The following is a 57,671-nucleotide window of genomic DNA, read 5'->3' on the forward strand; positions in this document are numbered from 1 at the left end:
GTTGGCGGAGGCGAGAGCGGAGGCAGAAGCACAAGCGAAAGCGGACGCGGAGGCGTTGGCGGAGGCGAGAGCGGAGGCAGAAGCGCGAGCGAAAGCGGATGCGGAGGCGCTGGCGGAGGCGAGAGCGCAGGCCGAAGTGCAAGCAAAGGCTTACGCAGAGGCGTTGGCAGAGGCGAGAGCGCAGGCAGAAGCGCAAGCGCAAGCGGATGCGGAGGCGTTGGCAGAGGCGAGAGCGCAGGCCGAAGCGCAAGCGAAAGCAGACGCGGAGGTGCTGGCAGAGGCGCGAGCGGAGGCGGAAGCACAAGCGAAAGCGGACGCAGAGGCGTTGGCGGAGGCGAGAGCGGAGGCGGAAGCACAAGCGAAAGCGGACGCAGAGGCGCTGGCCGAGGCGAGAGCGCAGGCCGAAGCGCAAGCAAAAGCGGACGCGGAGGCGTTGGCAGAGGCGAGAGCGCAGGCAGAAGCGCAAGCGAAAGCAGACGCGGAGGCGTTGGCAGAGGCGAGAGCGCAGGCCGAAGCGCAAGCAAAGGCGTACGCAGAGGCGTTGGCAGAGGCGAGAGCGGAGGCCGAAGCGCAGGCGAAAGCGGATGCGGAGGCGCTGGCGGAGGCAAGAGCGGAGGCAGAAGCGCGAGCGAAAGCGGATGCGGAGGCGCTGGCGGAGGCAAGAGCGGAGGCAGAAGCGCGAGCGAAAGCGGATGCGGAGGCGTTGGCGGAGGCGAGAGCACAAGCAGAAGCTCAGTCTAAGGCCCACGAGGAGGCCCTTGCTCAAGTAGAAATACATAAAGCAGAAGCGAAGGCTCTGGCAGAAGCATTAGCACAAGCCGAAGAACAAGCGAAGGCAGATGAACAGGCCCTGGCAGAAGCGCTGGCACAAGCCGAAACACAATCAAAAGCTGATGCGGTGGCTATTGCTGATGCCCTTGCCCAAGTTGACACAAAGTTAGAGGCTCTAATTAAGATAGAACGCCATGAACAAGTTATGCCAAAGATTAGCACGAATGATTGTATAGAACACGCACCTAAAGTTCCAGCATTATTAACATCTATTAACTCCAAGATTTCTCAAGTATTCGATGCCTCTCTTGTTCCTCAAGAGGCAGATCTTCTTAAAAGGGTTCTAAACAATCTCTTTCCAAAGAGTGCTGTCTATTGGAACAAAAGCCTAATGGGGGAGAATTTTCTGGCGCAAGTGGAAGATGTTTTGATTTACATTCATGGTCCCGAGAAACCGTTTAATCAAAAAAAGTTTAATAAGGCTGGATGGAAGGTCTTGGTTTGCACTAATGAAGATTTGGCATATCCTCGCAGATTGGAAAGAGAAATACGACAGATTCTTCGTTCAGGAAAGATGTCTCAGTCTTCGTAAAGTAAAAAGCAATACCAATTATTCTATTAGTTCTGAGATGTTTCCATATAGCATAGGTATGGTATCAGTAAAATACGACAATGCAGATGGATAAACGGTTCTTGACTTAAGGAAGTGACGTGCATGCTGACACCCAGCTTAGAAGACTATTTAGAGGAGATATATAGGTTTTCCCTATCTCTTGATACAGTCCGGGTAACGGACATCAGTAAAAAACTTAAAGTCGCTTTGCCTTCAGTAACAAAAGCTCTATATAAACTTCGAGATGAGAGTTATATAAAGTACGAACGATACGGAGAGATTCAACTAACGGATAGAGGAAAGGAATTCGGGTACTACTTAGTAACAAGAAACCAATTACTGCAGGAGTTTCTATGTCTAATAGGCAGCAAATGTAGTTTTGCAGCTGAGGCCGAAGCTATGGAACATTACCTTTCTACTGCAACAATTGATGCTATCAAAACCCTAGTGGAATTTATGAGAAGCAACCCTTCTTGTCTAAATGCCTATAAAACTTTTATAAAAATAAATGAAATAGAATAAAACAAGATATACACAAAGTTAATCCCTTACCTAAATAAAAGGTTGGGATTAACTTTTTTCATACTACCAAATCTATTTACGCTAAGCCAAAGAAATACACTGTCTGGGCTACGATAAAACATACTGCGAAGGCGATCACTGTAGGAATTATAAATCCCACGAAGGTCCATTTTTTACTTCCTGTTTCTTTGTACATCGATAATAAGGTTGTTGCACATGGCCAGTGTAGTAGGGCAAAAAGCATAGTGTTAAAAGCTGTTAACCAGGTCCAGCCGTTTGCGATCAGGATTTCTTTCAATTCTAACAAGCTTCCAAACTCAGTTAATTGCCCTGTTGCAAGATAGCTCATTAGTAAGATCGGTACTACTATTTCATTAGCCGGTAGCCCCAGGATAAAGGCCATAAGGATAAAACCATCTAGCCCAATGGCTTTCGCTAGAGGATTAAGGGCCCCAGCGATATATGCAATGACGCTTAGGTCACCAATATAGACATTGGCCATAATCCAAGTAATTGCTCCAGCCGGGGCTGCTATGACAATTGCCCGGCGCAAGACGAAAAGCGTGCGGTCAATAATCGAGCGGTATAAAACAGCACCAAACTTTGGTTTGCGATAAGGCGGGAGCTCTAACACGAAAGATGAGGGCTCTCCCTTAAGAATGGTACTGGACAAAATCCAGGATACCACAAAAGTAACCGCTACCCCTAGCAGGACTATGAGGGTTATTATTCCTGCCGCTTGAAGTGATTGTGAGAAGACTAGTGAGCTTGCCATGAAAATCGAAGCTATAGCGATAAGAGTTGGAAACCGTCCATTGCAGGGAACAAAATTATTGGTAAGTATGGCGATCAATCGCTCTCTGGGAGAATCTATAATCCGTGTCGATACCACTCCCGCGGCATTACAACCGAAACCCATACACATTGTCAAGCATTGTTTTCCGCAAGCTTTCGCCTTTTTAAACATGTTGTCAAGGTTAAAAGCCACTCGTGGCAGATAACCTAGATCTTCAAGGATAGTAAACAAAGGGAAGAAGATGGCCATCGGTGGAAGCATTACAGCAATTACCCAAGCCAAGGTACGATACATTCCTAAGACCAACACGCCATGCAGCCAAGCAGGGGCCTGCACAACCTCAAACCAGTGGGTAAGAATATCTTGAAAGGCGAAGAGAACCGCAGCAATCATTTGTGAGGGTATGTTTGCTCCTGCGATGGTTATCCAGAACACCGCTCCTAACAAGAGCAACATCAGTGGATAGCCAAAAACACGGGAAATAACTATTTGATCAATCTTATCTTTCCAGCTCTTTTGTCCAGAGACTTCTCTTATCACAACTTTTTGAACAATTTTTTCAGTGTATGAAAATATATCAGAAACTACACGGTCAGCTATGGGAGTTCCTGAAGCTAAACGTATATGTTCTGTTTCAGAGTGAATCTTCATTAGCGGATCCATTTTATTGTTTAACGTTGTCATAGTGTGAATTCTCTCCCTTGCTCTTTATGTGCAACCATTTGCTGAGTTTGCGTGGTTGCATAACGACTAATGGTCTTAATAAACGAAACGTCGCTATCTAATAAACGAAGTGCTAACCATTTCGGATTTACTATTCGTGCTAGACCTAATGCTTCAACCTTCGGCATAAGTATCTTAATTGCTTTCTCAACTTCTTCGGAATAGACAACTTGTTTAGGGGAAGCATTTACCTTCTCTACAGCCATGGTGTAGACAGCCTTTTGAAGTTCTTTAAGCCCTTCTCCATTCCTTGCTGCCGTGGGAATAATAGGAACACCCAGCTCTTTTTCTAATTCTTTAAAATCAATTTTTAACTTTTTCTTCCTTGCTTCATCGATTAAATTTACACATATAATAACGTTTGATGTTATCTCCATCACTTGCATTGCTAAGTTAAGATTTCGTTCTAAAGACGTCGCATCGAGCACTACAATGGTCGCGTCAGGTTGACCAAAACAAATAAAATCTCTGGCAATCTCTTCTTCAACAGTATGAGCGAGCAAAGAATAAGTCCCTGGTAAATCGACTAATAGAAACGATTTATCTTTATATGAGTACTTCCCTTGTGCATTATCAACAGTTTTTCCTGGCCAGTTGCCCGTATGTTGATGTAAACCTGTAAGCGTATTGAACACGGTGCTTTTTCCGACATTTGGATTCCCAGCTAGTGCGATCACATACTGTTCACCGGATGTTTTGATCCCAAAATGTTCCCGCATAATGCGCCCAGGAGCTTGAAGCACCTTAGAAGAGTCCCTTGAGTCTCTTATTTCTATATTCATGTTTTTCACCCCAATATTTATTTGAACATCTAGATAGTATCAAGTTAAACCTGTTCAACGTTAATTAATCTAGCATCTTCACTCCGCAATGCAATTACGGTATCCCGAACTAAATACGCAATGGGATCTCCGGCTGGGGCTCTTCCTATGCAGGTAAGAATCGTCCCTGGAACAATACCCATGTCAAGGATTCGGCGGCGGAGCAACCCTTTTACTTCCAAGTGCACAACACTTGATGTCTGACCGAGTTTCAGTGTAGATAAGGGTATGGACAGTTTTCCCATCTTATGAAATCTCCTTTCAAGAACTGTTAGTCTAAGGCAACTTTTGAACTATCTAATATTAAGTCGTTTTAAGTAAAGGTTTTGAAATACTATATTTAAACGAGAATCAGAGTGTTACCTTAGTTTTGTGGTAATGTTTTCAACAAAAAAAGCAAGCTCATTAACTAAGCTTGCTTTTTTGACGGACGCGTAGAGTTTTACTTATTTCAATCCACATTTCAGTGTCATCCGTCAGACGAAAATAAGTGGCATCTTTTTTGAAGGTATTTAAACAACTTATGAAGAATGAGTGAGAAAATGATTTGTATGAAAACCCCAAATTGTATCAAAATGGAGGTTAGGGATATGAAATTAGCAGATAAAGTTGCTATGGTTACAGGTGGTGGAACGGGTATTGGAAAGAGTGTTGCTATAGCCCTAGCGTTAGAGGGGGCAAAGGTCATAGTTATAGGTCGTCGCTTGGCACCTCTGCAGGAAACTGTTGACGAAATCGTTAAAGCTGGCGGGGAAGCGTTAGCTGTCTCAACAGATATTACGAAAATAGATGAGATCAAGCAAGCCCTTCAGAAGGTCAAGGAACGCTGGGGTAGATTAGATGTTCTGGTAAACAATGCAGGATCTGGCTTGCGTAAGGCTTTCCTAGAGATTTCCTTAGAGGAACTCGATGATCTCTATAATGTCGATTTACGTGGAGTATTCGCTGTTACTCAGGTTATGGTTCCCTTACTAAAGGAAGCTGGTGGAGGAAGTATCATAAATATTGCCTCGATTTTAGGAGTCACGGGAAGTCCTAATTTTACCTCCTATTGTGCCATGAAAGGTGGGGTTGTCAATCTAAGCCGAGCCTTGGCTGCAGAACTCGGACCGGAAATTCGAGTGAATTGCTTATGCCCTGCCCATATCGTAACACCCATGACACAGAGTAAACATGATCGTTGGGTAGCAACCGGAAAAGCTGATGCCCTTATACGTCGCTTCCCTATGAAACGAATTGGCTCAGTTGAAGATATGAATGGCAGTGTGATCTTCTTTGCCTCGGATGATTCCCAGTGGATCACCGGTCAGATTTTAACCATAGATGGTGGTTTGGATTGTTACATCTAGCCCAACTAACGTATTTAATGAGTTTTTAATCTAGTTTTAATATAAAGTTCACGGATTGTTCACCAAATAGGAAAGATTTAGTAGTAAACTAAAGATATGGTTAAGCAATCTCAGTCGATGTTGATCAAAGAAAGGAGAGAAGTACAGCTAACAGTTGTACGATTAAGTGAGACATTTTAATTATCTAACTAAAGAGGGTATACAATCTACCTTCTTTAAAGCTCCGGAGTTTTTTGATAAAAAGACTCCCCGAGGGGTTCTTTCTCATGCACTTGGTGCGTCATTATATATGCCAGGGACTAGGGAAACCATAGCAGGGGATATCATCTCCCAAAAGAATCGGGGACTTGCCTCAACAGTGTTTTGTTTGGAAGATTCAATAGGGGATACTGAAGTTCCCTACGCAGAGGAGAATCTTACGAACCAAGTCAAAAAGATATATCAGGCCTTTAACAATGAAGAGATTGAGGATGCTAATCTACCTCTTATCTTCATTAGGGTTCGCAATCCGGAACAGATTTTAAGACTAACAGAGAAAATGGGTGATAGCGCAAAACTCATTACTGGTTTTATCTTTCCAAAATTCACCTCGGAAAGTAATGAGTACTTCGAAGCTATTAAGACTATTAATCATGAATCAACAGGGCCTTTTTATGGAATGCCGATCATAGAAAGCACTCAAGCTATTTATCGGGAATCACGGCTTCATGAATTAATGGAAACAAAGCGGCTCTTAGATTCCTATCATGATTTAGTCTTAAACGTTCGAATCGGAGCAACCGATTTTTCGGGTTATTATGGTATTCGTCGGGGACCTGATGTTACCATTTACGATATTACGGTGATACGTGACTGCATCGCAGATATTATTAATGTTTTTGGACGTGTTGAAAGCGATTATGTAGTTTCTGGACCTGTATGGGAGTACTTCTCAAATGGAGGGAGAGTGCTCAAACCCCAGCTTCGCAAGAGTCCCTTTGAGGAATTTCATGACATTCATGGGAATAATCGAACAAAGATTAGAAGCCAGCTTTTAAATAAATATGTTGACGGGTTAATTCGTGAAGTAATTTTGGACAAAGAAAATGGGATTATTGGAAAAACTATTATTCATCCCAGTCATATTATTCCGGTTCAATCCCTCTACATCGTTGGACATGAAGAATATTTAGATGCTTTAAGTATTCTTGAAAATAGTAATGGCTTGCAGGGCGTTATGAAAAGTCATTATACTAATAAGATGAATGAAATTAAACCACATTATAACTGGGCCCAAAAAATCTTGCTCAGAGCAAGGAATTATGGAGTGTTTCATGAACAACACAATTTCATCAGCCTCTTCACCGAGGATATTCACCTATGATCTAGAAGGGCAAAAGCTATCCGTTCTTCCGAAACGTAATCCCTTTGATCTAGAGCTTCAGGTACTGTTTTCTTTAGCGGCTAGAAAGAACAAGAAGCGAGGGTTTTTATTTGTAAGCAACGTTCTAGGCAAACATGTGCCTGTTAATCCTTTCCTACCTCTGCTTACAGGGGTTGCTCTTGCTGTTCAATTCATGAGTAGAATACATAACCTGAATCATGTCGACACCCAAGATATTGTAAAGGCTCTCAAGATGAAGGCGGATCCGAGAAAGGTTTATGAAGCGGTACTCACAAAACCGCGCTTCGTACTGCCTGAGGATACGTTATTTATAGGCTTTGCAGAAACAGCAACAGCCTTAGGACATGCCGTATTCAGTGTGTTTGACAATGCGCATTACCTTCATACAACTCGTGATCAGATCCCCTTTTTGCCCGCAGAACTTAATTTTAATGAAGATCATTCTCATGCGGTTAACCATCGGTGCTATCCTGAAGATCCAGAGTTTTTTAGAAATCCCAAAACTATTGTGCTGATTGACGATGAGATTACGACTGGAAACACAGCTTTAAATATTATTAGGGCAATCAATGTTAAATTTCCAAAAACCAATTATGTCGTTCTATCTCTTTTAGATTGGAGAACGGCAAAGGATCGGGCCAATTATAGAGAATTAGAGCAACAACTCGATCTTAGAATTGACACAATTTCGTTGTTAGAAGGGGAAATAGAGGTAAGCGGTGAACCCTTTTGTGAACAAATTGATCAATTGGACCTGGTTTCAGACTCCTATATCCCGGATGAGTTCAAGGTTACTGAAGACTATAAGTTTCTAAACCTACCAGATGTGATCTCGGTTTTTTCTGTTGATTCCACAGGATATCAAAGCCCTTCACCCTATTTAAAACTAACTGGGAGATTTGGCCTTTCGAGTAGGGAAAACCAGGAGCTTTTGACCTTAGCAAGGGACATCGGTAAAGCGCTTAAGGGTGACAGGGTAGGGAAAAAGACCCTTTGCCTAGGAACGGGTGAATTCATGTATTTTCCTATGCTCATATCGGCCTATATGGGGAAGGGCATATGTTATCATTCTACAACAAGGAGTCCTATCTATCCCTTTCCTAAACCGCAATACGGAATTCAAAATGGGTTTTCCTATCCGTGTCCTGACGATCCGGGGATTACTAATTTTGTGTATAATGTCCCCTTAATGCATTATGATGAGGCGTATTTGTTTCTTGAAAGGGAAGTTAGTCGCGAGCGATTAATGCCCATGCTAGAGGTCTTTCGTAAGTTAGGTATTCCTCGCTTAGTTTTAGTGATAGGAACTTCTATTAAGTCTTATTACACCTCAAGGGCAATGTCATCCTGAAGGAGGGACGAGATCCTTCGTTAGTTGACTCATGTGATTTAATATAAAGTCTCAAAAAGATATGGAAAAGAGGTGACCGTTTGATGAAAGATAATCTCTTCGCACATCCTATTCCTCACCCTGTACCAATGGGGTGCTACAGCCCTAAGGATGTGATTTTTTTACTCAAGAATCTCAATGGGTTATTGGCGGAGACAGATCTTAAGACTCGCGAGCGAATCATTCAGTCTGGCGGTCATTATTCAGAAATGCTGCCCATCGAATATGAACCAACCCAAGAATACCTAGATCTTTTTCACCAGACCCTCCGGGAAAGTGCTGGTAAAGTTGCTCAAGCAGTGGGGATTGTTTCAGAGCGAATTATAAAGAAGAACGGCTCAAAGATGGTGCTTGTTTCGCTCGCGCGGGCAGGTACCCCGATTGGAATTCTGGTTAAGCGTTATCTTTTAGAAATCAAGGGCTTAGACTTACCTCACTATAGTATTTCAATTATTCGGGGTAAAGGTATCGATGAAAACGCACTGATATATATCCTTCAGAATCACAGGGACGCAAAAATTCAGTTCATTGATGGCTGGACTGGCAAAGGTGCTATAACTGAGGTCTTGAGAAAGGCCTGTGCGGAGTTCAATATTAAGTACGAGGTTGAATTAGATGATGATTTAGCAGTCCTTGCAGATCCGGGTTACTGTGTTAAAACTTTTGGAACGAGAGAAGACTTCCTTATCCCCAGTGCGTGTTTGAATTCAACTGTTTCCGGGTTGGTAAGTCGAACCGTATGTCGCGGGGATCTCATTGGGGAAAGGGATTTTCACGGGGCTAGATTTTATGAAGAACTACGCAAGGTGGAAGTCTCTAATCATTTCGTGGATACTATTGCTAAGGAGTTTAAAATGCTGAAACTACCAACCTCTGCATATAAAAACGACTATGAGCAAGAAGAGGTTTCATGGCAAGGGCTGAAATCCTTAACCAATATCAAGGAAACTTATGGGATTAGAGATATTAACTTTATTAAACCTGGTATTGGTGAAACAACCAGAGTTCTTTTAAGACGCTTACCGGAAAGGGTGCTGGTGGATAGTATTAAGAACAAAAACCTAAAACATATTATGCTGTTGTGTGAGGATAAAGGGGTTCCGGTTGAGGAGTATCCTCATCTTACTTATTCCTGTTGCGGCATAGTGAAGCAGATATCATGACAATTAAGAAGATGTTTGCCAGCGATCTTGACCAAACGTTAATTTATTCCTACCGTTCATTTATCAATGAAACCATTGTAGAAGAAATCAAACCCGTTGAATGGTTTGAGGATCGCTATATCTCGTATATGACGGAAAGAACCCTAAGCAAATTACAGCAGCTTTCTCGGGAATTAGTTTTTGTGCCCGTAACAACTCGAACAAAACTTCAATACGAGCGGATTAATTTTTGTCAATATGATATCTCATATGAATACGCAGTGACGAGTAATGGTGGGAGAATATTCCATAGAGGGGTTGAAGATCCAGACTGGATGCGACGGGTCTCCGCTGGCAGAAAAGATTGTTTGGCCTTTGAGGATCTTTTCGCGAAGTTTAATGAAATCAGGCATTCTTCATGGGTTCACCAAGATTCCGGTAAACTAGCGGATGACTTATTCTTTTACTGTTTAATTGAACGTGAAATGATTCCGGCTGCAGAGTTAGCTGCATTTAAACTCTGGGCGGAGGATAACAACTGGGAGTTATCAGTTCAAGGCAGAAAACTATATTTAGTACCCTTCAATGTCAACAAGGCAGCGGCTATCCAGTATATCCGGGCAAAGGAAGGAATTGATCAGGTTGTAGCCGCCGGAGATTCATTATTGGATCTTGATATGCTTATAGCAGCGGATTTTGCTATAGCACCAGCTCATGGAGAACTTTATTCGCAATATTTACAGAAGATTTTAGGCCTGGAGAAGATTGGATTTACTAAGAAAAGTGGAATTAATGCTGGAGAAGAGATTCTTAACTATGTGGCTGAACCACTGTCCCAAGAGAGTGTGGTATAAAACTATTATTTATTGTACAATATATAATGGTAAACATTGGTTGGAGAGAAAAAAACAGGCCTTAGGGAAGGTGAATAATTGAACATCCACTGAGAGATGGGGGTGTCCTCGTAAAGTTAGTTCAGATTACTAGGTATTAAACTAAACGAATTAGCATTGATTAAATTTACTAAGATGTGAAAGTTATGTGAACATTACAATTTAAGTATTTCTCCAAAGGTTTCCTATGATAAAATACTAGTATTCCATTATTTTCACCAATTACCATGTGAAGATAAAGGAAAAAGTGAAGGTAGAGAAATTAGATGATATATTTCAGGTTCTGCCCTGAAAATAAGTTTAGGTTAATGTCATCCTTGAGCGATAGCGAAGAATCTAGGACTTAAGATTCTTCACTTCGTTCAGAATGCCAAAAGCGCACTGGATTTTTCATTCATCAGTGGTGCAGCGGCATGGGTGTCTGATAGTATAAAGAAAACCTGGCTTCGCCGAGCCTTAGCGAAAGCGAGCGGTTGGTTGCACTTATGCTAGATAAGTATTAAAAAGGAGGATATATAGTGGGAATTAATTTGCAAAAAGGGCAAAAAATTGACTTAACTAAGGGAAATCCCGGTTTATCTAAAATCATGGTTGGTTTAGGATGGGACGAAGTGTCCAAACCGAAATCAGGGGGGCTCCTTGGAGGACTTTTTGGTGGAGGTGGAGGGGGTGCTGCAATTGACTGTGATGCTTCTGCGCTCCTTCTCGACGCTCAAGATAAGCTTACTTCGAAAGATCGATTAGTCTACTTTGGCAATCTGCAAAGTGGCGACAAAAGCGTAAAACACAGTGGAGATAACCTTACCGGCGCAGGTGATGGCGACGATGAACAAATTCACGTGGACTTGAGCAGCGTTCCTAGCTCTGTACAGAAGATCGTCTTCGTCGTTAATATTTACGATAGTGTGAAGCGTAAACAAGACTTTGGTTTAATTGCCAATGCCTTTATCAGGGTAGTAAATCCAGTCAATGGGCAAGAATTTTGTCGATATAATTTAACCGACAACTACGCCGGTAAAACCAGCTTAGTGGTGGCAGAAGTCTATCGTCACAGTAATGAATGGAAATTCGCAGCGATTGGCCAAGGTACAAATGACGCATCCTTGAGTGAACTCATCCGTCGATATCAATAATTTTAAAGGGGGATATTACAATGGCAATTAGTTTGCAAAAAGGGCAAAAGGTAGATCTTACTAAATCAAATCCGGGTCTCACGCAGATTATTATTGGTCTGGGCTGGGACGTCAACAAGTATGATGGCGGCAAAGATTTTGACTTAGATTCCTCGGTATTCTTATTAAATGCTGATGGAAAAGTCACCAATGAAAAGAACTTCGTCTTTTTTAACAACCCACAGAGCCCTGACGGTTCAGTGAACCATACTGGCGACAACCGTTCTGGTGCTGGTGACGGGGATGATGAGCAAATCAAAGTTGACTTAGCAAAGGTCGCTGGTGATGTTTCTAAGGTTACTTTTACAATTACAATCCATGAAGCTCAAGAACGCAATCAAAATTTTGGACAAGTTTCCAACGCTTACGTACGTGTTCTGAATGAAGCATCAGGGGAAGAATTAATCCGGTATGACCTCGGTGAAGATTTCTCTGTTGAAACTGCAATCGTTGTCGGTGAGCTCTATCGCCACAATACAGAATGGAAGTTCAATGCAATCGGTAGTGGTTACCAAAACGGATTAGCTGGCTTGTGCAAAGATTTCGGCTTAGACGTATAATTCCAGAGGTCGGAAGTCGGATGCCAGATGCCAGAGGTCAGATAACACATGCCTGAGGTGAGAGGTAAGGTTATCTGAAAACTCGGACTGAAAACTGAGCCTATGAATTGATCCTATGACTATGTCTAAATGAAATTGAGGTGTTTTTATGGCAGTCATTAGTCTTCAAAAAGGACAAAAGATTGACTTAACTAAGGGAAACCCAGGTCTTACAAAAATCATCGTCGGATTAGGTTGGGATACCAATAAGTATTCTGGTGGATCTGATTTTGACCTTGATGCTTCGGTATTTCTGCTGGATAAAAATGGCCGAGCTGGAGGTCTGGAAGATTTCATCTATTATAATAATCTTGTTGGCGGTAATGGCTCAGTGACACATACTGGTGATAACCTCACTGGTGAAGGCGATGGAGATGACGAGCAAATTAAGGTTGATCTACCCGCAGTACCTGCTCATGTTGACAAAATTGCTTTCACGGTTACCATTCATGAAGCAGCTCAAAGATCACAAAACTTTGGTCAAGTATCCAATGCCTTTGTACGAGTTGTCAACGAGGCTAACGGACAGGAAGTCATGCGCTATGACCTAGGAGAAGACTTCTCGGTAGAAACAGCACTTGTCGTTTGCGAACTCTATCGTCACCAAGGGGAATGGAAGTTCAATGCTGTAGGCAGCGGTTTCTCAGGGGGACTAGCCGCCCTTTGCGGAAACTATGGTTTACAAGTAGGCTAAAAATTCAAGGCTGATAAAAAGAAGCGCTCATCGATTTGAGCGCTTCTTTTCTGTGACGTTTTCCATTTAAAAATCTATATCTAAGTCCTTTATCTTACGGTAGAGCGTATTTCGCCCAATCCCAAGCAGCTTAGCGGCTGGCGCGATTTTTCCTTTGGTTTGGTTGAGGGCGTAGATAATTGCCTGTTTAGTTTGTTGATTGAGTAAGGGTTCGCTTGAAGCTTCATTTTTCCTCATGCTTTGAATTATTTCATTCGGTAAATCGTCGATAGTTAGAATTGGTCCCTCGGCTAAAGCCACCATACTTTCAATACAGTTCTCCAATTCTCTAACATTACCCGGCCAGGAATGGGACAATAAATATGGATATACATCCTCATGAACACCTAGTGGAGGAAGTTCAAGGGATTTACATGTTTTATCAATAAAAAACGGTACTAAGTCCCGAATATCTTCAAGACGTTCACGGAGTGGAGGCAACTCTAAAGTGACGACTTTCAGACGATAGTATAAATCCAGACGGAATTTTTCTGCTAAGACTAAGGCGTTCAAATCTTTATGTGTGGCCGCTATGACTCGTACGTCAATTTTAACGGCTTTTGTATCTCCTATCCGAGAAACTTCCTTTTCTTGAAGTACCCGAAGGAGGGCAACTTGGACATTTAAGGGCATATCTCCAATTTCATCGAGGAAAATTGTTCCCTTATTAGCCTGTTCGAATTTACCGGGTTTTCCACCTCGGCGTGCTCCTGTAAAGGCACCTTCGACATATCCGAATAACTCACTCTCGATGAGGGAAGTAGGGAGTGAAGCGCAGTTCAAGGCGACAAATGGACCTTTGCTGCGCGAGCTCAGTTGATGAATCGTCTGAGAAATTATTTCCTTGCCGGTTCCGCTTTCGCCATGAATAAGCACGGAAGAATGGGTTGAGGCAATTTTAGAAGCTCGTGCCAGGGTTCGCTGTGAAAGCTGGCTGTTTCCAACCCATAAGGTATTAGTCAAGGAGGCTTCCTTTGAAATTTGTAAAGTTCCCACCGCACCAAGTGATTGCCCCGATTCGTTGACGACCTGACTTAAGTGAGAGGTGATCTCTTTCCCGGAGCGATCCTTGATATGGAGGTTCAAAGAATGTCCGTTTAACATCCATCCTTTTGGTGTACTAAAAACTTCTCCAGCGTGTTGCCCAATGACGTCTTCTTGTCTACGTCCTAGAAGTCCAGCACCGTATGCGTTGATGTTTGTAATGATGCCATTGTGATCAATGGTCAAAAATCCTTGTTGAAGGAGTGAGGAAGCTAACTTAGAACCTTCTTGGTAAAACTTGAGTTGATTTTCCAGCTCGAAAAGGCGTAGGTTTTTTTCGATCATACTTGCGCCCATCATGGCAATATTTAAAATTTTTTGGCGGTCTGGAATGGCTTCACCGCTGATATCTAGAACCCCGAGAGGGAAACCTTGGCTGTCTTGGATTGGGGCGGCCCAACAAGCTAAAAAGTGATTATCGTGGACAAAGTGTTCCCAACCAAAAACAGACGTGGGAGCATTATCACGGAGAGCAGTACCAATAGCGTTTGTGCCTCGAATTTCCTCACGCCAACTAGCACCGGGGCTTAAATTTACTTTTTGGGCTTTACTCATAAAAGGAGCATCTCCTACGGCCTCCATGATATAGCCTTCGTTATCCCCCAACAAAACAGTATAATTGGTATTTCCCAGCAAGCTGAAAATGTAAGGTAAAACAGGTTCGCTCGCTCGGATTAAGGATTCTTGAGAGTCTCGGCGCTCGTTGAGGCGTGCAGTTGTGAGAATGTCTTGGTTTGACACTAGCGTATGGTTTACCTGATATTTTAGACTTCTCTGCCAGGAACGATAGATGGAAGGGGTTACTTCTGATTCAACACTCTCTCCTTTTATAAAACGCTTCCACTGATTATCCATACGTCTCTTCTCATCTCCTTACTAAGCATTGTTTTCCTTACATTTGACAGAATAACATACCTGTTTTGATGAAACAACAAGCAGAGGGAAGTTAGGTTGGGGGAAAGTGTTCCGTTTTGGAACATAGTTAAGATTAAAGTTGATCAAATACGGAACAACTAATAAACTTTATAAACTTAAAGCAAACGTCTAACATTGCATATCTAATAATTAGAATGCGATTTAATTGGTTTTTATTTAGTTTAGTTAGTTTTAGTTTGTTACTAAGGGAATGCTGATTTAATTAATTTTAAATTTTAAATTTTTAACATATGGCATGTTAATTGCTATATAATTTAGATTAGGATCACTTTAGGGACGGGCAGTTTTGAATTATCCCTAAAAGAATATTGAAAAAAATGAAACGAGGAGGAAGATTCATGGGTGGATATACGGGAAAAGTATTGCGTGTCAATCTTACGGAAGGAAAAACAAGCACTGAACCTTTAAACATGGAACTTGCGAGGAAATATTTAAGCGGGCGCGGGCTAGCAGGGAAAATGTTTGCAGATGAGGTAGCCGCAGATGTTGATGCGCTTTCTCCTGAGAACAAATTGTTTATTGCTACTGGAGCACTCACAGGCACGAACGCTCCAACGTCTGGTCGTTATGTGGTGGTGACGAAGTCCCCTCTCAATGGCGTAATCGCTTCTTCCAACTCTGGAGGACAATGGGGAGCCCATCTTAAGTTTGCTGGATATGACATGGTGATCTTAGAAGGTAAAGCTGATCGTCCAGTTTATATAAGTATTCAGGATGATGTTGTGGAAATTAAGGATGCCGCGCATGTATGGGGCAAAGATGTTTATGCCACAACAGAAACCTTAAAGCAGGAATTTGGAGATGACAAAGCTAAGGTCTTATCCATCGGACCTGCAGGAGAGAACCTTTCTTTAATATCAGCAGTCATGAATGATCTATATAGAGCAGCAGGGCGTAGTGGAGTCGGTGCTGTCATGGGGTCGAAAAATGTTAAAGCAATTCTGGTCCGTGGAACTGGTAAGGTAGAAAATGCCAATGCTGATGTGATGAAAAATGTCTTGAGCTCAGCTTTAGGCAAACTTAGGGAAAATGGTGTAACTGGCCAAGGGCTTCCCACCTACGGAACGGCTGTCCTTGTCAATATTATTAATGAAACTGGTATTTACCCGGTTAATAACTTCCAAGAATCTTATGATTCCCAGGCAGACCTCATCAGCGGAGAAACTATGACCGCAAATCACTTAATCAAAAAAGATCCATGCTATCGCTGTCCTATTGCCTGTGGCCGTTATAGCAAATGGGAAGGCGGAGAAGGCGCTGGACCAGAGTATGAAACTGTATGGGTGTTTGGCTCAAACTCAGGTATTCACGATTTTGATGCGATTCATAAGGCCAACGACTGGTGTAATAGACTAGGGTTAGATACTATTTCTGTCGGTGCTACCATTGCAGCGGGTATGGAATTGGTACAGAGGGGCTATATTAAGCCTGAAGAGCTGGATGGTACACCACTTGAGTTTGGTAATGCAGCCGGAATGGTCGAGTGGGTGCGCAAAATTGGTTACGCTGAAGGTTTGGGTGCCAAAATGGCCTTGGGTTCTTATCGCTTAGCGGAAAGCTATGGCGCACCAGAGTTATCAATGACTGTGAAAAAATTAGAAATCCCAGCCTATGATCCACGTGGCGTACAAGGTCAAGGCCTCCAATTTGCTACGAGTAATCGTGGTGGATGTCACGTTCGTGGGTATATGATTTCTCCAGAAGTCTTAGGTTTACCTGAAAAACTTGATCGTAATTCCCTCGAGGGCAAAGCAACTTGGGTTAAGATATTCCAAGACCTAACAGCCGTTATTGACTCCCTTGGTCTATGTTTATTCTCTTCCTTCGCGCTAGGTCTTTCTGACTACGCAGCACTCGTTAATGCTGTGACTGGTGCAAATTATACAGACGAAGAGCTCCTCGCCTGCGGAGAGAGAATTTGGAACAACGAACGCTTACACAATTTACGTGTCGGATACTCTGCGGCGGAGGATACACTACCCAAACGTTTATTGAACGATCCTATCGTGGATGGCCCTTCGAAAGGACAAACACTCAAGCTAGCAGAGCTTCTGCCTCAGTATTATGCCGAACGTGGATGGGACGGAGCTGGCGTTCCGAAGCCAGAGCTTTTAACTAAGCTTGGAATGTAGAACTTAACGTGAGTTAGATGTTCAGGTGCAAACTTCGATTATAGGTTGAATTTGCGACTTCGTAGTGGTTAGTTTTGCAAAAATATTTGGGGGGGACTCTATTAAGGGTCCCCCCTTCGAAGTACCATGGTATAATAAGGTCAGAACACTGTAAACTAACAAGTATGAGCAAAATCCTGTGTTTCCGGGAAATGCAGAGAGGAGGTAGTGGCAGTGCGAGTTACGGTAAAACTATTCGCGACGTTTCGGGATGGCCGATTTAAGGTTGAAGAGAGGGAGCTTCCGGAAGGGAGCAAGGTTATGAGTGTTCTGGAACCGTTAAATATTAAACCGGAGGAAGTTGCTATTTGTCTTGTCAACGGGCAGAATGTCGACGAACAGCACGTTCTTAACGATGGAGATACAATCGCACTCTTTCCGCCAGTAGGAGGGGGTTAAATGCCGATTAATGGTCGTTATGATCGTAATAAGAAAACCTTGTCTGACGAGGACCAGTCCAGGCTTGCTACTTCATGTGTAGCAATCGTAGGGTGTGGAGGACTTGGAGGTTATATTGCTGAAGAACTTGCTCGGATTGGAATCGGGCGCTTAGTGTTAATTGATGGAGATCGCTTAGAGGCTAGTAATCTTAATCGGCAGATAATGGCCACTGAACTGAATATTGGGCAGTGGAAAGTGGAAGCTGCCCGTGATCGATTGAGAAGTGTGAATTCTGAGGTACAAGTTGATGTGATTAAAGAATGGTTTGACGAGGAGAAGGGGCCAAAACTTTTGCTGGAAGCTGATTTGGTTTTTGATGCTCTTGATTCATTATCCGCTCGTGTTATCTTGGAAAGGGTCTGCCACCAACTTCAGTTACCACTTGTATTTGCCAGTATTGCCGGCTGGTTTGGTCAAATAGGGGTAAGTTTGCCAGGGGACTTTAGCGTTTTGCGCTTATTTGGGCATGGGGAAAAGGGCGTAGAGAGTTCCTGGGGTAATCCAGCGTTTACGCCGGCGGTCTTAGCCAGTCTAAGTGTAGCAGAGGGTATAAAGATACTGATTGGACGGATGCCTGCTCTACGTCGTGCGTGGTTGCAGGTGGATTTACTAACAATGGAATTTGATCGATTTGAAATCGGTGATATATAAAATCTTTACTATACAATGCAAGCACAGTGTCATGCTATGAAAGCCATAAGCACTGTGTCATCCTGAAGGAGGGACGACTGAAGGATCCAGATCCTTCGCTACGCTCAGGATGACAGATAATTTATCGACGAAATTTCATGTGCTTCAAAACTTCCACTATAAGACAAAAATTAGATCATGAAAGGTGAATTTGAGCATGGGAAGCACTAGTGAGTTATTCAAAGTTCAGACATTAACTGAAGCGATAGAAGCCTTAAAGCCCTATGTTCTTTCATTCTATGAGCGTGTTGAAAAGATACCCTTAACGGAATCACTGGGACGTATTCTAACTCAAGATATTCCGGCAACCTGTTCAGTGCCGCATTTTCGAAAATCTACAATGGATGGAATGGCCGTTCGAGCTGCGGATACATTTGGAGCCAGTGAAAGTATGCCTGCATTAGTAGAGTGTTGTGGAGAAATACGGATGGGTGAAGCTCCTACCAACCCCTTGGAAAAAGGCAAGGGGATTCTAATACCTACAGGCGGAATGCTTCCAGAGGGTGCGGATGCTGTCGTAATGGTTGAACGACTTGAACACTTTGGTGGAACACTTTATGGAGTTACTAAGGCCGTTGCCCCAGGAGAAAACCTCATTGACATTGGGGAAGACTTGACAGTCGGGGAAGTTATTCTTTCGAAGTTCACACGAATCAGAGCCCAGGAAATGGGGCTTTTGGCGTCTCTTGGGCTAGCATATGTTCCCGTTTTACCCCGGTTTCACGTCGGAATTCTGTCGACTGGGGATGAAATTATTTCTCCAGAGCTAGAACCTCTTCCAGGCCAGTCAAGAGATATCAATGGCTATACACTACTTGGACAGGCCTTAGCTAGTGGTGCTGAAGCACGGCATTACGGTATCGTGAAAGATGATTTAGAAGAGCTTCGCGCAGTCCTCACCCAAATGTTAAAGGAAAATGATATTGTTTTACTTTCTGGCGGGAGTTCAGTAGGGTTGCGTGATCTGTCTGCCCAACTGATCAGCGAACTAGGAGAGCCAGGATTGCTTTTTCATGGCTTAGCCCTTAGGCCAGGTAAGCCAACGATTGGTGGAGTCGTAGAGGGTAAAATGATGATTGGACTTCCCGGACATCCGGCCTCGGCAATGATTGTTTTCGATGCCCTGGTTCGTCCGTGGTTAGATGGTTCCGTTATAAACCCGCAAGTTGCCCCCCTGCCAAAGGGGACGTTATCCCAAAACTTATATTCCGGAAGTGGGCGAGAGGAGTTTGTACGAGTACGTCTTATACCCGATGGAGAAGGCTGGCAGGTTGAGCCAGTTCGAGGAAAGTCTGGCTTAATTCGAACCATGGTACTCGCTGATGCCATCGTGCATATTGGCCTAGATACAGAGGGTATAGAAGCGGGGAAAGAGGTCTCTTTTCGTCTTTTGCGTTAAAGTGAGTGACAGAATGTTTTTAACGTTTACCTATGGGTGTCTTGAAACATTAGAAACTGCTAAAGTGGGAGGCAAAAACGTGGAACGCCAAATATATCTTAAAAATACGGCTTGGCAAGAAGGGCTAGAGTTAATGATGGATAGGCTTGCGGGGAGCTGTATTCCTAAAAATGAACGGGTAGATGTACGTTCAGCGCTGCATAGAATTACGGGGACAATCGTACGGGCCAAAAAAAGCTCGCCCCATTTTGCTGCTTCTGCCATGGATGGATATGCTATTAGAGCTAAGGACACTCATGGAATCTCAGAGCGGGAACCCCGTTGGTTAGAACTCGGAGTTCAAGCTATTCAAGTCGATACTGGGGATCCCCTTCCAGAAGGCATGGATGCAGTCGTCATGCTCGAAGATGTTTTAGAATTAGGGGAACGTGGAATTTTACTTCAATCCCCAATTGTGCCTTGGAATCATGTTCGTCCAGTAGGGGAGGACATTGTTGAGGGGGAAGTGCTGTTGCCCATTCACCATCGCATACGTCCTCAAGATCAAGGGGCCTTACTAGCTGCCGGGGTATTAGAGTTAGAGGTTAGGCGTAAGACAAGGGTAGGAATTTTGCCTACCGGAGATGAAATCCGTCCTGTAGAGGCCGATCTTCAAGTGGGAGATATCGTTGATAGTAATTCTACAGTATTGGCTTCTTTGGTACAGGAGTGGGGTGGAACAGCAACGATATGGCCAATTACACCTGATAAACCCGAGCAGCTGGAAGCGGCTATTTTGCAGATGGCAGCCTCTCAGGATATCTTAGTGATCATTGCAGGATCATCCCAGGGCCGGGATGACTATACCTCCCATCTGGTAGAAAAGCATGGGACCCTTTATCTTCATGGAGTAGCAATTAAACCCGGTAAACCCGTTGTCTTAGGAGAGGTTCAAGGTAAGCCAACCATTGGAATTCCTGGTTACCCTGTATCCGCTTATTTGACGGCCCATTTATTCCTAGAACCTTGGGTTAAGCATTATCAAGGTTTAGGTAAAGACTCTCAAGCTACGCTGGATGCTGTAATTAGCAAGAAAGTTTTCTCTTCCTTAGGTAGTGAAGAATTCGTGCGAGTTAAAGTGGGTAAAGTTGGAGAACGCTGGGTAGCGGCTCCTTTAAGTCGGGGTGCGGGTGTAACGATGAGCTTGGTGAGAGCGGATGGGATGTTGCGGGTTCCACGCTTACAGGAAGGGTTTCATGAGGGAGAAACAGTCCCCGTGGAGCTTTTACGCCCTGTTTCAGAGTTAGAGGAGACTCTTGTGTGTATTGGCTCCCATGACCTCACCTTGGATGTTTTAAGCAGCCATATGAAGGCTAGAGGGGGATATGGAGGGATTGCTTCAGCCCATGTGGGGAGTCTGGCTGGCATTTTATCCTTGCGCAAAGAGGAAGCTCACTTTGCGGGAATTCACTTACTTGATCCGGAGACAGGGGAGTACAATCACTCATATTTACAACGCTTCTTACCGGGAAAAGATGTTGCCTTGATGAACTTAGTCTATAGGACTCAAGTTCTTATTGTACCAAAAGGAAATCCGCTAAACATAAGGACCCTAGAAGACTTCACGAAGCCAGGCGTCCGATTTATTAACCGACAGGGTGGCTCAGGAACTCGAGTGCTTTTCGATTACTTGCTTCAAAAGCAAGGTCTACGTAAGGAACAAATTTTAGGATACGAGCGGGAGGAATTTACGCACCTAGCGGTCGCTATAGCGGTCGCTTCGGGAGCAGCTGATGTCGGGTTGGGTATTCAAAGCGCAGCTGAGGCATTAGGCTTAGATTTTGTTTTCATCGGGGAAGAGAGGTATGATCTAGCGATTCCGCGTGAATATCTCGGGGAACCCCGGATGAAGGCAATGATTTCGGTTATCCAAAGTAAAGCCTTCCAAGACGAAGTTATGGCTTTGGGTGGATATGATGTCCGAGATACCGGGGTTTTTTACTCCTAATAGGTTCTTGGAAAATTTAGTCGAAAGAAATAATGATGATGACGACAAATGCTCTACGCATTTGTCGTTTTTTTGAACGTATTAGAAAGTATAACTTTGGGGCCTCTTTCACTCATGTCATCCTGAGCGCAGCGAGGATCTAGATCCTTCAGTCGTTCCTCCTTCAGGATGACATAGCGCTTAAGTTGATTTTATAGCAAAGACATGTATGGTAAAAAGACGCGTAGCGTTTGTCTTAAATGCCAGACAACTTAGAAGTTTGCATATTTGGTGGCCAGGTCCCTTGAGTTAGCCAAGTATCATACTTGGTCTGACCTTTATACCCATCTGTTGCTTTATAAAACATCAGTCATAAAGTGTTCATAAATGGCACTTCAATGATGACAAGTGTGCCAGACTAGAGCACTTAAAATGTATTAATATATTACTAAAGTTCTAATTAATTAGAAAAATAACTCTACAATCCCTCGGGTAATAGGCATAGAAACAGACGAATCAAATTTTTCAGACTCTTGGCATGAGTCTTGCAATAGATATATTCAACCAGTTTAGGAAAGAATGACTATATCGCCAAGAAGACATTCAAAACTACAAAAAATTGGAGGAAACGAATATGTCAATAGTTCATCAAGTGTACGGGTACTACATGCCAACAGTGAATCTTATGGGTGCTGGAGCAGCACAAGAAACAGGTAAACAAGCAAAATTACTGGGTGGAAAAAAAGTTCTTCTCGTAACTGATGCCTTTCTTGAAAAAATTGGTATGGCTCAGGAAATTGCTGATATCATAGAAAAAGAAGGCGTTAGTGTTGTAATTTATAGTGGCGCTGAACCTAACCCTACAGATAAAAATGTACATGATGGATTTGACATTTATACCAAAGAAGGATGCGACTTAATCGTTTCAGTAGGCGGAGGGTCTTCCCATGACTGCGCCAAGGGAATTGGTCTTGTTGCAGGTAACGGCGGAAGAATTAATGACTACGAAGGCGTCGACAAATCCCCATTGCCAATGGCTCCAATGATTGCTATTAATACGACAGCTGGTACAGCCGCTGAAATGACCAGATTCTGTATTATTACCGACGCTGAGCGTCATATAAAAATGGCTATCGTTGATTGGCATGTTACCCCCAATGTCTCGATTAATGATCCCTTGCTAATGATGAAACAACCTCCTAGCTTAACCGCTGCTACAGGAATGGATGCTCTCACTCATGCTGTTGAAGCATATGTTTCCACAGCTGCCACACCGGTGACTGATTCGGCTGCCTTAATGGCTTTCAAATTAATTCCTAAATATCTACGCCGTGCAGTAGCTAATGGCGATGATTTTGAGGCCCGTGACAAAATGGCTTATGCACAATTGTTAGCTGGGATGGCCTTTAATAATGCCAGTTTAGGTTATGTCCATGCTATGGCTCACCAATTAGGTGGATTCTATAATTTACCTCATGGCGTATGTAACGCAATCCTTCTTCCCCACGTCTCACGCTTTAATATGATTGGTAACCTCGATCGTTTTGCTGAGATTGCTGAGGCTATGGGAGAAAATATTGATGGACTGTCAGTCAGAGATGCTGCAGAAAAATGTTTGACCGCAATCGCCACCTTGTCTGCTGATGTCGGAATTCCTTCAGGCTTAAAAGAATTGAACGTCAAAGAAGAAGACTTTGAACTGATGGCTGGTAATGCCAAGCTAGATGCTTGTCAATTTACCAATCCTCGCACCGCCACCTTAGAGCAAGTAATCCAAATCTACAAAAATGCAATGTAATATCTAGAGTGTCAAAGCGTGTCAAAGGGACGGTCCTTTTTGACACGCTTCTTTTAAGACCAAGAAGAGTCATAAAAAGGCCTAAGCCTAGACAAAAGACAGGGAACTTATAATAAAAAGTTCCCTGTCCTTTTGTCATGTTCATTTTAACATTTAAAGTGAGAGTAATCCCTTGATAAGTTCCGGTAAAAAACCTGAAGTCCTATTGTATTTCGTGAAGAGTAATCACTGTACTCGTGATTAAATTTAGGTTTACTAGTGTAGGATAAGCTTTTCGTCGCCCCTGACACAATTATTTGCCGAAGGAACAGTGGGGATAGGTGCAGACTGGGCATTCAAGGCATAGGCCGCCGCTTCCAAGTTTGACTATGTCATGGCGGGTCAGGCGTTCTCCCGTGAGTATGCGTGGAGCGACTAAATCGAAAGCAGTTGTCTTAGAATACATGACGCAGCCTGGTAATCCCATAATGGGGACATCTCCCATGTAGGCAAGTAAAAACATGGCACCAGGTAAAACCGGGGCACCGTAGGTGATAAGTTCCGCTCCCAGCTCTTTAATAGCCGTGGGAGTGACATCATCAGGATCGACGGACATACCACCACTAACTAAGATCATTTCTGCCCCTTGGGCTAGTTGGTTACGTATACTTTCTTGAATCAAAGCGACATTATCGCTGGCATAGGTTTGTGCTAAGACGGTGGAACCCCAATTTTCAACTTTAGAACGCAGTACTGGACCGAATTTATCTTGGATTCGTCCATGAAAAACTTCGCTTCCAGTTATTGTGATTCCTACTTTTAAAGATTTTAACGCCTTAACTTCTAAAATAGAGGTTGAAAAAGATTTGGCAATTTCCTCCGCTTCGAGAATGACTTTTTCATCAATCATAAGGGGAACAACACGAGTTCCGGCGACTTTATCTCCCTTTTTGACTGGGTAATAATTATGACGTGTGGAGAGAATAACCCCGTCTAAGGTATTTAATGCTAAAATACCGTCTTCTGAAGAATAGAGAAGCCCATCATGAGCAGCTGTTAGGGTGATTTTTCCTTCTTTGGGTTCGTCTAGGTTCAGACCTGAGCCGGTTACCGCTTGGGCAAGTCGCTCTGCTGCTTCATTCTCATGAATAAGACCAGGCTTTTGATCCCAGACGAAAATATGCTCTTTCCCCATACTTAAGAGAACCGGGATATCTTCTTCGCGGATTACATGCCCCTTACGAAAACGAGCCCCTTTAAGGACACCAGGGATTATTTGTGTCATATCATGAATGAGAATAGCACCAACAGAATCGCGCACTTTAATTTTTTCCATGGGGGTAGCCTCCAATACTCGTATGATCTATTGTTAATCATCTTTTAGCACGCTGAAAAGGATATGAAAAAGACAAATACTAACTATTGACTTGACTATTCCTATCTTGATCGTATCGCATTCTCAACAGGAGGTCAAGCTAGGAAATCGAATCCAATTTATGGAATATTTGACCAAATTGACGTTTGCGATTCGCAACAACTACTTATTACTGATATAATTTAATGGGTATATGATAGTAGTTTAAGATGCTTTCTGAAATGAAGGTATTCTAGGGGGAGCGCATCAAATGGATAAACAAGTGTATCTCGGACTAAAAAAAGTATTTGACCAGAAACTAGAAGCAGCTTTAGTTACAGTAACAAGTGTACTAGGATCAACACCTCGTAAACCTGGGGCGAAAATGTTAGTTTTCGCTGATGGGACGACGGTTGGTACCATTGGGGGCGGATGTGGTGAGGCTGAGGGGAGGCGGGAAGCCCTTAATGTATTAACGTCTCACGAGTCAAAAATATATCGCCTGAATATGACCGCAGATATAGCTCAAGAGGAAGGGATGGTCTGCGGCGGGATCATGGAATTATTCATTGAGTATATGGGTGCCTATAGCTCTGCAGAAGAGCTTGAGCTTAACCAAAACTATCTGTCAGCTCTAGAGAGTCCTACTAATCCAGTCCTTGTAACCATCCTTGTAACGCCGGAAAAATCTCGGCTCGGAAATAAACTAATCATCAAAAACGAGGAAATCTTAGGGGATCTTGGGGACATGAAACTTAATGAGGCCGCCTTTGAAAAAGTAAAAGCGGGCGGCAGGAAATGCCAACCCTTCTTAATATGTTTGGACATTGAGTACAATATATGTGAAAGCGCCTCTCCAAAAGCAGCTTACCGATTATTGGTTGAGCCTCCGACAACCGTTGTTAAATTGTTGATCTTAGGTGCTGGACATATCGCAGTCCCCCTTGCAGCCATGGCTAAAATGGTTGGATATGAAGTGACTGTCGTCGATGACCGTCCATCCTTTGCTAACACCCAGCGATTTAGCACGGCGGATAAGGTGATATGCGCCGACTTTAAACAAGCCTTAGAGACCTTAGATATAAATCCGCAAACCTTTGTTGTGATCATAACCAGGGGGCATCGGTATGACAAGGTCTGTTTAAAGAAAGTCATCGAACAACCAGCCTTCTATGTTGGTATGATTGGTAGCCGGAAAAGGGTGAAATCCTTAATTGCTGACTTAGAGGAGGAGGGAGTACCCCGTGAAGCTCTGCAAAAATTATATTCTCCTATAGGTTTAAAGATTGGAGCGGAAACCCCTGAAGAAATAGCTGTAAGCATTCTTAGTGAGCTTATTAAAGTTCAAAGAGAACCCAATCCCAGTTAGATTAACAGGAATAGAAAAAAACTTCTGAGGATACCACTGATCTAGGTTCGCTAAACATGTATGACATGGACGGAAGAATAGCTGTAGCAAACTTTAATAGGTTTGTTACAGCTATTTATAATAGCGGGCCACTCCATGTCGTTAGCCGCAGCACTAATGGGTGTTAAAAAAATCTGTAAGTCAGGAGGAAAAATAAGCAAGGAAATGCTTGACTTCCTCTGTAGGGGGAGCCCTCAGTAGTTCTGCAGGAGAACCTTCAGCCACTACTTGCCCGTTTAGAAGAATCAATGTTCTATTGGTTAAATGGGCGATGTCTTTAAAGTCATGGCTAACTAGGACGGTTGTAGTTTGAGTAGTCTTAAAAACCTTAGCTAGATCGATCCGTAGTCCTTCTTTAGTGGGTGCATCTAGGGCTGAAAAGGGTTCGTCGAGAAATAGAACATCAGGCTCTATAGCAAAAGCTCGTGCCAGGCTAACTCGTTGAGCTTCTCCTCCGGACAGAGAACGTGCAGCTTGTTTAGAAAGATGGGCCACTCCAAATTGTTCTAACCAATAATCGACTTTGTCTCGAATAATTCCTTTAGCTAGACCCCGAATCTTTAGACCCATGGCTACATTGTCAAATACTCGTGTGTTTAATAAGAGTGATTCCTGAAAGACAATGGCAATTTTGCGACGAATGGAAAGTGGCACGGCCTTTGGTACAGATTGACCCTGAAAAAAGAGGCGTCCAGAGGTTGGAGTTTCTAAAAAAGCTAAGATTTTTAATAAACTGCTTTTGCCAGAACCGTTCGGTCCAATGAGTCCGACACATTCTCCTGACAATAAGTTAAAATTAATGCCTTGTAAAATTAATCTATTGTCCTGCTTCCAACGTATCTCCTGAGCTTCCAGCACACTAAGGCCCTCCTTGCTGTTTCTGTTGAAGTAAGGTTAACCCTAATGTAGCTCCATAGGCAAGTAAACATAAGATAATGCTCAAGGCAATGGCTATGTCGAAGTTCCCCTTAGAGACTTCTAAAACCGTTGCGGTTGTTAAGACGCGGGTATATCCTTGAATGTTGCCACCTACTGCCATGGAGGCTCCAATCTCTGAGACCACAGCCCCAAAACCGGCAATAATAGCTGCCAGTAGGGAATAACGGACTTCTTTTAAAAGCAGCCAAATATACTGTAGGCGAGTGGCACCCAGGGCCTTAATTTGCAACCTCAGTTTGGGGTTGGTTTGTTGTAGAGCGGCACAGGTTAAGGCCGCGACAATAGGAGAAGCAATGATTGCTTGGGCAATAATAATGGCTGTAGGGGTATAGATAATGTTCAAAAAGCCAAAGGGACCTGAGCGCCAAAGGAATATTGAGACCCAAAGTCCTACGACCACCGGCGGCAAGCCCATTCCGGTATTCACAATGCTTAAAACAAATCGGCGGCCTGGAAAGGGTTTAAGAGCTAAGAGTGTCCCGAAGGGAATTCCGATTAGCAGGCTTATAAAAGTTCCAGTACCGGATATTTTTAGAGTCAAGAGCGTAATGTCCATCACCTCGGGATCCCCGGTCAGAAGGAGGTGAAGGGCAGCTAGAATTCCCTGCCAGATCATTTCCATAAGTAACATTTCCTTTTTGTACCACATTTTATCGAAGGTATTCCTTCGAAGCAAGGGTTATTCAAAGTAGATCCTCCGTTATCTCGTCAAAATCGCAAGGACATCCACCTCTGGGAAGTGGGTGTTCCTTCACTTTTTCGATTCGGGTTACTTACCTGCGTCAGCAAAAAAGAGGGGTTGGCCGAACTTATCTTTTCCAAAGGATCCAATGATTGATTGAGTTTCTGCATCGATCATAAACTCAACAAAGGCTTTAGCGCCATCAGCATTGACTTTGGAGAATTTCTCGGGGTTAACTTGCATGACATGGTAAATATTCAAGAGCGAAGTGTCTCCTTCAAGAAGAATATCTAGCCGTAAATTCTTTTGGGTGGCTAAGTAGGTGGCGCGATCTGTTAAGGTATACCCTGCTTTTTCAGAGGCGATGGTTAGAGTTTGTCCCATTCCTTGACCTGTGGATTGATACTTCTCAGGGGCTGGTTTCAGATTGGCTTTAGTCCATAATCCTTTTTCTATTTTGTCTGTTCCGGAATCGTCTCCACGAGTGACAAAGATTGCGGAACTATCCACAATCTGCTTAAAAGCATCAGTGACAGTTTTGGCTTCTTTGACTTTAGCTGGATCGGCTGACGGTCCTACGATGACGAAATCGTTATGCATTACGAGTTGGTAGTTTATAGCTGTTTTATTATCAACCAATTTTTTTTCTGAGGCAGGGGCATGGACTAGTAAAACATCAGCATCCCCTTTTTCCCCCATGGCTAATGCTGCTCCTGTACCGACGGCAATGGGTTTAACTTTGTAGCCTGTCTTTTTCTCAAAAACTGGGAGGAGTTCATCAAGTAAACCGCTGTCTTGAGTACTTGTCGTGGTCGCTAAGATTATGTCAGGTCTTTCCGGTTTTGGGGCTTCACTTGATTGTGGTGCAGGAGTTTCCGGGGGCGGGGCCTTTCCGCACCCGACGAGGGTCACCATTAGTGCAAGTATAAGGATTAAAAAACTAAATGTTAATCGGTTTAAGATCTTTTTCATAAGTATTTCCTCCCCTAAAAATCTTATCCAATCCGACGGCTCTCCACTATATGATGTCTGAATAGGTAACCATTGCTTGTTGAGTCGCTTCGTTGAATATTTCACAAACTATGTAGTTTAAATAGGCTGCCGACTTTACCGCCGCATATCCTCTAGATGGTTGTTCGGGAAAGGAAGCAAAAGAGTTCTTCCTGTAGGGGCAATTCATGAATTGCCCCTACTTTTTTACATCTAAAAAGATTTTTCCGGTTAAAGAAGTATCGTAACCATGAAGTTGATTGATAGCTTGAATGAATCCAGGAGATTTTAGAATAGTGATTAGTTGTTGCCAGGCTGGGGTTTTTGTGGTTTTCCCTAAACAGACCAGATCATAACGTTCTTGGAACAAAGGGATAAAATCCAGACCCAAGCGTTGAGCTGCGGCTTTCACTCCGACGCCGACATCAGCTTGTCCATTGGCAATACGACAGGCGATACCAGAGTGGGTTGTTTCCTCATGTTCATAACCGAGGATTTCGCCGGGTGAAATTTTAGCCGAGCGCAGATAGGCGTCTAGTCGAAGGCGGGTCCCGGATCCTTTCTGCCGATTAATGAAGTTCAGACCTTCAATCGTTATATCTTCCCAGGAGCGAAGATTAAATGGATTGCCAGGTGCTACGATAAACCCTTGCTCACGTTGGACCAGATTAATAAGGCAAACTGGTTCGCCGGGGATAACATGTTTGACAAAGGGTGTGTTATAGTCTCTTGAGACGTCATCCCAAAGGTGAATACCTGTGATATCGGCCTCCTCACGATAAAGGGCAATCAGTCCATCCATACTACCCCTAAAGGAAAGAGAGGATTCTACTGGAAGGGGAGTGTGCTTTAGAAATTCGAAAAGTAGTTCAACGGTTGGATCATGGCTTCCTATAAAGCGAAAAGCAGGCGAGGCAGGAATAGGGGCGGGTACGGTACTGGGAGTAGTATTAGTAACACCTAGGTTTCCACGTAAATAGTTGTCAAGGACAGCAGGATCTATACGAAGCTGGCGTCCGATGTGGTGTGCAGGAATCTCTCCCCGTTTTACTAGCTCATAAAGTGTGTACTTGGAAACCTTCAGAATTTTTGCTGCTTCAGCAGCCGTCAAGGTTAGACTCAAATAGTTCACCCCTCTTTTTGCTTTCCTTTTAATTTTAGAATAGTGTTACATACAAGTCAATAGATTTGTTTGAAATACTTAGCTTTAATTTGTTTTAGTTTGTTTTAATTAGCAGGATAGTTTGAGAAATTAGCTACAGCCGTGTTTGAGGCTAAAAATCTAGATCCTTGGATTAGGATAAACATTCTGGGATTACCGGGGCTTAAATTAATGAACATTTTAACAACACATATCTCATTATTTTGGAGTAGAATAAGGATGAATCAAAATAAAATTTTGTTGACAAGGCGGTACTTTATGCTAAAATTTAACGTGATGGAAATTTGGGAAATAACCGGAGGGGATATGATCCGGCCCAGATTCTTTCCTATTTTTTAGTAGAAAAGGGGGCAAAGATCACAATTGGCAAATTCTCTTGGACGTCATGTGTTGGCTGAAATCTATGGGTGTAGCTTCGACATTTTAAATGATCGTGAAAAGGTCGAAGCACTTATGGTCAACGCAGCTTTGGAAGCTGGTGCCGAGGTTCGTGAGGTTGTATTCCACAAGTTTAGTCCTCAAGGGGTGAGCGGTGTTGTTGTAATATCAGAATCACACCTAGCCATCCATACGTGGCCAGAACTCGGATACGCGGCAGTAGACGTCTTCACGTGCGGGGACAGTGTCAATCCCTGGGATGCCTGTAATTATTTAACAGATCATTTTGAAGCAGGGCATATGACAGCGACGGAAATGAAGCGTGGTATTGTTGACGAATCGAAGGAAGCGGTAAATTTATAGGAGGGATATTTATTTTACTCCGGACTAAGTCGAGTACGGATGAAGAAGACAGGTTATTCTTTATTACGGGTGGGTTCTAGTAGACCTTGTGACTTACGAAAAAAAGTTGCAGGGTCTATTATATTTTTGCCTGCTGGTACATATTCTTTCAATAATAATGTCATATTATCAGAGTATATTGCATAAAAAGGGCAGGAGTTTGAATAAATTTATCGAATACATAATAGGTTAATGTCCTGAATGGAAGGCAAGGAGCGATTACATGGTTCCGGTAGATTTCAGCTTTTGTGGGAAACTCAACAAAGTCCAAACGTATTTGCGCGAAGAAATCAACATTAAGCCAGCAGGCTTTGAGGAATTAGTGCAATTAGAGATGAATGAACTCGATCAAACGGTAAATCCGGCAATCGTACTAGCAGTAAGTGGGTCATGCACTAAACATGACAGCAAATCAGAAGCATTGGCTGGCATTATTCAGTTTATGTTCATGGCTAATAAGGTTCATAGACTCATGAAAGATGACGCTGATCTTGCAGAAGAACTTAGACAGTTTCCTGTGCTCGTCGGAGACTTGTTGTATGGGAAGTTTTTCCTTGAGCTTTGTCGTAAGAAACTACTATTCTTCCTAGACCCTCTAGCCCAAGTGATGGGAACCATGAGTCAGGGGGGGATTTCTAGATGGCTTTCTCGTGACAAGTCACTAAGCAGAGATGAGTTGCTTCATATTATTGAACTAGAAAGTGCTTCTTTAACTGGGGTTGGGGCCCGACTCAGCGCTGAACTCGCGGGTGTCTCGCTTCCTTTACAGAAAAAACTGGAATCCTTTGGCTTGGAAATGGGATTAGCTTGGGGTGCTTGGAAGGAACGCATGGAAATGACTGTTGTCGAGTCGATTCTTCAGCGGGCAAATGCAATTCTAGAAGATATATCTAATGAATCGCAAATTGAACAGCGGCCTCTCCGGGAAGTTCACCAATACCTAACCAAGCAACTTAGTACTGAGTACAACCCTCAAGAGATAGCACCGTAACGAACGGAGTGGAGTATGGATAAACTAAAGGTTTTCTTTGAAATGATTAAGTTGGAACATACAATTTTTGCTCTGCCCTTTGCTTATTTAGGAGGCTTTTTGGCTGCAAATGGTGTTCCGCCAGCGATGAAACTCTTATGGATCACTCTAGCTATGGTTGGGGCTAGAACAGCCGCAATGTCTTTAAATCGGCTGATTGATCGGCACATTGATGCACGTAATCCCCGGACGGCCCAGAGAGCGTTGCCCGCGGGCCAGCTTAGAGTAAATGAGGTTTACCTATATACTGTGCTGTCCTTTCTGCTTTTAGGTATATCAGCCTATAAGCTCAATTTATTAGCCTTATTATTGATGCCAATCGCCGTTTTCTTTCTGGTCTTATATTCTTATACTAAACGTTTTACTTGGGCTTGCCATTTAGTATTAGGGATCTCGTTGGGTTTGGCTCCCGCAGGAGCTTGGATTGGAGTAACTGGTCATTGGGCTCTGGCCCCTGTCCTCTTAGGGTTAGGAGTCATGACCTGGGTTGCGGGTTTTGATGTGGTTTATGCCTGTCAAGATGTTGAGTTTGACCGCAAAGAAGGGCTGCACTCGATCCCAGCCGTTTTTGGGATACAGAGAGCCTTGGAGATCTCGACGTTTCTGCACATCATCGCGCCGCTTTTTTTTATTGCTGTGGGAGTGGTGATGTCAATGAGCTGGCTTTATTATATCGGCGTTGCCATTGCTATTGTTTTGCTTTTTAGGCAACATCGTATTGTCTCGGCTAATGACTTCTCCAAGTTAGGAGTTGCGTTTTTTGACCTTAATGGTTATTTAAGCATTCTGCTTTTTGTCTTTTCCGTAATGGATTTAATCTTATTGTGAGATAAAGGAGGGGTAGGATTATGCCCTCATTGTTTGCGCAAAGCGAACTTAGAGATCTGATCGATTACGTCGAAAAAGGGAAACGATTGGACGCTGATGCAGGCCTGCGAATGATCAACAGCCAAGAGATACTGGCCCTTGGATATATGGCTAATATCGTACGCGAACGTAAAAATGGCAATCAAACCTTTTACATGGTCAATCGTCCGGTGGATTACGCGGATATTGACGCTTCATTTGATGAGATTGAAAAGCGCTCTATTTCATCAATGGTTTATGGAAATCAAGAATCCCAAGAAGACCGAATCCGACGTTTACTACAACTCCGAATTCTTCAAGACCAGACGAAAGAATTTTTAGCTTTTAGCCCGATTCCTTTTTACTCTGAGAACACTAAGTTAGAAGGAACTATGGGTGTCGGAACAACAACAGGCTATGAAGATCTAAAGATGCTTGCAATTTCAAGGATTCTTCTAGACAATTTTGACCATATTAAAGCTTATTGGATGATGTTGGGTCCAAAACTAGCTCAAGCTTCACTCGCTTTTGGAGTGGATGATTTAGACGGCACGGTTTTGGAGGGAGAAAGTGGTCCTAAAGCGGGGGTTGAATTAAGTAATACTGTGAGTAAGCGTGCCTTGATCCACCTGATTCAAAAGGCAGGGCGAGATGCGGTAGAGCGAGATAGTCAATATCGTATTCGCAAGTTCGATTAGGCGGGAAGGGGGAGAAGTGCATGCAAACGGAAACTATAAAAATTATTGAAAAACGTTTGGCAGGTGAGCGGTTGTCCGTCTCAGATGGGATTAAACTACTCCAAAATGCGGATCTTCTTTCTTTGGGGCAAGGAGCAAATCTCATTCGAAGCCAAATGCATCCTGAAAAAGTTATAACCTTCGTTATTGACCGCAATATAAACTATACGAATGTTTGTTCTTGTCAATGTAAATTCTGTGCTTTTTATTGTAAACCGGAGGATCCTAAAGGATATATTTTGTCACGGGACGAATTACATGCTAAAATTAAAGAAACGATTGCAGTTGGAGGAACTCAGCTCTTAATTCAAGGCGGATTACATCCTGACCTGGATTTAGAGTATTTTGAAAACCTCCTGCGCGATATTAAGGCCCATTACCCTATTCATATTCACTCCTTTAGCCCTCCGGAAATCTGGGACTTAGCGAATAAATCTAAATTACCTATTGAGGAAGTAATCCTTCGACTTCGAAACGCAGGTTTAGATTCCATTCCAGGGGGAGGAGCAGAAATCCTGGATGACCGCGTTCGTCAGCTGATCAGCCCCAATAAAATTGGTTGGCAGCAGTGGATGGATGTTATGACCGCGGCGCACAAACAAGGTATGAAAACAACGGCGACTATGATGTTTGGGCACGTGGAAACCTTTGAAGAACGGATTTTACATATGGTTCGTGTTCGGGAAGCCCAGGATCAAACGGGTGGGTTTACTGCCTTTATCCCTTGGAGTTTTGCTCCTACCAACACGTTACTTGGCGGTGAGGGAAGTACAGGGGTAGAGTACCTGAGGACCTTGGCTGTTGCACGCTTAATGCTTGATAATGTACCCAATATCCAAGCTTCGTGGGTAACTCAAGGGGCCAAGATGGCCCAGGTTGCTCTAAGTTTTGGAGCTAATGATTTTGGCAGTACTATGTTAGAGGAGAATGTTGTTCGAGCCGCTGGCGTACAAACACGTGTCCCGCTGAAGGAGATTATTCGTTGTATTGAAGATGCCGGTTACCAAGCTGTGCAGCGTAATACGCACTACGAGTGTCTAAAGGTGTACAGGAAGGAAGTGTAGGCGGATGCGCAGGCGCAAGCGACAGCTTAATGAGGCTAATTTACCCTTAATGGAACACTTAAGAGCTTTACGTAAAGTGCTGATTCTATCAGCCTATGCAATACTAATAGGTGCCATGATCGGATGGTTTTTCAGTGATCAGACCTTTGGCTATCTGGCAGCTCCGGTAATTCATCTTCAAGAAATCACGTTTATTACGACAACTCCCTTGGAACCGATGTTGGTCAAGGTTAAAGTCTCTTTACTTATTGGCATAGTCCTAGCTCTTCCGGTAGTCGTCTGGCAAATCTGGAGTTTCGTCCTACCTGCCTTAAAGCAGAATGAACGAAAATACTTGTATTTTATTTTTCCTAGTTCAGTGGTTCTCTTTCTCAGTGGAGTCGGGTTGTGTTTCTTTGTAGTACTGCCTATTGGGCTTAAGTTCTTGCTTTTTGTTGGTGGTGAGGCTGTAACATCTTATACACCCTTTCTGACCAAAACCTCCTACGTTAGCTTTCTAACGACTATGTTCTTAACCTTTGGCTTGGTCTTTCAACTTCCCATTGTCTTGTTAGTGCTAATTCGCATTGGAGTATTGACCCCTCAAGACTTAGCAACAAAAAGACGTTGGGCATTCCTCACGATAGTTATTCTGGCGGTGGTGGTTTCCCCAACACCGGATCTGCTTACTCAGCTCCTCATGGCTGGGCCAATGTATCTCCTCTATGAAATCAGCATCTGGCTGGGCTATCTTGTCGCTCGTAAAAGAGAGAACGAGCTGGCTCTGAAGTGAGTAAACTCGTTCTAAAGGGGGGTAAAACATGGGGTTAAGTGAAATCCTCTTAATATTGGTTGTTGTCCTGATTTTGTTTGGGCCTGAGGATCTGCCGGTTATTGCTCGGTCCATCGGTAAACTTATTTTTGAAATTCGAAAAGCAACAAGTGAACTGACGAAAGAGTTTCAAAACACCATAGATACACCGACTAGTATCATGAATAAAGCATTTGAACAAACAACCTCGTCACGTGGTGTTGAGAAGGATAAGGATGCCCCCAAAAGTGAGGCAGAAGATCCTGAAGCAGATGACGAACTACTGACCTACGAGGATGAAGTTAAGAAGGATCCTCTAGCGGAACTACCATTGGATATGGTATCTTATGAAGAAAAGGGTGCAAGCAGGTGAATCGGTTTTGAAACAACTCTGGCTCTTCAATCAAATTAATTCAGATCTACAACGGGTTGAAAAAGAACTGACTAAATTCGTGGAGACGGACTATCCCATTCTCCAAGATTCTGCTGTCCATTTGTTGGCTGCCGGAGGTAAGCGATTGCGCCCGGCCTTTACGCTTTTAGCGGGTAAGTTTTTTGGCTATCCGTTAGAGCGTTTAATGCCAGTCGCGATGGCCTTAGAACTTATTCATATGTCTTCGTTGGTTCATGATGATGTGGTAGATGCCTCGATGACCAGAAGAGGGCGGGCGACGGTTAAAGCGAAATGGGGTAATGTTGTTTCCGTGGAAACAGGGGATTATCTGTTAGCCAAATCCTTAATGCTCATTTCTAAGATTGATCATCCGGAGGTCGCACGTATTCTAGCTGAGATCAGTGTTGAAATGTGTCAAGGGGAAATTCAGCAGATAAAGTGTTCCTTTGATGTTGAACAAACCTTAAAACAATACTATTACCGTATTAAACGTAAAACAGCCTTGTTGATTTCGGCATGTTGCAAATTAGGGGCTTTAGTGTCTGGTGGTTCTAAGCGTCAGGTCTGGGCTTTAGGTGCCTATGGTCATTCATTGGGAATGGCTTTTCAAATCGTCGATGATGTTTTAGATATTACGGCTAAGCCCTCCGAATTCGGCAAACCGATTGGGGGGGATTTGCGCCAGGGAATTATGACCTTACCTATGATTCTCGCTCTTCAATTATCTTCAGAGTCTACCCGATTAAAGGCGTTACTTAAGAAGATGGATAAAACAGATGATGAGGTAAGTGAAACTATAGGACTAATTAAATCTAGTGGTGCCATTGATCAGTCAATGAAGCTTGTGGATTTATATATTGCGAAGGCTAAAAGACATTTACAGGAACTGCCCAAAATCCCCACCCGTAAAGCTTTGGAAGAGCTTGCTGAGTTTATCCGAACACGTAAGTTTTAGAAGAGACAGAAAGTCCATTATGATTAAAAAGACCTGCAGCTAGTCTGTAGGTCTTTTTGGATTTAACTATTAAATATATTAAAAATGAACGTATTCATTTTTAATTGACAACCGATATTTCTGCCAATATAATGAATTGTGAACCGGTTCACTTAATTGTGGAATGGGACAAGGTGACAGGCGAATCTCTGGGGGGATAAACATGCTGGTAGAAATGAACAGGCGAGAAAAAAAGAAGCTTCAGACAAAAAAGACTATAGCGGAAATAGCGTTGACCTTATATTTTAAAAAGGGCCTAAATGAAACTACGGTTGCGGAAATAATGGAGAAAGCAGCTCTTGGGACGGGTACCTTCTATAATTACTTCGAATCTAAGGAGGCTATTCTAAAGTACTGCCTAGCTGAAAGAATAGACAAAGCTAGTCAAACTTGTGAGGACATTCAATCATCAATGTTAAATTCAACCCAAAAGTTAACCCAAATCCTTCAGGTCATAGGAAAGACCCATGACGAAAATCGTCAACTGATTAGTTTATATATGAAGTTTTATCATAACTCAGATAAAGTCAATAGAGAGCCACCTCATGGAAATCGCTTTATGGAGATTTTATCCAACATTATTTTAGAAGGGCGAACCAAAAATGAGTTCAGGAAAGATATTCCTCCAGAAATAATCAATGAGATGTTTTCAGGTATTCTTAAAACTACCATGAGCAGTGATCTAAAACTATCATTTATGGATAATATCAATTTTAAATATTCTTTACTCTTAGAAGGTGTTATTAAAAGAGAAGGAGAGGTGTGACCTCAACCACCCTCCCTTTGCCGTAAAAGTTCATATCCATCCTCTTTTGGGGTATAATAACATGATTGAAACACTGCTTACACATAGTTTTGGATGTAAGTCATTGCTAGAGAAGGGGCGATTCAGTGAAGGAACACCGCGATGAGGGCATAGTAGAGGAACTATGGAAAATTTTCAGCTCCATGAAATTGGGTCTCGTGTTGTTAGGGTTAGTAGCACTTGTTGCAGGTTTGGGAACTGTATTTCCACAAGCCAACTTAGAACCGGAGAAGGCCAAAGCGGTTGGGCAGATATGGCAAACCCTTGGTTTTACTCAAATTTATAGTACAATTTGGTTTCGCTTATTATTAGGTTTACTTTGTATTAATTTAATTATTTGCAGTATACAGCGTTTTCAAGGAATCTATCGTCGAACCTTTGGGCTTAAGCCGCCTGAAAGTGCCTCAACCGTGCCGAATAAAATGAACGTCAAATTAACGGGCGAGAGTGAATCTCTTAAGAAATCCGTCCATGATGTTCTGGGACGAAATGGGTTCAAAGTTACCACAACAGAAAGTAACAAAGGCTGGAGTTTTATAGGGATTAAAAGAAGGTGGGGAAACTGGGGGTCACTTATTTCCCATATTTCCTTTGTAGTTTTAGTCATCGGAGCCATCTTAGGCACAACAATGGGGTTTAAAGGGTTCGCTATGATCAGTGCTGGTTCAACCATTCCTATAAATTCAATTAATGTATCAAAAGGAACGGTTAAACAAGATTTTAGTGTCCATATCTATTCTGCTGAGGATCGGTTTTTAGCCAATGGTGAGAGAGATAATTGGTATACAGATATAGGAATTATCGAAAACGGTCAAGAAATAACTCGCCAAACAATCTCAGTAAATCATCCACTTACTTATAAAGGGGTAACGTTTTATCAATCAAGTTTTGCCAATGGGGCTCGTCTAATAGCTGATATAAAGGAACAAAAAATCCCTATGGTATTACAAGATCGCGGCGGGAATTATTTCCAAGCACCGGGGACTGATCTCTATCTTATCGTAGCAGCTATGAAAAACGATCCGCAATCCCCGGCAATTCTGTATCAAGTCTATAGGGGGACAGGTGTAGAACCTGTACAAACGGGACAACTCAACGCAGGTCAAACAATTGACGTCCAAGGAGAGTATAAATTAACCTTCGAGGGCAGTGCTGGTTTTACGGGACTACAAATAAAACAAGACCCGGGGGTATGGGTTGTTTGGTTAGGTTGTGCCTTATTGCTGCTAGGACTTATGTTATCATTTTATTGGCGTACGATGGTTGTCTCAGGATTTTTCGAATCAGGACAGGGACCAGATGGGGAACTGACCATGGGGGCTATGGCTGGTAAAGTTGCAGGTAGAGTCCAGAAAGAATTTGATCGCTTGATTCATGATATCCAAGCCAAATAGCAAACTTTAATGTAGATTAAGATAAGTTTTACTTTCTGGCTAGTACAAGTAAAGGGAGGATAATCACTGTGAATCAAGGACTACTTAATCTTGAAACTTCGGCCTTTTATGTCATGTTAATGGCCTACACTCTGTGTATGTTTTTTTACTGGGCGTGGATGGGCTCTAAGAAAGACCTAATGGGTCAATTCGCTACCTATCTTGCCATTGTTGGCTTAATCGCTAATACTGCGGCGATTATTTTGCGAATGATTATTGCAGGACGTCCCCCGCTTTCTAATTCCTATGAATTTTTGCTTACCTTTGTTTGGGGAATTACCCTAGTCCATCTATTCATAGAGTATCGTTACAAGCTAAGGTCTCTTGGTGGATTTGTCATGCCAATTTCCTTTCTGATCTTGATGTTCATTATTATGAGCATGGGACCGGAGGAGAGAATTGCTCAAGCGATTCCCCCAGCCCTTAAAAGTAAATGGCTGACCTTTCACGTATTGACCGCTACGCTGGCTTACGGAGCGTTTGCCATATCCTTTGGATTAGGGATTATGTATCTGCTAAAAATGAGCAGAGGCGCTGATAATAAAACAAATCCACAAGGATTTATCTCTCGCTTCCCTGATCTCGAGACAATCGATGAGCTGTCTTACAAAGTCATAGGATTTGCCTTTCCCCTCTTGACCCTGTGCATTATTACGGGTGCAATCTGGGCAAATTATGCCTGGGGCACTTACTGGTCCTGGGATCCTAAGGAAACCTGGTCTTTGATTACTTGGATTATCTATGCAGCCTATTTGCATGCCAGGTTAATGTATGGCTGGAAGGGGAAAAGGGCAGCTTGGATGACAATTTTTGGGTTTGCTGCGGTTCTATTCACTTTCTTTGGAGTAAATTACTTTTTGCCAGGGTTACATTCCTATGCTAGCAGCCAATTGATCTCGATTGTTTAATGCTATAGTTGCATAGACAGTACGGCTGCAGTAAATTCAAGAAACCACAAGTTTTGGCAGGAAATATGTCCGAATAAGCCGAATTTATAGTTAGATAAAACGTTGGAGAAGGTGACTAGAGTTTATGTCGCAGTATTATCCCATATTTATAGACTTAAAGGCTCTGCCGGTTTTGGTTGTCGGGGGAGGAAATGTGGCTTTGCGCAAAGTTCAAACTCTTTTACATCATGGAGCATTGGTGCGCATTGTTTCTCCTCGTCTCGATCCGGAACTTAAAGAACTGATTGATGGAGAAACTTGTTTTTGGGTGGAAAAGAACTATTCTTCGGAAGATATTCAAGAGGCCAGGCTTGTTTTTTCATGTACAGAGATTGAGGAAGTAAATGCCCAAGTGTCACGTGATGCGAATGCTCTTTATCGACTGGTCAATGTCGTAGATGATCCAGACAAATGTAGTTTTATCGTACCATCGATTATGGAGCAAGGAGATCTGAAAATTGCGGTATCGACAGGAGGAAGCAGTCCTATTGTTGCGCGGCAAGTACGTGCAGAGTTAGAAACTATGTACGGCTCTGAAATGGCGGAATATCTTACCTTACTCAAGAATTGGAGAAATAAAGCTAAGTCTGAATTGCCACCTGAAAAACGAAGTATCTTTTGGAATCGTGCAACGGATGGCGAAGTGAGAGAACTCATCAAAGCCCATCGATTAGCCGAGGCGAAAGGAGTGGTCGAAACATGTTTCCAGTCGCTATTGGGCTAAATCACCGGAGCGCGCCAGTAGAAATAAGGGAAAAAATGAGTTTTCACCCCTCTCAAATGCAGACGGCTCTTAAAGAATTGAAGAATTGCCCAGCAATACAAGGAGTCGTAATTCTCAGTACCTGTAATCGTACGGAGATCTATGCTGCTACAACGGATGTAGAAACAGGCATCCGTTCTATAAAGGAGTTTTTTGCTAGTCATCACGGACTTGAGGAAGGGATACTCGAGAACTACTTATATGCCCATACCCTATATGATGCCGTTCGCCACTTGTATCGAGTAGTATCTGGTTTGGATTCCATGGTTCGAGGAGAGACTCAAATTCTGGGACAGGTTAGTACTGCTTATCAACAAGCTAACGATGCTGAGGTTACCAACAAAGTGATCAATGTGCTTTTTCAGAATGCACTAGCAGTAGGCAAACGTGTTCGTACAGAAACTTTAATCGACCAGCATCCCGTTTCCATTAGTTATACAGCCGTAGAGCTCGCCAAACAACAATTTGGTGAACTTCAAGGTAAAGGAATTTTAATTATGGGAGCAGGGGAAATGAGTACCCTGACAGCTAAACACTTGGTATCGGCAGGGGCAACTACAGTCTTGGTCTCGAATCGATCCTATGAAAAAGCTGTGATATTGGCCCAGGAGTGTTGTGGACGGGCGGTTCGCCTTGATGATGTTGATCAGTACCTCGAAGAAGTAGACATTGTCATTTCTGCGACGGCTTCAAAACATTTTGTGTTGTTGCCGGAACGGATGCTGGGAATTATGAAAAACCGTAAGAATCGACCTATCCTGATTATTGATATCGCAGTACCTCGTGATATTCACCCTGATGTAGGAAAGATTCCTCAAATTACGTTGTTTGATATTGATGATTTGCGCGGGGTGGTTGACCGTCATCATCAAGAGCGTGAACTTGCGGCTCAAAAGGCTGAAAAGATTATCGATGAAGAAATGGAATTATTTCTAAAATGGCACAATACCTTATATGTTGTTCCGACGATTTTAGCTTTACAGGAAAAGGGAGAGAAGATTAGAGATCTGCAAGTTGAGCGCGCCCTAACGCATTTATCAGGGTTAACGCCCAAACAAGAGAAAGTAATACGATCTATGGCAAATTCTATTGTCAATCATCTGTTACATGTGCCGATTATCAACCTCAAAGAATATGCCAATACAAGTCAAGGGCATCTGTATACGGAAATACTACAGAACTTATTTGATTTAAATGTTAGGGGAGAGGGCTCACGCCCGAGCTTAATCTTAAAGAAGAGTCAAGGGCAGGGGCATCATAGGAGGGCTGAATGAAGAACATTCGTATAGGAACTCGGGACAGCCAATTAGCAATGTGGCAAGCCGAGTGGGTACAAAGTCAACTAACCAAACTTTATCCTCACCTTAACTTTGAGCTTGTCTCAATGAAAACCAAAGGGGATAAGATTTTAGATGTCCCCCTTTCGAAGATCGGGGACAAAGGACTATTTACGAAGGAATTAGAGCAAGGTCTGCTCAAAGACGAACTTGATATGGCAGTCCATAGTTTAAAGGACATGCCAACCTTATTACCACCCGGGTTAATCATTAGTGCCTTTTGTGAGAGAGAGGAGCCTAGGGACGTTTTTCTAAGCAGGAACGGGCTCTCCATCGAGGATTTACCTGAGGGAGCCATTATTGGCACAAGCAGTTTGCGCCGGAAATCACAACTTAAGCATTATCGCCCAGATCTTGGTTTTATGGATTTGCGGGGGAATCTCCAGACTCGGTGGAGGAAGTTACAAGAGTCCGAAATGGCGGGGATTATCCTTGCTGCTGCTGGTGTAAAACGGTTAGGGTGGGAAGAACGAATCACTCAAATTCTGCCGGAAGACATCATGCTCTCGGCAGTAGGGCAAGGGTCCATCGCCGTGGAAATTGATGAGAAACGTTCGGACATTGCAGATTTATTATCTCGACTTAACCATACTCCGACGGAACTAGCAGTGCGTGCTGAACGCGCCTTAATGCGCAAGCTTGAAGGAGGTTGCCAAGTCCCCATCGGGGCCTTGGGAGAAGTGGTTGATGGGCAGATTGTGCTTCGAGGAATGGTGGCGAGTCTTGATGGATCTCGCTTGATTAAGGCAGAAGCCAACGGAACTGATCCGGAAACAGTGGGCAACGAAGTTGCCAATCGTCTGATAGACCTAGGGGCTACCTCGATATTAGCGGAAATACGATAAGGAACTAGGGGACTTGTGTGACACAGCGCTCAGTGCTTACGACGCAGAGCAAACTAACCGTTTAAGCTCCTGCTATGGGGAGCGGGGTGCCTGCCAAACTCGCCATCCATGGCTCGGTTGGCTGCAGCGCACGTCCTTGTGCGCTGCCCCGAATCTGGGGTCGGTCGCTTAAACGGAAGTTTGCTATTCTGCTTACGTAAAGACGTCGCGACTGTGTGACACTGCGTCCCGGGCTTGGGGGACGGCGTGGACGTGGTTACGTAAAGTTTTGGGGACGAGGGAACACTTAGTGTTCCAATCTCGTTGATGCAAGTACCCCTTGAGAGTTGAGAAATCTCTGGAAGAATAAGAATTGTAGCATTGGTAATATGATAGGAGTGTTTCATTTTGAGTAAGGGATATGTATATTTAGTGGGTGCTGGTCCAGGAGACCCAAAGTTGATTACGATTAAAGGGTCAGAATGTATTGCTAAAGCAGATGTTTTAGTTTATGATCGGTTGGCTTCGCGACGTCTTTTGACATTAGCTCGTCCGGACTGCGAACTGATCTATGTAGGGAAATCTCCGGATCGCCACACACTTCGTCAAGAAGAAATTAACCAAGTCCTCGTCGATAAAGGGCTTGAGGGGAAAATAGTGACCCGCCTAAAAGGTGGAGATCCTTTTGTTTTTGGTAGAGGAGGCGAGGAGGCTGAAGCCCTACTCAAGGCAGGGATTCAGTTTGAGGTAGTACCAGGTATTACTTCGGCTATTGCCGTTCCTGCTTATGCTGGCATTCCAGTAACCCATCGAGATCTGACGTCCTCCTTTGCGGTCATAACGGGACATGAAGACCCTACAAAGAATGAAACAAGTATTCATTGGGACCACCTGGCACAATCCCATGGAACCTTGGTGTTTCTAATGGGCATGGAAAACCTTCCCCTTATCGCGCAGAAACTAATAGAAAACGGCAAGAAGCCAACCACCCCGGTAGGAATCATTCAATGGGGTACTAGACCGGAACAACGAACCCTCGTGGGGCAACTAGATTCTATTGCCTCAGAGGTTAAGAAGCAAAACTTCACTAACCCTTCGATTATTATCGTCGGTGAAGTCGTCTCTCTGCGAGAAAAACTCCAGTGGTTCGAAAAGAAACCATTGTTTGGTCAAAGGATTGTAGTGACTCGGGCACGCCATCAGGCCAGCGTGTTAACCCAGGAAATCGAAGCTTTGGGTGGAGAGGCCTGGGAATTTCCGACGATTGAAATTGTCCCTCCCACGGATAATGCATATTTAATTAAAGCGATGAATAGTTTACAAGGATTTAATTGGCTTGTTTTCACCAGTGTCAACGGGGTTGAGGCCTTTTTTGAAGAACTTAGCATTCAAGAGCGAGATGTTCGAGAATTAGCGGGTCTGGAGATCGTTGCCATTGGTCCGGCTACTCAAGCTGCCATTGAGAAACGAGGACTTCGTGCTGCCTATGTCCCAGAAGAATACCGAGCCGAGAAGATCGTGGAAGGTCTTTCGGGCCGGATTTCCTCTGGTCAAAGGGTGTTACTGGCCAGGGCAGAAGAAGCCAGAGATATACTGCCAGAATCTCTTAAGGCTATGGGAGTAGAAGTCTGGGATGTCCCAGTCTATAAGACGGTTCTCGGAGGAGCTAATCGAGAAGAATTACATCGTATGCTTCGTGAGAAGGAGATTCATACGGTCACATTTACAAGTTCTTCGACTGTGCGCAATTTTGTAGAACTTTTGGATGGAGAAATCTCTCTGCTAAAAGGTGTCTCACTGTATTCCATCGGACCAATTACTAGTGCCACTGCTCGAAAGCTCGGTCTGACGATCTATAAAGAGGCCAATGAGTATACAATTCAGGGATTAGTCGAAGCCTTATTGGAGGGGTAAAGGTATGATTAGTGTCACAAAGCTCTTATTTGATACAGAATACTTCGGAGACTCTCTTCGTTATAGTAAGCACTCGCTGGGGTCCCAGAACGGAACAACCGTCGGGTCTGGCCCGGTTGTAGTATGGAATTCGACTCGTACCTGTAATTTAAAATGTGTCCATTGTTATATGGAATCTGATGCTCAAAAATACCAAGATGAGATGTCAACTGCCGAAGCCAAACGCTTTATCGACGATCTAGCTGATTTTCGGGTTCCGGTACTTCTTTTCTCTGGCGGTGAACCTTTGATACGTCCTGACTTCTTCGAATTGGCAGAATATGCTACCTCAAAAGGTTTGCGGGCAACCCTTTCCACGAATGGTACATTGATCACGCCAGAAGTCGCAAAGAGAATCAAAGAAATCGGTGTTGGCTATGTGGGGATCTCATTAGACGGACTCCAAGATGTCAATGATAAATTTCGAGGTAAAGAGGGCGCTTTTAAGGCGGCAATGGAAGGGATTCAAAACTGTGTCGCTGTTGATCAACGTGTTGGGCTTCGTTTTACAATTAATCATCATAACATTCAAGAACTTGATAAAATTTTTGATTTTATTGAAGCAGAAAATATCGATAGAGTTTGTTTCTACCATTTGGTCTATTCCGGTCGCGGCAGCCAGATGATTGCTGAGGATGTGACTCCAGAAGAATCCAGGCAAGCCATGGATACCATCATTCGGCGTACACGGGATTTCGAAGAACGCGGTTTGAAGAAAGAAATCCTCACTGTAGATAATCATTGTGATGGAGTTTACATGTACCTGCAGGCCCTAAATGAAGATCCTGCCAGGGCCGAACGGATTAAAAATCTAATTGGATTTAACGGTGGAAACCGTTCAGGCATAGCCTTCGGAGAAGTAGATCCCCTGGGGAATGTACACCCCGATCAATTTACCCAGCATATCACCTTTGGCAATGTCAGAGAGCGTAAATTTGGAGATATCTGGACGGATCTAACTCATCCTACATTGGCGGGACTGAAAGATCGAAAGGACTTACTCAAAGGACGGTGTTCATCCTGTCAATATTTAAGTATGTGTAACGGTAATTTCAGAACGCGTGCTGAAGCCGTGACGGGAGATTATTGGGAATCAGACCCAGCCTGTTATTTGACAGACACAGAGATCGGCTTGAAGTAGGCGATCAAGTGATTCTTAGATTCAGATGGAGTTTGCCTAAGAGGAATTGATAGTCATCGGATAAATGAAAGATTATCCTGTCAGCTCAGGATGACATAGTGCCTCATACTTGATGGTTATTAAAGGAGGTCATGAAGAGGTGGAACTACAAAGGCGACCCCGCCGTTTACGAGCCAACGAAACTATTCGTAGTATGGTTCGGGAAAACCATATTAGAATAGAGAATCTGATTTACCCCATGTTTGTCATGGCGGGGGAGAAGAAAAAGGTGGAGATCTCCTCTATGCCCGGAGTCTATAATTTTTCTCTCGATGAGTTTATCTTGGCACTTCGGGAAGTTGTAGAACTAGGAATCCCAGCGGTCTTGCTATTCGGGATTCCGGAGAGTAAGGATAGTGTTGGTTCAGGAGCTTACCATGACCAGGGGATTGTACAACAAGCCGTACGCTTAGCTAAACAACACTACCCCGATCTCTATGTCATCACGGATGTCTGCTTATGCGAATATACGGATCACGGACATTGTGGGCTGATTGAAAACGGACAGGTTATGAATGACCCGACCCTCGAACTGCTGGCCAAGACGGCACTTTCTCAGGCCCGAGCGGGTGCGGATATGGTTGCTCCATCGGACATGATGGATGGACGAGTTGCTGCCATCAGGGAAATGTTAGATAACGAAGGATTTTCTCATATTCCCATCATGGCCTATTCAGCTAAGTTTGCCTCAGGATTTTATGGACCCTTTAGAGAGGCTGCAGGTTCAACCCCTCAGTTTGGAGATCGCAGAACCTATCAGATGGATTCAGCCAATGGCAATGAAGCAATGTTGGAAACGGATTTAGACATTGAGGAGGGCGCCGACATGATTATTGTAAAGCCGGCCCTGTCCTATGGAGATATAATTTATCGAACTAAAGAGCGATACGGCGTGCCTCTCGCAGCCTATAATGTCAGCGGAGAATACTCTATGGTTAAAGCCGCGGCAGCTAAGGGTTGGATAGATGAGAAACGCATTGTTCTGGAGGCCCTAGTGAGTATGAAGCGAGCAGGAGCGGATTTGCTAATTACGTATCACGCTTTAGACGTGGCACGTTGGCTAAGAGAGGAGCGTTAAGCATGATCGTTTCTTGGAATACAACGAATGATTGCAATATGTTCTGTGATCATTGCTATCGCGATGCCGGGTGTAGAGTTGAAGATGAACTCAACACGGCTGAAGCAAAGACCTTGTTAGAGCAAATTGCCAAAGCAGGCTTCAAGATTATGATTTTTAGCGGAGGGGAACCTCTGATAAGACCGGATATTGTAGAACTTGTGGCCTATGCCACATCACTCGGGTTGCGTCCGGTGTTTGGGACCAACGGAACTCTAATCACACTAGATTTAGCTCGCCAACTCAAAGAGGCTGGCGCTATGGGAATGGGGATTTCCCTAGACTCTTTGGATAAGGCTAAACATGATGAATTTCGAAAGTTCCCAGGTGCTTGGGATGGGGCAGTACAGGGGATGAAAAATTGCCGTGAGGTAGGACTGGCCTTTCAAATTCACACGACAGTAATGGATTGGAATGCCCATGAGGTAGAAGCCATTACGGATTTCGCTGTCGAACTTGGCGCTGTAGCTCACCATTTCTTCTTCCTCGTCCCGACGGGACGGGCGGTGTCCATCGAGGAAGAGTCCTTAAGAGCTGAGGCCTATGAGGATATTCTCACTCGTATCATGAAAAAACAACAAACCGTAAACATTGAATTAAAGCCTACTTGTGCTCCTCAGTTTATGCGGATCGCGAAACAAATGGGGGTTGATATGCGCTTTAGTCGCGGATGTTTAGCAGGCACAGCCTATTGCATTATTGGGCCCAAAGGCCAAGTTCAGCCCTGTGCATATTTAAATATTCCCCTAGGGGATGTTCGAGAGACTCCCTTTGACGAGATTTGGCGTAACAATGAGGTATTACAGAAACTACGTACATTAGACTATAAAGGCGGCTGCGGGTCGTGTGAATATAAGCGCGCTTGCGGCGGGTGCCGTGCACGTGCCGCTTATTACAATGAAGGAGATTACATGGCCGAGGAACCGTGGTGCCTATATCACGGAAGGAAGGGGGTTTAGTATGGATGCAACCGATCGAGCCCTACTGAATGCTATCCAAAATGATTTTCCAATTGCCGTTCATCCCTATCAGATCTTAGGTGACGCTGTAGGAACAACAGAGGATGACGCCTATAATCGAATTCAACATCTTCGCCAGGAAGGGATTATTCGACGTTTAGGGGGGGTCTTCGATTCTCGCCGTTTAGGGTATCACAGTACCTTGTGTGCCGGTAAGGTTCCGGAAGAGAAAATATCTGTCTTAGCTGAACTCTTAGAAGGAATTCCAGGCGTGACACACAACTATCTTCGTGATCATACCTATAATGTTTGGTTTACACTTATAGCACCCTCACTCACTGTTTCCGAACGCATCCTTCAAACTATTCGCGAAGTAACGGGAGTAAATGACATTTATACTCTTCCTGCATCACGTGTCTTTAAAATTAACGTCAATTTTGATTTTGATAGTTCAATTGACGAGCAAGAGAATGAACCGGATACATCAAAAGAACACTTTGTACGGGGCGTGCCTATGGAAGAGATCTCTCCTTATGAATTAACGGATGATGATATTACCCTTATACGAGTGCTCCAGGGTAATCTGCCTGATTCTCCAAATCCATTTGAAGTCCTAGCAGAAAGCATTCAATGGCCAACTGCCAAGGTGATTTCAGCAGCAAATCGTTTATTAGAGGAGAAAATCCTGAGGCGTTTCGGTGCAGTTCTTCGCCATCAAAAAGCTGGTTTTGTTGCCAATGCTATGGGAGTTTGGCAGGTTGATCCAGAACAGGCGGATAGGGTGGGACAAGTCATGGCGCGTTTTAAGGAAGTCAGCCATTGTTACCAGAGACCAACCCTTCCTGATTGGCCTTACAATATCTTTACGATGATCCATGGGCGTAGTACAGAGGATTGTAAAGATATCATGAAGAGAATCTCCCAAGCAACAGGGGTCAATAGGTTTTCTATGCTGTTTAGTGTTGCCGAATTAAAAAAGAGCAGTATGCAATATTTCTTGGAAGAAGAAAACTAGAGGGGGGTAAAAACTTGAGTTTTGTAGATGACAAAAGCCGCCAAGCATTTGCTAGGGCACAGAGAGTTATACCCGGTGGTGTAAATTCCCCAGTCAGGGCTTTCAAATCCGTAGGACGGGATCCGGTCTTTATAGAGCGGGGTCAAGGAGCTCATATTTGGGATATTGATGGCAATCAATACCTTGACTTCGTCGGTTCCTGGGGCCCTCTGATTGTTGGACATGCTCATCCGGAGGTAGTTTCAGCAATCAAACGGGTGGCTGAACTAGGAACAAGTTACGGTGCACCTACCGAAGTAGAAACCGTACTGGCTGAGGAAGTACTAAAGGCGTATCCTTCTATGGAGATGATACGCATGGTCAATTCTGGGACTGAAGCAACCATGAGTGCATTGCGTTTAGCGAGAGGGGTCACTGGCAGAGCCAAGATCGTCAAATTTGAGGGCTGTTACCATGGTCATGCTGACCAACTTCTGATCAAGGCCGGAAGCGGAGCGCTTACCTTTGGTGTTCCAACTTCTCCAGGGGTTCCGACTCAAACCGCAGCTACGACAATCTCTGCTCGGTTTAATGACCTAGAAGGATTGACAGAAATCTTTAAGCGCGAAGGGGAAGAGATCGCTTGTGTTATCTTAGAACCCGTAGCAGGAAACATGGGTGTAGTTTTACCTGAAAATGAGTTTTTACAAGGATTAAGACGTCTAACAGAGGAGTATGGGGCATTACTGATTTTTGATGAAGTAATGACTGGCTTTAGAGTAAGCTATGGAGGAGCACAGGCCCATTTTGGAATTGATCCAGATTTGACGTGTTTAGGTAAAGTGATTGGCGGAGGACTTCCGGTAGGAGCTTACGGCGGAAAACGCCGATTTATGGAACAGATATCTCCTAGCGGCCCAATTTACCAAGCGGGTACTCTTTCGGGGAATCCCTTAGCCATGAATGCGGGGCTGGCGACCCTAAAATTGTTACAACAACCAGGAACCTATCAAGAGTTACAAGCTAAGACAACACGGCTCGCTGAAGGGTTAAAGCAACTTGCTCAAGAAGCCGGGCTTCCAATTTGGGTGAATGCTGTTGGAGCCATGTTTTCTGCCTTTTTCACCAATACTCCAGTCAAGGATTATGCCAGCGCCTGCACATCAGATGTAGAGCGTTTTGCAAAGTTTTTCCGGGGAATGTTAGAACGTGGTATTTACTTAGCACCTAGTCAATTTGAAGCCGTCTTTTTATCGATAGCACATACAGAATCAGACATTGACCATACCTTAGAGCAGGCTCGTAACGTTCTAAAAACTCTTTGATAGATGGAAAGAGCGTAGATGTTAAACTAGGGTTATTAAGCAAATATAGCCCTCAAAAGGGGTGTCTCTTCCGTTGAAACCTAAACGTATCGTAAGAACTGTCATTTCGTTAAGCTTGCTTGCTGCCTTGATGGCAATCATCTATAGTTCTCAGACTAGCGATTCGTCTAACCCGCATGCGGCGATTCCTCGAGAAACTTGGATTCATGGACCCAAAGGACATGGATATGCGGTTGTGAACAATCAACAGCCGTGGAAACAGTGTTATGAGTGTCATGAAAAGAAAGGTTTAGGCGGCGAGGCATATTGTCAGAGTTGTCATGATCAATCAGGTGTAAAGGCAGCAATACCTCAAAGGCCTGCACAATAGTTTGTTCCGAGTCTAAAAAGCGCCGAAGAAAGATAAAATCTTTTTTCGGCGTTTGCTAGTACTGTCAGAAAGTATAAACTTGTGTTATATACTTCCCAAGCATAAGTGCAACTAAGGCTGCCGTCTGCGCCTGCGGCTTCTCCGCTAAGTTAACTATTTTGACTATCCAGATAAATCGATCTACAGTTAAATGGATCTTAACAGCGAGATTTTGAGCACAAAGATGATATACTACAAGAAACTCAAATAGAATCAGATAATAAGGAGATGGGTTAGTTTGATTCGAACCTTTGGATTCAGTAAGGACTCGGCCCCATACACTAATTTCAATCTTGATAGTTTAAGTAACCAAGATTTTCAATGGTATTGGGTTGACTTTGCTAATCCGAGTGAACCGGAAACGTTATTGTTGAGCAAGTATTTTAATTTCCATCCCTTGTCGATTGAGGATTGCGTTTTTTCATTGAATAAACCGAAATTAGACTACTATGAAGGATACAGTTTTTTTATTCTAAACGGTTTAAGAACTGATACTCTGGCCCCAACGGAGATATCCTTATTTATTAGTAATAATTATATAGTATCCTATCATTCCGATAGCTTAAAGGAAATAGATGAGGCCTGGGAGCGAGTTACTGGAGATCAAAAAAATTGGGACAAAGGGCCCTCGTTTGTAGCATATCAAGTTTTTGACAAAATAGTTGACCAGTTTTTTCCGGCTATTTATAAGATTGAGGATAAATTACATGAGATAGACTCAAATCAGGCTAATAAGTCAATTCATAGATTGTTAGATGATGTATTTACAATAAGAGGGGATTTATTGAAACTACGAAGAATCGTATCATCTATGAGAGACTTGTTGTATAGAATATTAAACTCTGATCGACTCCCTAGCTTTAATGAACGGAAACTATATTTTTCTCACATACATGATCATTTATTGAAACTTTCGGATATGATTGACTCAAGCAGAGAAATAACGTCTGACCTACGTGATAGCTACTTATCCATAAATTCGAACCGTATGAATACTAATATGATGGTATTAACGGTCATAACTACAATTTTTATTCCACTAACTTTCGTAGCAGGTATTTATGGTATGAACTTTCAATATATGCCAGAATTGAATTGGAAATATGGATATTTTATTGTTTTAGGAATAATGATCTGTATTGGCATCTCGATGTTTTTGTGGTTTAGACACAAAGGATGGTTTAATACATAATAGCGTTAAAACACTTCCATTATAAACAAGTAATGGTATAATTATGTATATGCTAGTAAGGAAAGGGGAGGTAAAAGAGATGATTAAAGTTATTGCTAAGCTAACCATCAAAGAGGATAGGGTCGAAGAATTCAAAACCTTGGTTCCTGGATTAGTTGAGGAAACTCGAAAAGAAGAAGGATGTCTTAGCTATCAATTATTTCAAGATCTTAAGAACAAAAAGGTCTTAACGTTTATTGAAGATTGGGAAAGTATGGAGGCCCTGCAACGGCATATGAAATCGAAACACTTCCAAGAAGCAATGCCCAAGATCGCTGAACTTCAAGAAAAGGAAATGGAACTTAGTGTAAGCAATTTGGTTATTTAAGTATACTTAATTAGCGGAAGCTATAAGATTTAGCCGGGAAAGCACTATATTCCCAGCTAAATCTATTTTTAGGTTAAGATTACCCTCGCATTTGAATCTGTGAACTATTCAGTATAAGATTAGACCTAAGGAAGGTGATACCATGAAATTTAAAGAGTTTACTTACCGGCGGCCAGATTTATCCCAGGTGGAAACTGAGTTTTCTAAGCTATTAGCAACCTTCGATCAAGCTGAAGATGTTGAGCAGCAGGATTTAGCAATGATCGCCATTAATAAATTAAGAAATCAGTTTGAATCGTCGGAACAGCTTGTACATATACGCCACACCATCAACACGACAGACCCCTTTTATGAAGAGGAACAGAGCTTTTTTGATGATGGAATGCCAATTTACCAAGGCTTAATCTCCCGATATTATCAGTCTTTGGTTAACTCTAAATTTAGGCAGGCTTTAGAAGAAAAATGGGGAAAACAACTCTTTATCAAAGCTGAGCTCACGATTAAAACCTTTGCCCCGGAAATCATTGAAGACTTACAACTGGAAAACAAACTTTCAAGTGACTATACTAAGCTCCTGGCTTCGGCTAAAATTATGTTTGAAGGAGAGGAAAGAAATCTACCTGGTTTAGTCCCTTTTCAATTATCAACTGATCGAGCTACTCGGAAACGTGCCAATGAAGCTAAATACGCTTTCTTCAAGGCCAATGAAGGAAGATTAGATGAAATCTATGATGGCTTAGTCAAAGTCCGGTCCCGAATAGCTCAGAAATTGGGTTATCCAAATTTCATTGAGCTTGGCTATGCCAGAATGATGCGTTCGGACTATTCGCCGGATATGGTGGCAAACTTTCGTAAACAGGTCAAGGAGTCGATTGTCCCGGCGGCTAGCAAACTACGAGAACGGCAAAGGAGACGGCTGGGGACGGCAGATTTAACTTATTACGATGAAAAGTTTAATTACCAAACCGGTAATGCCTACCCTCATGGGGATTCTGAATGGATAGTAGACAATGGGCGACGGATGTATAACGAATTATCTGCTGAGACTGGGGAGTTTTTTCAGTTTATGGTGGACAATGAGCTGATGGACTTAGTTAGTAAAAAGGGTAAAGCCGGAGGCGGTTATTGTGCTTACATCAGCCAGTACCAGGTTCCCTACATCTTTTCAAATTTTAATGGGACTTCGGGGGATATTGATGTCTTAACTCATGAGGCGGGGCATGCTTTTCAGGTTTATAGGAGTAAACACTTCCAAATCCCCGAATATCATTGGCCAACCTATGAGGCTTGTGAGATTCATTCAATGAGTATGGAATTTTTCACATGGCCTTGGATGGACCTTTTCTTCAAAGAGGATACAGACAAATATAAGTACACCCATCTGAGTGATGCCCTACTCTTTATTCCATATGGGGTCAGTGTGGATGAATTCCAGCATTATGTCTATGCTCATCCGGAGGCCTCACCACAGGATAGGAAAGCAGCCTGGAGAGAGATTGAACGAAAATACCTGCCTCATCGGAATTATGAAGATAATGACTATTTGGAACGAGGTAGTTACTGGCATCAACAAGGGCATATCTTTGGTAATCCATTCTATTATATCGATTACACATTAGCTCAGATTTGTGCTTTTCAGTTCTGGATAAGGTCCCGTGAAAATCGTGAATCTGCCTGGGCAGATTACTTGCGGCTCTGTGAGGCTGGGGGCAGTCAATCCTTCTTAGAACTAATTGAGTTAGCAAACTTGGTCTCTCCCTTTAAAGAGGGGTGCATTGCCTCCGTGGTGAAGGTCATTGAAGACTGGCTCGACGGAGTGGATGACAGTAAGCTTTAAATCAAAAAGCCAACCTTCACAACTGGTTGGCTTTTTGATTTGACGGAATAACTAGCGTGGTCGTATCCAAGTACCCCCAGTTTCCTGGATAACAACCTTTTCGATTTGTCCTGCTGCTGCTTGACGGAAACGGAGAATGGGTTCTTCCATAGGCTCTCTGGATAGGTTGAAAGATCCCCAATGCATAGGTACCACCCATTTTGCAGACATTTCCTCAGCCATTTTCCAGGCCTGTTCAGGAGTAGCATGTTTATCTTCAAAGGATTTTGGAGAGTAGGCGCCAATACCCATTATGGCTAAGTCAATGGGAATACCACTCAGTTGTTGCTTAATTAGTTCAGTGTAGCCTGTATCAGCACCAAAAAAAATACTCACACCATTTTTAGATAAGAGGAGACTGTTAGCTTCCATACCTTTCTTCCAGGGTATTCGGGCTCCCCAGTGCTTGCCTTCGATTGCTGTAACCTTAACCCCGGATAAAGACTTACTATCTTGCCAGTGCATCTCTTCAACAGATTTGAAATTCATACCATTCCACAAGGGAAGAGTATTTTTGGCGGTAACAACATGGGTATTGGGTGATTGTAAGTTACGCAACGTTGGATAATCGAAGTGGTCAGTATGAGCATGTGATACCAGTAATAGATCAAGAGGACCAACCTCGTCGCTAGTTAAGGCCGAAGCTATATAACGACTGGGCCCTATGGTTAAATTTCCTATGGGAGTAATACCAATACGTGAATCTAGGGCAGGATCAATCAGAATCTTTGTACCAAAGAAGTTAATTAGAAAACTAGCGTGACCAAGCCAAGCGACAGTGACATCATCCTTAGACCATTTGTTGGGAGTAGGGATAAAGTTAGGCCTCACGAATTTTTGTCCGGAGTTTTTCGTGCCTTGGTTACCGAAAACATTATCCATAGCAACATACCCTCCAGTCAACCCAAGAGTGCCTAAAAGGCCTAAGCTAATAAACTTTCTCCGTGTGAACCGTTTCGAGGAATTGCTTAGTGATTCCGAGTTGCTTAAATCAAGCTGATCCTTCAAGGATATCACTCCTGTATCTAAATATATTGTTTGCTGGAATCATATTATTGTAACAAGATTAGTTGAGGTTGTCATCTTAAAACAGTTAACCTGTCCCCTTGTTTCACCCTTGTCAGAAAATAAGAAATTTGTTGATAGTTTGATTGGAATATGGTATTATAATACTAATTCAAAACTATGAAACGTGGTTTCACATATTAAAACAGTATTCCCTTTAGGGGCTCTTTATTAGGCAATTAATATTTTGTAAAGGAGAGATTTTAATGACAATTTGTAGCGTAGAAAAGAAAAATGAACAAACAAATAACTCTAAGGATAAGGAAAATATTAAGCAATGTCGTCAACAAAATAACTCTGTCGATAAGATTAAAGTTAAACAAGCACTCGAAGCTGATGATTTATGCTATAACTATGAAACGGGGTTTCATTATATGAGACGGTAACAAGTTACATCCATCCAGCCACTCGGAAAACAACAAGTATTTAGCAGGGAGGCTTGTTATTATGAGAGAAAAACAACGAGAGGGATTAATGGAGGAAAATCGGTTGTTTTTCCCTCCTGCAGGGTTTTGTAAAAAGGCTATTATTCAAAACCCTCAAATCCACGAACTAGGGCAGGACCGGACAAAGTTTTGGGGCGAACAGGGAAAACGGTTAGACTGGTTTAAACCATGGGATACAGTTCTGGAGTGGAAACCTCCCTTTGCCAATTGGTACTCTGGCGGGACATTAAATGCAGCTTATAATTGCTTAGACCGGCATTTGAAGGGAGCGCGCAGGAATAAAGCGGCGCTAATCTTTGAAGGAGAGCTAGGAGAGCGAAGAGTATTAACCTATCAGGATCTGTACCGCGAGGTAGCTCAGTTTGCGAATGTCCTCAAGTCTTATGGTGTTGAAAAGGGGGACCGCGTGACAATTTACATGCCTATGATTCCAGAGGCTGTCATCGCGATGCTGGCTTGTGCTAGAATTGGTGCTCCCCACAATGTTGTATTTGGCGGATTCAGTTATGAAGCTCTAAGGGATAGAGTTCTTGATTCTCAGGCAAAGGTTATCGTTACCTCAGATGGGAGTTATCGTCGCGGAAATATTATTCCTTTAAAAGAAAACGTGGATCAAGCCTTGGGTACTGTTACTTGCGTTGAAAAGGTGATTGTTGTTCAACGTACAGGTCAACCTGTAGAAATGCAGGTCGGTAGGGATATTTGGTATCACGAGGTAATTAAAAATGTCTCAATGGTCTGCCCGGCTGAACCTATGGATGCGGATGATATGCTTTTCATACTTTACACAAGCGGTACAACTGGAAAACCCAAGGGCATTGTCCATACAGTCGGTGGTTATATGGTTGGGGTGTCAACAACTCATGAGTGGGTATTTGACCTTAAAGAAGAAGATGTTTATTGGTGTACTGCGGATATCGGCTGGATTACAGGACATAGCTATTTGGTGTATGGGCCACTATCAAATGGTGCAACGGTTTTAATGTACGAGGGAGCACCGGATTTTCCAGAAAAGGATCGTTATTGGGAGATTATTGAGAAATATGGGGTAAGTATTTTATATACTGCTCCAACAGCGATACGTACGTTTATGAAATGGGGGGAAAGCTATCCTTTAGGCAGGGATCTTTCCAGTCTGCGGCTTTTAGGTTCAGTTGGTGAACCGATCAACCCGGAAGCCTGGATGTGGTACTATAAACATATTGGGGGAGAGCGCTGTCCCATTGTTGATACCTGGTGGCAAACTGAGACAGGTATGATTATGATGACGCCCGTACCAGGGATTACTCCTCTGAAACCTGGATCCTGCACGACTCCCTTTCCTGGAGTTCATCTAGAAATTGTGGATCATAAGGGTGAACCCGTTCCGAAAGGAGAGGGTGGCTATTTAATCGTTCGTGAGCCTTGGCCTGCCATGCTTAAAACGGTCTATGGGGATAACAAGCGCTATGAAGATACATATTGGGGTCAATTCCCGGGTGTGTATTTTACAGGGGATGAAGCAAAATGGGATGATGATGGTTATTTCTGGGTAATTGGACGAGTGGATGATGTCATTAATGTCTCAGGGCATCGGATTGGGACGGCGGAAGTAGAAGGTGCTTTGGTAGATCATCCGGCAGTTGCAGAAGCAGCCTGTGTAGGCAGAGTACACGAAGTAAAAGGCCAGGCAGTCTTTGCATTTGTCAGCTTAAAAGAAGGAGTAGCCATTCACGACGAGCTTATTGCTGATCTGAAGGCGCATGTTGCTCTTAAAATCGGTTCCCTCGCACGACCTGATGACATTTTCTTAACGGATGAACTGCCTAAGACTCGAAGTGGAAAGATAATGAGACGTCTCCTCAAGGATATTGCCGAGGGTCGGGCAATGGGAGATACTAGTACATTAGCAGATGCAGCCGTCGTTAGTTTCCTGAAAAAGAATGTTCAAGCCCAGAAAGATCAAACAGCAACGATAACGATCTTGGGTCGGAATAAGATTTCAATACCTGACACAGCAACGTTTAATCGTTGTAAGGATGAATCTTATGAAGGGTACAGTTATACTGTATGGTACGCTACCCCTCCAAAGGATGGCTCCCGTCATCCAATGACTCATTTTTATTGCTTCCAATGGATACAAAAACTAAACTTAGTTTCCGAAGTCGTTGCGGCCATTACTAATATATTGCTCAACA

General features: G+C 43.3%; 53 protein-coding genes (1 of these 53 only partly in view). 43 read left to right on the plus strand and 10 right to left on the minus strand.

What is annotated here, in order from left to right:
• Positions 1-268 precede the first annotated feature (268 nt).
• Both HGJ98_RS00510 and HGJ98_RS00515 read left to right on the plus strand, forming a co-directional pair.
• A complete protein-coding gene (locus HGJ98_RS00510) occupies positions 269-1,363 on the plus strand; it encodes a hypothetical protein (RefSeq protein ID WP_291349035.1) in 1,095 nt (364 codons plus the stop codon).
• A 123-nt stretch (positions 1,364-1,486) separates the two neighbouring features.
• Complete coding sequence (locus tag HGJ98_RS00515; RefSeq protein WP_291349036.1) at positions 1,487-1,906, plus strand: iron dependent repressor, metal binding and dimerization domain protein; 420 nt, start codon at positions 1,487-1,489, stop codon at positions 1,904-1,906.
• Between the two features lie 76 nt (positions 1,907-1,982).
• On the opposite strand, the gene HGJ98_RS00520 is transcribed toward HGJ98_RS00515, so the two are convergent.
• From HGJ98_RS00520 to HGJ98_RS00530, 3 genes are read right to left on the minus strand one after another with little or no spacing between them, the layout of a single operon-like run.
• Positions 1,983-3,386 (minus strand): nucleoside recognition domain-containing protein, encoded by a 1,404-nt coding sequence (locus HGJ98_RS00520; protein WP_291349037.1) that lies wholly within the window; start codon positions 3,384-3,386, stop codon positions 1,983-1,985.
• Positions 3,383-4,207, minus strand: coding sequence for a FeoB small GTPase domain-containing protein (locus tag HGJ98_RS00525; RefSeq protein ID WP_291349038.1), 825 nt, complete (start codon positions 4,205-4,207; stop codon positions 3,383-3,385). Before HGJ98_RS00525 ends, HGJ98_RS00520 begins: the two co-directional genes overlap by 4 nt.
• 44 nt (positions 4,208-4,251) lie before the next feature.
• Positions 4,252-4,491, minus strand: coding sequence for a FeoA family protein (locus HGJ98_RS00530; protein WP_291349039.1), 240 nt, complete (start codon positions 4,489-4,491; stop codon positions 4,252-4,254).
• 345 nt (positions 4,492-4,836) lie between these two features.
• Between HGJ98_RS00530 and HGJ98_RS00535 the strand changes: the two genes are divergently transcribed.
• The 8 genes from HGJ98_RS00535 to HGJ98_RS00570 all read left to right on the plus strand — a co-directional run bounded on the left by HGJ98_RS00535 (position 4,837) and on the right by HGJ98_RS00570 (position 12,869).
• Positions 4,837-5,595 carry an SDR family NAD(P)-dependent oxidoreductase gene (locus tag HGJ98_RS00535; RefSeq protein ID WP_291349040.1) on the plus strand — a complete coding sequence of 253 codons (759 nt, stop codon included), beginning with the start codon at positions 4,837-4,839 and terminating at the stop codon, positions 5,593-5,595.
• Between the two features lie 166 nt (positions 5,596-5,761).
• Entirely contained in the window at positions 5,762-6,958 is a 1,197-nt protein-coding gene (locus HGJ98_RS00540; protein ID WP_291349041.1) for an HpcH/HpaI aldolase/citrate lyase family protein, read from the plus strand.
• Positions 6,909-8,330: a phosphoribosyltransferase family protein gene (locus HGJ98_RS00545; protein WP_291349042.1), complete on the plus strand. Its 1,422-nt coding sequence runs from the start codon at positions 6,909-6,911 to the stop codon at positions 8,328-8,330. Before HGJ98_RS00540 ends, HGJ98_RS00545 begins: the two co-directional genes overlap by 50 nt.
• Before the next feature lie 83 nt (positions 8,331-8,413).
• Positions 8,414-9,532 carry a cysteine protease StiP family protein gene (locus HGJ98_RS00550; RefSeq protein WP_291349043.1) on the plus strand — a complete coding sequence of 373 codons (1,119 nt, stop codon included), beginning with the start codon at positions 8,414-8,416 and terminating at the stop codon, positions 9,530-9,532.
• Complete coding sequence (locus tag HGJ98_RS00555) at positions 9,505-10,365, plus strand: HAD family hydrolase (protein WP_291349044.1); 861 nt, start codon at positions 9,505-9,507, stop codon at positions 10,363-10,365. The genes HGJ98_RS00550 and HGJ98_RS00555 overlap by 28 nt, the downstream gene beginning before the upstream one ends.
• Positions 10,366-10,922: 557 nt before the next feature.
• Positions 10,923-11,537: a TerD family protein gene (locus HGJ98_RS00560; RefSeq protein ID WP_291349045.1), complete on the plus strand. Its 615-nt coding sequence runs from the start codon at positions 10,923-10,925 to the stop codon at positions 11,535-11,537.
• 20 nt (positions 11,538-11,557) lie between these two features.
• Positions 11,558-12,136 carry a TerD family protein gene (locus HGJ98_RS00565; RefSeq protein WP_291349046.1) on the plus strand — a complete coding sequence of 193 codons (579 nt, stop codon included), beginning with the start codon at positions 11,558-11,560 and terminating at the stop codon, positions 12,134-12,136.
• A 148-nt stretch (positions 12,137-12,284) separates the two neighbouring features.
• Positions 12,285-12,869, plus strand: a complete 585-nt coding sequence (locus tag HGJ98_RS00570; protein ID WP_291349047.1) for a TerD family protein — start codon at positions 12,285-12,287, stop codon at positions 12,867-12,869.
• A 66-nt stretch (positions 12,870-12,935) separates the two neighbouring features.
• Here HGJ98_RS00570 and HGJ98_RS00575 read toward each other — a convergent pair whose 3' ends face one another.
• Positions 12,936-14,807: a sigma-54-dependent Fis family transcriptional regulator gene (locus tag HGJ98_RS00575; RefSeq protein ID WP_291349048.1), complete on the minus strand. Its 1,872-nt coding sequence runs from the start codon at positions 14,805-14,807 to the stop codon at positions 12,936-12,938.
• A 419-nt stretch (positions 14,808-15,226) separates the two neighbouring features.
• Here HGJ98_RS00575 and HGJ98_RS00580 point away from each other — a divergent pair, with 419 nt between their 5' ends.
• The 6 genes from HGJ98_RS00580 to HGJ98_RS00605 all read left to right on the plus strand — a co-directional run bounded on the left by HGJ98_RS00580 (position 15,227) and on the right by HGJ98_RS00605 (position 23,353).
• Positions 15,227-17,020: an aldehyde ferredoxin oxidoreductase family protein gene (locus HGJ98_RS00580; RefSeq protein ID WP_291349049.1), complete on the plus strand. Its 1,794-nt coding sequence runs from the start codon at positions 15,227-15,229 to the stop codon at positions 17,018-17,020.
• Positions 17,021-17,233: 213 nt separating this feature from the next.
• Complete coding sequence (locus tag HGJ98_RS00585; protein ID WP_291349050.1) at positions 17,234-17,458, plus strand: MoaD/ThiS family protein; 225 nt, start codon at positions 17,234-17,236, stop codon at positions 17,456-17,458.
• Positions 17,459-18,151, plus strand: a complete 693-nt coding sequence (locus tag HGJ98_RS00590; RefSeq protein WP_291349051.1) for a HesA/MoeB/ThiF family protein — start codon at positions 17,459-17,461, stop codon at positions 18,149-18,151.
• A gap of 196 nt (positions 18,152-18,347) precedes the next feature.
• Entirely contained in the window at positions 18,348-19,589 is a 1,242-nt protein-coding gene (gene glp / locus HGJ98_RS00595) for a gephyrin-like molybdotransferase Glp (RefSeq protein ID WP_291349052.1), read from the plus strand.
• 79 nt (positions 19,590-19,668) lie between these two features.
• Positions 19,669-21,576 carry a molybdopterin biosynthesis protein gene (locus tag HGJ98_RS00600; protein WP_291349053.1) on the plus strand — a complete coding sequence of 636 codons (1,908 nt, stop codon included), beginning with the start codon at positions 19,669-19,671 and terminating at the stop codon, positions 21,574-21,576.
• 613 nt (positions 21,577-22,189) lie between these two features.
• Complete coding sequence (locus HGJ98_RS00605; RefSeq protein WP_291349054.1) at positions 22,190-23,353, plus strand: iron-containing alcohol dehydrogenase; 1,164 nt, start codon at positions 22,190-22,192, stop codon at positions 23,351-23,353.
• A gap of 292 nt (positions 23,354-23,645) precedes the next feature.
• On the opposite strand, the gene HGJ98_RS00610 is transcribed toward HGJ98_RS00605, so the two are convergent.
• On the minus strand, positions 23,646-24,668 hold the full coding sequence (locus HGJ98_RS00610) for a molybdopterin-binding protein (protein ID WP_291349055.1): 1,023 nt from the start codon (positions 24,666-24,668) through the stop codon (positions 23,646-23,648).
• A gap of 289 nt (positions 24,669-24,957) precedes the next feature.
• On the opposite strand from HGJ98_RS00610, the gene HGJ98_RS00615 reads away from it, so the two are divergent.
• A complete protein-coding gene (locus tag HGJ98_RS00615) occupies positions 24,958-26,055 on the plus strand; it encodes an XdhC family protein (protein WP_291349056.1) in 1,098 nt (365 codons plus the stop codon).
• Positions 26,056-26,235: 180 nt separating this feature from the next.
• On the opposite strand, the gene HGJ98_RS00620 is transcribed toward HGJ98_RS00615, so the two are convergent.
• The 4 genes from HGJ98_RS00620 to HGJ98_RS00635 all read right to left on the minus strand — a co-directional run bounded on the left by HGJ98_RS00620 (position 26,236) and on the right by HGJ98_RS00635 (position 29,828).
• Positions 26,236-26,952, minus strand: a complete 717-nt coding sequence (locus HGJ98_RS00620) for an energy-coupling factor ABC transporter ATP-binding protein (protein ID WP_291349057.1) — start codon at positions 26,950-26,952, stop codon at positions 26,236-26,238.
• 1 nt (position 26,953) lies between these two features.
• Positions 26,954-27,655 (minus strand): ABC transporter permease, encoded by a 702-nt coding sequence (locus HGJ98_RS00625; RefSeq protein ID WP_291349058.1) that lies wholly within the window; start codon positions 27,653-27,655, stop codon positions 26,954-26,956.
• Between the two features lie 147 nt (positions 27,656-27,802).
• Positions 27,803-28,687: a substrate-binding domain-containing protein gene (locus HGJ98_RS00630; RefSeq protein WP_291349059.1), complete on the minus strand. Its 885-nt coding sequence runs from the start codon at positions 28,685-28,687 to the stop codon at positions 27,803-27,805.
• A 217-nt stretch (positions 28,688-28,904) separates the two neighbouring features.
• Positions 28,905-29,828 carry a helix-turn-helix transcriptional regulator gene (locus tag HGJ98_RS00635; protein ID WP_291349060.1) on the minus strand — a complete coding sequence of 308 codons (924 nt, stop codon included), beginning with the start codon at positions 29,826-29,828 and terminating at the stop codon, positions 28,905-28,907.
• Between the two features lie 402 nt (positions 29,829-30,230).
• On the opposite strand from HGJ98_RS00635, the gene speD reads away from it, so the two are divergent.
• The 24 genes from speD to HGJ98_RS00755 all read left to right on the plus strand — a co-directional run bounded on the left by speD (position 30,231) and on the right by HGJ98_RS00755 (position 53,944).
• Entirely contained in the window at positions 30,231-30,608 is a 378-nt protein-coding gene (speD, locus tag HGJ98_RS00640) for an adenosylmethionine decarboxylase (RefSeq protein WP_007780649.1), read from the plus strand.
• A gap of 262 nt (positions 30,609-30,870) precedes the next feature.
• Positions 30,871-31,638 (plus strand): geranylgeranyl pyrophosphate synthase, encoded by a 768-nt coding sequence (locus HGJ98_RS00645; protein ID WP_291349061.1) that lies wholly within the window; start codon positions 30,871-30,873, stop codon positions 31,636-31,638.
• A gap of 15 nt (positions 31,639-31,653) precedes the next feature.
• Positions 31,654-32,505 (plus strand): UbiA-like polyprenyltransferase, encoded by an 852-nt coding sequence (locus HGJ98_RS00650; RefSeq protein ID WP_291349062.1) that lies wholly within the window; start codon positions 31,654-31,656, stop codon positions 32,503-32,505.
• A 20-nt stretch (positions 32,506-32,525) separates the two neighbouring features.
• Complete coding sequence (locus HGJ98_RS00655) at positions 32,526-33,221, plus strand: FO synthase (RefSeq protein WP_291349063.1); 696 nt, start codon at positions 32,526-32,528, stop codon at positions 33,219-33,221.
• A gap of 20 nt (positions 33,222-33,241) precedes the next feature.
• The gene (gene mqnC, locus HGJ98_RS00660) at positions 33,242-34,324 is read left to right on the plus strand and encodes a cyclic dehypoxanthinyl futalosine synthase (RefSeq protein WP_291349064.1); all 1,083 of its coding nucleotides are present in this window, start codon (positions 33,242-33,244) and stop codon (positions 34,322-34,324) included.
• A 4-nt stretch (positions 34,325-34,328) separates the two neighbouring features.
• Positions 34,329-35,096, plus strand: a complete 768-nt coding sequence (gene tatC / locus HGJ98_RS00665) for a twin-arginine translocase subunit TatC (RefSeq protein ID WP_291349065.1) — start codon at positions 34,329-34,331, stop codon at positions 35,094-35,096.
• 28 nt (positions 35,097-35,124) lie between these two features.
• Positions 35,125-35,487, plus strand: coding sequence for a twin-arginine translocase TatA/TatE family subunit (locus HGJ98_RS00670; protein ID WP_291349066.1), 363 nt, complete (start codon positions 35,125-35,127; stop codon positions 35,485-35,487).
• Between the two features lie 7 nt (positions 35,488-35,494).
• Positions 35,495-36,463: a polyprenyl synthetase family protein gene (locus tag HGJ98_RS00675; protein WP_291349067.1), complete on the plus strand. Its 969-nt coding sequence runs from the start codon at positions 35,495-35,497 to the stop codon at positions 36,461-36,463.
• Between the two features lie 202 nt (positions 36,464-36,665).
• The gene (locus tag HGJ98_RS00680; RefSeq protein WP_291349068.1) at positions 36,666-37,268 is read left to right on the plus strand and encodes a TetR/AcrR family transcriptional regulator; all 603 of its coding nucleotides are present in this window, start codon (positions 36,666-36,668) and stop codon (positions 37,266-37,268) included.
• Between the two features lie 125 nt (positions 37,269-37,393).
• Positions 37,394-38,701 carry a cytochrome c biogenesis protein ResB gene (locus HGJ98_RS00685; protein WP_291349069.1) on the plus strand — a complete coding sequence of 436 codons (1,308 nt, stop codon included), beginning with the start codon at positions 37,394-37,396 and terminating at the stop codon, positions 38,699-38,701.
• Positions 38,702-38,769: 68 nt separating this feature from the next.
• Entirely contained in the window at positions 38,770-39,648 is an 879-nt protein-coding gene (ccsB, locus tag HGJ98_RS00690) for a c-type cytochrome biogenesis protein CcsB (protein ID WP_291349070.1), read from the plus strand.
• A 124-nt stretch (positions 39,649-39,772) separates the two neighbouring features.
• On the plus strand, positions 39,773-40,411 hold the full coding sequence (locus HGJ98_RS00695; RefSeq protein WP_291349071.1) for a bifunctional precorrin-2 dehydrogenase/sirohydrochlorin ferrochelatase: 639 nt from the start codon (positions 39,773-39,775) through the stop codon (positions 40,409-40,411).
• Positions 40,387-41,724, plus strand: a complete 1,338-nt coding sequence (gene hemA / locus HGJ98_RS00700; RefSeq protein WP_291349072.1) for a glutamyl-tRNA reductase — start codon at positions 40,387-40,389, stop codon at positions 41,722-41,724. Before HGJ98_RS00695 ends, hemA begins: the two co-directional genes overlap by 25 nt.
• A complete protein-coding gene (hemC, locus tag HGJ98_RS00705; RefSeq protein ID WP_291349073.1) occupies positions 41,721-42,632 on the plus strand; it encodes a hydroxymethylbilane synthase in 912 nt (303 codons plus the stop codon). Before hemA ends, hemC begins: the two co-directional genes overlap by 4 nt.
• 387 nt (positions 42,633-43,019) lie before the next feature.
• Positions 43,020-44,525: a uroporphyrinogen-III C-methyltransferase gene (gene cobA / locus HGJ98_RS00710; protein ID WP_291349074.1), complete on the plus strand. Its 1,506-nt coding sequence runs from the start codon at positions 43,020-43,022 to the stop codon at positions 44,523-44,525.
• Between the two features lie 4 nt (positions 44,526-44,529).
• On the plus strand, positions 44,530-45,705 hold the full coding sequence (gene nirJ1 / locus HGJ98_RS00715) for a putative heme d1 biosynthesis radical SAM protein NirJ1 (RefSeq protein WP_291349075.1): 1,176 nt from the start codon (positions 44,530-44,532) through the stop codon (positions 45,703-45,705).
• 139 nt (positions 45,706-45,844) lie between these two features.
• Positions 45,845-46,822: a porphobilinogen synthase gene (gene hemB, locus HGJ98_RS00720; protein WP_291349076.1), complete on the plus strand. Its 978-nt coding sequence runs from the start codon at positions 45,845-45,847 to the stop codon at positions 46,820-46,822.
• A 2-nt stretch (positions 46,823-46,824) separates the two neighbouring features.
• Entirely contained in the window at positions 46,825-47,820 is a 996-nt protein-coding gene (nirJ2, locus tag HGJ98_RS00725) for a putative heme d1 biosynthesis radical SAM protein NirJ2 (RefSeq protein ID WP_291349077.1), read from the plus strand.
• Position 47,821: 1 nt separating this feature from the next.
• Positions 47,822-48,835, plus strand: a complete 1,014-nt coding sequence (locus tag HGJ98_RS00730; protein ID WP_291349078.1) for an AsnC family transcriptional regulator — start codon at positions 47,822-47,824, stop codon at positions 48,833-48,835.
• 14 nt (positions 48,836-48,849) lie between these two features.
• On the plus strand, positions 48,850-50,139 hold the full coding sequence (gene hemL, locus HGJ98_RS00735; RefSeq protein WP_291349079.1) for a glutamate-1-semialdehyde 2,1-aminomutase: 1,290 nt from the start codon (positions 48,850-48,852) through the stop codon (positions 50,137-50,139).
• A gap of 73 nt (positions 50,140-50,212) precedes the next feature.
• On the plus strand, positions 50,213-50,509 hold the full coding sequence (locus HGJ98_RS00740) for a hypothetical protein (RefSeq protein WP_291349080.1): 297 nt from the start codon (positions 50,213-50,215) through the stop codon (positions 50,507-50,509).
• A 277-nt stretch (positions 50,510-50,786) separates the two neighbouring features.
• Positions 50,787-51,740, plus strand: coding sequence for a magnesium/cobalt transporter CorA (corA, locus tag HGJ98_RS00745; protein ID WP_291349081.1), 954 nt, complete (start codon positions 50,787-50,789; stop codon positions 51,738-51,740).
• Positions 51,741-51,819: 79 nt separating this feature from the next.
• Complete coding sequence (locus HGJ98_RS00750; protein WP_291349082.1) at positions 51,820-52,107, plus strand: putative quinol monooxygenase; 288 nt, start codon at positions 51,820-51,822, stop codon at positions 52,105-52,107.
• Positions 52,108-52,249: 142 nt separating this feature from the next.
• The gene (locus tag HGJ98_RS00755) at positions 52,250-53,944 is read left to right on the plus strand and encodes a M3 family oligoendopeptidase (protein ID WP_291349083.1); all 1,695 of its coding nucleotides are present in this window, start codon (positions 52,250-52,252) and stop codon (positions 53,942-53,944) included.
• A 51-nt stretch (positions 53,945-53,995) separates the two neighbouring features.
• On the opposite strand, the gene HGJ98_RS00760 is transcribed toward HGJ98_RS00755, so the two are convergent.
• Entirely contained in the window at positions 53,996-54,991 is a 996-nt protein-coding gene (locus tag HGJ98_RS00760; RefSeq protein ID WP_291349084.1) for an MBL fold metallo-hydrolase, read from the minus strand.
• Positions 54,992-55,254: 263 nt separating this feature from the next.
• Between HGJ98_RS00760 and HGJ98_RS00765 the strand changes: the two genes are divergently transcribed.
• Positions 55,255-55,434: a hypothetical protein gene (locus tag HGJ98_RS00765; RefSeq protein ID WP_291349085.1), complete on the plus strand. Its 180-nt coding sequence runs from the start codon at positions 55,255-55,257 to the stop codon at positions 55,432-55,434.
• A gap of 61 nt (positions 55,435-55,495) precedes the next feature.
• Positions 55,496-57,671: the 5' portion of an acetate--CoA ligase gene (gene acs / locus HGJ98_RS00770; RefSeq protein ID WP_291349086.1), read on the plus strand. Its footprint extends 131 nt past the window's final position; 2,176 of the gene's 2,307 nt are visible here — the first part of the coding sequence; the start codon lies at positions 55,496-55,498; its stop codon lies off the right edge, out of view.

The organism is Desulfosporosinus sp. (assembly GCF_014237355.1).
Taxonomy (GTDB): domain Bacteria; phylum Bacillota; class Desulfitobacteriia; order Desulfitobacteriales; family Desulfitobacteriaceae; genus Desulfosporosinus.

Excerpts from the sequence above, each read along its gene's own strand:
- HGJ98_RS00525 (WP_291349038.1), bottom strand. The coding sequence starts at position 4,207 with ATGAATATAGAAATAAGAGACTCAAGGGACTCTTCTAAGGTGCTTCAA.
- mqnC (WP_291349064.1), top strand. The coding sequence starts at position 33,242 with ATGCAAACGGAAACTATAAAAATTATTGAAAAACGTTTGGCAGGTGAG.
- HGJ98_RS00645 (WP_291349061.1), top strand. The coding sequence starts at position 30,871 with ATGGTTCCGGTAGATTTCAGCTTTTGTGGGAAACTCAACAAAGTCCAA.
- HGJ98_RS00570 (WP_291349047.1), top strand. The coding sequence starts at position 12,285 with ATGGCAGTCATTAGTCTTCAAAAAGGACAAAAGATTGACTTAACTAAG.
- HGJ98_RS00575 (WP_291349048.1), bottom strand. The coding sequence starts at position 14,807 with ATGGATAATCAGTGGAAGCGTTTTATAAAAGGAGAGAGTGTTGAATCA.
- HGJ98_RS00580 (WP_291349049.1), top strand. The coding sequence starts at position 15,227 with ATGGGTGGATATACGGGAAAAGTATTGCGTGTCAATCTTACGGAAGGA.
- HGJ98_RS00530 (WP_291349039.1), bottom strand. The coding sequence starts at position 4,491 with ATGGGAAAACTGTCCATACCCTTATCTACACTGAAACTCGGTCAGACA.
- HGJ98_RS00545 (WP_291349042.1), top strand. The coding sequence starts at position 6,909 with ATGAACAACACAATTTCATCAGCCTCTTCACCGAGGATATTCACCTAT.
- hemA (WP_291349072.1), top strand. The coding sequence starts at position 40,387 with ATGTTTCCAGTCGCTATTGGGCTAAATCACCGGAGCGCGCCAGTAGAA.
- HGJ98_RS00625 (WP_291349058.1), bottom strand. The coding sequence starts at position 27,655 with ATGGAAATGATCTGGCAGGGAATTCTAGCTGCCCTTCACCTCCTTCTG.
- HGJ98_RS00520 (WP_291349037.1), bottom strand. The coding sequence starts at position 3,386 with ATGACAACGTTAAACAATAAAATGGATCCGCTAATGAAGATTCACTCT.
- HGJ98_RS00515 (WP_291349036.1), top strand. The coding sequence starts at position 1,487 with ATGCTGACACCCAGCTTAGAAGACTATTTAGAGGAGATATATAGGTTT.
- HGJ98_RS00730 (WP_291349078.1), top strand. The coding sequence starts at position 47,822 with ATGGATGCAACCGATCGAGCCCTACTGAATGCTATCCAAAATGATTTT.
- HGJ98_RS00565 (WP_291349046.1), top strand. The coding sequence starts at position 11,558 with ATGGCAATTAGTTTGCAAAAAGGGCAAAAGGTAGATCTTACTAAATCA.
- HGJ98_RS00670 (WP_291349066.1), top strand. The coding sequence starts at position 35,125 with ATGGGGTTAAGTGAAATCCTCTTAATATTGGTTGTTGTCCTGATTTTG.
- HGJ98_RS00535 (WP_291349040.1), top strand. The coding sequence starts at position 4,837 with ATGAAATTAGCAGATAAAGTTGCTATGGTTACAGGTGGTGGAACGGGT.
- HGJ98_RS00755 (WP_291349083.1), top strand. The coding sequence starts at position 52,250 with ATGAAATTTAAAGAGTTTACTTACCGGCGGCCAGATTTATCCCAGGTG.
- hemC (WP_291349073.1), top strand. The coding sequence starts at position 41,721 with ATGAAGAACATTCGTATAGGAACTCGGGACAGCCAATTAGCAATGTGG.
- HGJ98_RS00610 (WP_291349055.1), bottom strand. The coding sequence starts at position 24,668 with ATGGAAAAAATTAAAGTGCGCGATTCTGTTGGTGCTATTCTCATTCAT.
- HGJ98_RS00655 (WP_291349063.1), top strand. The coding sequence starts at position 32,526 with ATGCCCTCATTGTTTGCGCAAAGCGAACTTAGAGATCTGATCGATTAC.
- glp (WP_291349052.1), top strand. The coding sequence starts at position 18,348 with ATGGGAAGCACTAGTGAGTTATTCAAAGTTCAGACATTAACTGAAGCG.
- HGJ98_RS00650 (WP_291349062.1), top strand. The coding sequence starts at position 31,654 with ATGGATAAACTAAAGGTTTTCTTTGAAATGATTAAGTTGGAACATACA.
- HGJ98_RS00550 (WP_291349043.1), top strand. The coding sequence starts at position 8,414 with ATGAAAGATAATCTCTTCGCACATCCTATTCCTCACCCTGTACCAATG.
- nirJ2 (WP_291349077.1), top strand. The coding sequence starts at position 46,825 with ATGATCGTTTCTTGGAATACAACGAATGATTGCAATATGTTCTGTGAT.
- HGJ98_RS00615 (WP_291349056.1), top strand. The coding sequence starts at position 24,958 with ATGGATAAACAAGTGTATCTCGGACTAAAAAAAGTATTTGACCAGAAA.
- HGJ98_RS00695 (WP_291349071.1), top strand. The coding sequence starts at position 39,773 with ATGTCGCAGTATTATCCCATATTTATAGACTTAAAGGCTCTGCCGGTT.
- nirJ1 (WP_291349075.1), top strand. The coding sequence starts at position 44,530 with ATGATTAGTGTCACAAAGCTCTTATTTGATACAGAATACTTCGGAGAC.
- HGJ98_RS00630 (WP_291349059.1), bottom strand. The coding sequence starts at position 28,687 with ATGAAAAAGATCTTAAACCGATTAACATTTAGTTTTTTAATCCTTATA.
- HGJ98_RS00765 (WP_291349085.1), top strand. The coding sequence starts at position 55,255 with ATGACAATTTGTAGCGTAGAAAAGAAAAATGAACAAACAAATAACTCT.
- HGJ98_RS00680 (WP_291349068.1), top strand. The coding sequence starts at position 36,666 with ATGCTGGTAGAAATGAACAGGCGAGAAAAAAAGAAGCTTCAGACAAAA.
- HGJ98_RS00750 (WP_291349082.1), top strand. The coding sequence starts at position 51,820 with ATGATTAAAGTTATTGCTAAGCTAACCATCAAAGAGGATAGGGTCGAA.
- HGJ98_RS00605 (WP_291349054.1), top strand. The coding sequence starts at position 22,190 with ATGTCAATAGTTCATCAAGTGTACGGGTACTACATGCCAACAGTGAAT.
- HGJ98_RS00590 (WP_291349051.1), top strand. The coding sequence starts at position 17,459 with ATGCCGATTAATGGTCGTTATGATCGTAATAAGAAAACCTTGTCTGAC.
- tatC (WP_291349065.1), top strand. The coding sequence starts at position 34,329 with ATGCGCAGGCGCAAGCGACAGCTTAATGAGGCTAATTTACCCTTAATG.